Annotated in this window: 54 protein-coding genes (2 of these 54 only partly in view); 27 read left to right on the forward strand and 27 right to left on the reverse strand. The window is 67.8% G+C overall.

The annotated features are described in order from the left end of the window. The 7 genes from CQ040_RS10850 to CQ040_RS10880 all read right to left on the reverse strand — a co-directional run. Nucleotides 1-537: the 5' portion of an ABC transporter substrate-binding protein gene (locus CQ040_RS10850; RefSeq protein ID WP_105527104.1), read on the reverse strand. The gene continues 378 nt to the left of window position 1, outside the view; only the first 537 of its 915 coding nucleotides appear in the window; its start codon is at nt 535-537; its stop codon lies off the left edge, out of view. A gap of 66 nt (nt 538-603) precedes the next feature. Next, on the reverse strand, nt 604-1329 hold the full coding sequence (locus tag CQ040_RS10855) for an ABC transporter permease (protein WP_105527105.1): 726 nt from the start codon (nt 1327-1329) through the stop codon (nt 604-606). Then, nucleotides 1326-2012, reverse strand: a complete 687-nt coding sequence (locus tag CQ040_RS10860) for an ABC transporter permease (RefSeq protein WP_105527106.1) — start codon at nt 2010-2012, stop codon at nt 1326-1328. The genes CQ040_RS10855 and CQ040_RS10860 overlap by 4 nt, the downstream gene beginning before the upstream one ends. Further along, on the reverse strand, nt 2009-2881 hold the full coding sequence (locus tag CQ040_RS10865) for an ABC transporter ATP-binding protein (protein ID WP_105527107.1): 873 nt from the start codon (nt 2879-2881) through the stop codon (nt 2009-2011). The genes CQ040_RS10860 and CQ040_RS10865 overlap by 4 nt, the downstream gene beginning before the upstream one ends. 42 nt (nt 2882-2923) lie before the next feature. Next, the gene (locus CQ040_RS10870) at nt 2924-3226 is read right to left on the reverse strand and encodes a DUF427 domain-containing protein (RefSeq protein WP_105527108.1); all 303 of its coding nucleotides are present in this window, start codon (nt 3224-3226) and stop codon (nt 2924-2926) included. A gap of 160 nt (nt 3227-3386) precedes the next feature. After that, the gene (locus tag CQ040_RS10875) at nt 3387-4823 is read right to left on the reverse strand and encodes an NAD(P)/FAD-dependent oxidoreductase (protein ID WP_105527109.1); all 1437 of its coding nucleotides are present in this window, start codon (nt 4821-4823) and stop codon (nt 3387-3389) included. 167 nt (nt 4824-4990) lie between these two features. Continuing rightward, complete coding sequence (locus CQ040_RS10880; RefSeq protein WP_105527110.1) at nt 4991-5581, reverse strand: biotin transporter BioY; 591 nt, start codon at nt 5579-5581, stop codon at nt 4991-4993. A 102-nt stretch (nt 5582-5683) separates the two neighbouring features. On the opposite strand from CQ040_RS10880, the gene CQ040_RS10885 reads away from it, so the two are divergent. Both CQ040_RS10885 and CQ040_RS10890 read left to right on the forward strand, forming a co-directional pair. Beyond that, a complete protein-coding gene (locus CQ040_RS10885; RefSeq protein ID WP_105527111.1) occupies nt 5684-7165 on the forward strand; it encodes a class I adenylate-forming enzyme family protein in 1482 nt (493 codons plus the stop codon). Further along, entirely contained in the window at nt 7162-8406 is a 1245-nt protein-coding gene (locus CQ040_RS10890; RefSeq protein WP_105527112.1) for a beta-ketoacyl-[acyl-carrier-protein] synthase family protein, read from the forward strand. Before CQ040_RS10885 ends, CQ040_RS10890 begins: the two co-directional genes overlap by 4 nt. A 72-nt stretch (nt 8407-8478) precedes the next feature. On the opposite strand, the gene CQ040_RS10895 is transcribed toward CQ040_RS10890, so the two are convergent. From CQ040_RS10895 to CQ040_RS10915, 5 genes are all read right to left on the reverse strand, one after another. After that, the gene (locus CQ040_RS10895; RefSeq protein WP_105527113.1) at nt 8479-9480 is read right to left on the reverse strand and encodes an alcohol dehydrogenase catalytic domain-containing protein; all 1002 of its coding nucleotides are present in this window, start codon (nt 9478-9480) and stop codon (nt 8479-8481) included. Between the two features lie 41 nt (nt 9481-9521). Continuing rightward, nucleotides 9522-10913, reverse strand: a complete 1392-nt coding sequence (locus tag CQ040_RS10900) for an MFS transporter (RefSeq protein WP_374954136.1) — start codon at nt 10911-10913, stop codon at nt 9522-9524. A 58-nt stretch (nt 10914-10971) separates the two neighbouring features. After that, nucleotides 10972-12078, reverse strand: a complete 1107-nt coding sequence (locus CQ040_RS10905) for a beta-propeller fold lactonase family protein (protein ID WP_105527114.1) — start codon at nt 12076-12078, stop codon at nt 10972-10974. 10 nt (nt 12079-12088) lie between these two features. After that, a complete protein-coding gene (locus CQ040_RS10910; RefSeq protein ID WP_028501298.1) occupies nt 12089-13375 on the reverse strand; it encodes an adenylosuccinate synthase in 1287 nt (428 codons plus the stop codon). Between the two features lie 115 nt (nt 13376-13490). Further along, nucleotides 13491-13868 carry a hypothetical protein gene (locus CQ040_RS10915; protein ID WP_036273571.1) on the reverse strand — a complete coding sequence of 126 codons (378 nt, stop codon included), beginning with the start codon at nt 13866-13868 and terminating at the stop codon, nt 13491-13493. A 154-nt stretch (nt 13869-14022) separates the two neighbouring features. Here CQ040_RS10915 and CQ040_RS10920 point away from each other — a divergent pair, with 154 nt between their 5' ends. The 6 genes from CQ040_RS10920 (at nt 14023) to CQ040_RS10945 (ending at nt 18879) form a co-directional block, all read left to right on the forward strand. Beyond that, on the forward strand, nt 14023-14955 hold the full coding sequence (locus tag CQ040_RS10920) for a DMT family transporter (protein WP_105527115.1): 933 nt from the start codon (nt 14023-14025) through the stop codon (nt 14953-14955). A 258-nt stretch (nt 14956-15213) separates the two neighbouring features. After that, nucleotides 15214-15507, forward strand: coding sequence for a hypothetical protein (locus tag CQ040_RS10925; RefSeq protein ID WP_146113891.1), 294 nt, complete (start codon nt 15214-15216; stop codon nt 15505-15507). A 3-nt stretch (nt 15508-15510) separates the two neighbouring features. Beyond that, nucleotides 15511-16158 (forward strand): hypothetical protein, encoded by a 648-nt coding sequence (locus CQ040_RS10930; RefSeq protein ID WP_105596229.1) that lies wholly within the window; start codon nt 15511-15513, stop codon nt 16156-16158. 95 nt (nt 16159-16253) lie between these two features. Then, complete coding sequence (locus CQ040_RS10935; RefSeq protein ID WP_146114726.1) at nt 16254-17204, forward strand: peptidoglycan-binding protein; 951 nt, start codon at nt 16254-16256, stop codon at nt 17202-17204. Continuing rightward, a complete protein-coding gene (locus CQ040_RS10940; protein ID WP_105527119.1) occupies nt 17195-17800 on the forward strand; it encodes an ATP-binding cassette domain-containing protein in 606 nt (201 codons plus the stop codon). Before CQ040_RS10935 ends, CQ040_RS10940 begins: the two co-directional genes overlap by 10 nt. Further along, the gene (locus CQ040_RS10945) at nt 17797-18879 is read left to right on the forward strand and encodes a hypothetical protein (RefSeq protein WP_105527120.1); all 1083 of its coding nucleotides are present in this window, start codon (nt 17797-17799) and stop codon (nt 18877-18879) included. The genes CQ040_RS10940 and CQ040_RS10945 overlap by 4 nt, the downstream gene beginning before the upstream one ends. A gap of 43 nt (nt 18880-18922) precedes the next feature. Here the strand turns inward: CQ040_RS10945 and CQ040_RS10950 are convergent, their stop codons facing one another. Next, nucleotides 18923-20347 carry a mechanosensitive ion channel domain-containing protein gene (locus CQ040_RS10950; protein ID WP_105527121.1) on the reverse strand — a complete coding sequence of 475 codons (1425 nt, stop codon included), beginning with the start codon at nt 20345-20347 and terminating at the stop codon, nt 18923-18925. 2 nt (nt 20348-20349) lie between these two features. Then, nucleotides 20350-22515: an adenylate/guanylate cyclase domain-containing protein gene (locus CQ040_RS10955; protein WP_181156726.1), complete on the reverse strand. Its 2166-nt coding sequence runs from the start codon at nt 22513-22515 to the stop codon at nt 20350-20352. 104 nt (nt 22516-22619) lie between these two features. On the opposite strand from CQ040_RS10955, the gene CQ040_RS10960 reads away from it, so the two are divergent. Then, nucleotides 22620-23321, forward strand: coding sequence for a Pr6Pr family membrane protein (locus CQ040_RS10960; RefSeq protein WP_105527123.1), 702 nt, complete (start codon nt 22620-22622; stop codon nt 23319-23321). 57 nt (nt 23322-23378) lie between these two features. Here the strand turns inward: CQ040_RS10960 and CQ040_RS10965 are convergent, their stop codons facing one another. Continuing rightward, on the reverse strand, nt 23379-24803 hold the full coding sequence (locus tag CQ040_RS10965) for an NAD(P)-binding domain-containing protein (RefSeq protein ID WP_258131265.1): 1425 nt from the start codon (nt 24801-24803) through the stop codon (nt 23379-23381). A gap of 166 nt (nt 24804-24969) precedes the next feature. After that, complete coding sequence (locus CQ040_RS10970) at nt 24970-25332, reverse strand: helix-turn-helix domain-containing protein (RefSeq protein ID WP_105527125.1); 363 nt, start codon at nt 25330-25332, stop codon at nt 24970-24972. Nucleotides 25333-25448: 116 nt separating this feature from the next. On the opposite strand from CQ040_RS10970, the gene CQ040_RS10975 reads away from it, so the two are divergent. The 10 genes from CQ040_RS10975 to CQ040_RS11020 all read left to right on the forward strand — a co-directional run bounded on the left by CQ040_RS10975 (nt 25449) and on the right by CQ040_RS11020 (nt 36553). Next, nucleotides 25449-25760, forward strand: a complete 312-nt coding sequence (locus CQ040_RS10975) for a putative quinol monooxygenase (RefSeq protein ID WP_105527126.1) — start codon at nt 25449-25451, stop codon at nt 25758-25760. A gap of 122 nt (nt 25761-25882) precedes the next feature. Beyond that, nucleotides 25883-26185 carry a hypothetical protein gene (locus CQ040_RS10980; RefSeq protein ID WP_105527127.1) on the forward strand — a complete coding sequence of 101 codons (303 nt, stop codon included), beginning with the start codon at nt 25883-25885 and terminating at the stop codon, nt 26183-26185. A 132-nt stretch (nt 26186-26317) separates the two neighbouring features. Then, on the forward strand, nt 26318-27403 hold the full coding sequence (locus CQ040_RS10985; RefSeq protein ID WP_374954137.1) for an AAA family ATPase: 1086 nt from the start codon (nt 26318-26320) through the stop codon (nt 27401-27403). Between the two features lie 8 nt (nt 27404-27411). Continuing rightward, nucleotides 27412-28299 (forward strand): DUF58 domain-containing protein, encoded by an 888-nt coding sequence (locus tag CQ040_RS10990; RefSeq protein WP_105527128.1) that lies wholly within the window; start codon nt 27412-27414, stop codon nt 28297-28299. Then, nucleotides 28286-28777, forward strand: a complete 492-nt coding sequence (locus tag CQ040_RS10995) for a hypothetical protein (protein WP_105527129.1) — start codon at nt 28286-28288, stop codon at nt 28775-28777. Before CQ040_RS10990 ends, CQ040_RS10995 begins: the two co-directional genes overlap by 14 nt. Continuing rightward, nucleotides 28768-29754: a VWA domain-containing protein gene (locus CQ040_RS11000; RefSeq protein ID WP_258131266.1), complete on the forward strand. Its 987-nt coding sequence runs from the start codon at nt 28768-28770 to the stop codon at nt 29752-29754. Before CQ040_RS10995 ends, CQ040_RS11000 begins: the two co-directional genes overlap by 10 nt. Further along, on the forward strand, nt 29751-30800 hold the full coding sequence (locus tag CQ040_RS11005; protein ID WP_105527131.1) for a VWA domain-containing protein: 1050 nt from the start codon (nt 29751-29753) through the stop codon (nt 30798-30800). Before CQ040_RS11000 ends, CQ040_RS11005 begins: the two co-directional genes overlap by 4 nt. 194 nt (nt 30801-30994) lie before the next feature. After that, a complete protein-coding gene (locus CQ040_RS11010) occupies nt 30995-34498 on the forward strand; it encodes a PKD domain-containing protein (RefSeq protein ID WP_258131267.1) in 3504 nt (1167 codons plus the stop codon). Nucleotides 34499-34670: 172 nt separating this feature from the next. Beyond that, entirely contained in the window at nt 34671-35453 is a 783-nt protein-coding gene (locus CQ040_RS11015; RefSeq protein ID WP_105527132.1) for a hypothetical protein, read from the forward strand. Next, a complete protein-coding gene (locus CQ040_RS11020) occupies nt 35453-36553 on the forward strand; it encodes a DUF4064 domain-containing protein (RefSeq protein WP_105527133.1) in 1101 nt (366 codons plus the stop codon). Before CQ040_RS11015 ends, CQ040_RS11020 begins: the two co-directional genes overlap by 1 nt. Before the next feature lie 16 nt (nt 36554-36569). On the opposite strand, the gene CQ040_RS11025 is transcribed toward CQ040_RS11020, so the two are convergent. The 3 genes from CQ040_RS11025 to CQ040_RS11035 form a co-directional block, all read right to left on the reverse strand. Then, a complete protein-coding gene (locus CQ040_RS11025; protein WP_258131268.1) occupies nt 36570-37565 on the reverse strand; it encodes a helix-turn-helix domain-containing protein in 996 nt (331 codons plus the stop codon). Nucleotides 37566-37635: 70 nt separating this feature from the next. Continuing rightward, complete coding sequence (locus CQ040_RS11030) at nt 37636-38607, reverse strand: alpha/beta hydrolase fold domain-containing protein (protein WP_105527135.1); 972 nt, start codon at nt 38605-38607, stop codon at nt 37636-37638. Nucleotides 38608-38760: 153 nt separating this feature from the next. After that, nucleotides 38761-39468: a ZIP family metal transporter gene (locus CQ040_RS11035; RefSeq protein ID WP_105527136.1), complete on the reverse strand. Its 708-nt coding sequence runs from the start codon at nt 39466-39468 to the stop codon at nt 38761-38763. 281 nt (nt 39469-39749) lie between these two features. Here CQ040_RS11035 and CQ040_RS11040 point away from each other — a divergent pair, with 281 nt between their 5' ends. The 3 genes from CQ040_RS11040 to argG all read left to right on the forward strand — a co-directional run bounded on the left by CQ040_RS11040 (nt 39750) and on the right by argG (nt 41889). After that, nucleotides 39750-39980 (forward strand): AbrB/MazE/SpoVT family DNA-binding domain-containing protein, encoded by a 231-nt coding sequence (locus tag CQ040_RS11040; protein ID WP_258131270.1) that lies wholly within the window; start codon nt 39750-39752, stop codon nt 39978-39980. Next, nucleotides 39964-40380, forward strand: a complete 417-nt coding sequence (locus CQ040_RS11045; protein ID WP_105527137.1) for a PIN domain-containing protein — start codon at nt 39964-39966, stop codon at nt 40378-40380. Before CQ040_RS11040 ends, CQ040_RS11045 begins: the two co-directional genes overlap by 17 nt. A gap of 63 nt (nt 40381-40443) precedes the next feature. Further along, the gene (gene argG, locus CQ040_RS11050) at nt 40444-41889 is read left to right on the forward strand and encodes an argininosuccinate synthase (RefSeq protein ID WP_105527138.1); all 1446 of its coding nucleotides are present in this window, start codon (nt 40444-40446) and stop codon (nt 41887-41889) included. 53 nt (nt 41890-41942) lie between these two features. Here argG and CQ040_RS11055 read toward each other — a convergent pair whose 3' ends face one another. After that, entirely contained in the window at nt 41943-42629 is a 687-nt protein-coding gene (locus tag CQ040_RS11055) for a GntR family transcriptional regulator (RefSeq protein ID WP_258131272.1), read from the reverse strand. Nucleotides 42630-42863: 234 nt separating this feature from the next. Here CQ040_RS11055 and CQ040_RS11060 point away from each other — a divergent pair, with 234 nt between their 5' ends. The 5 genes from CQ040_RS11060 (at nt 42864) to CQ040_RS11080 (ending at nt 49695) form a co-directional block, all read left to right on the forward strand. Next, complete coding sequence (locus tag CQ040_RS11060) at nt 42864-43523, forward strand: TetR/AcrR family transcriptional regulator (protein WP_105527139.1); 660 nt, start codon at nt 42864-42866, stop codon at nt 43521-43523. Then, nucleotides 43520-44236 (forward strand): hypothetical protein, encoded by a 717-nt coding sequence (locus CQ040_RS11065; protein ID WP_181156728.1) that lies wholly within the window; start codon nt 43520-43522, stop codon nt 44234-44236. The genes CQ040_RS11060 and CQ040_RS11065 overlap by 4 nt, the downstream gene beginning before the upstream one ends. Further along, the gene (locus tag CQ040_RS11070) at nt 44233-46068 is read left to right on the forward strand and encodes a YhgE/Pip family protein (RefSeq protein ID WP_105527140.1); all 1836 of its coding nucleotides are present in this window, start codon (nt 44233-44235) and stop codon (nt 46066-46068) included. Before CQ040_RS11065 ends, CQ040_RS11070 begins: the two co-directional genes overlap by 4 nt. A gap of 137 nt (nt 46069-46205) precedes the next feature. After that, nucleotides 46206-48872, forward strand: coding sequence for a penicillin acylase family protein (locus CQ040_RS11075; RefSeq protein WP_105527164.1), 2667 nt, complete (start codon nt 46206-46208; stop codon nt 48870-48872). Between the two features lie 61 nt (nt 48873-48933). After that, a complete protein-coding gene (locus CQ040_RS11080) occupies nt 48934-49695 on the forward strand; it encodes an alpha/beta fold hydrolase (protein ID WP_105527141.1) in 762 nt (253 codons plus the stop codon). Nucleotides 49696-49714: 19 nt separating this feature from the next. On the opposite strand, the gene CQ040_RS11085 is transcribed toward CQ040_RS11080, so the two are convergent. From CQ040_RS11085 to CQ040_RS11115, 7 genes are all read right to left on the reverse strand, one after another. Next, complete coding sequence (locus CQ040_RS11085) at nt 49715-50578, reverse strand: hypothetical protein (protein WP_146113894.1); 864 nt, start codon at nt 50576-50578, stop codon at nt 49715-49717. A gap of 339 nt (nt 50579-50917) precedes the next feature. After that, nucleotides 50918-51307 carry a monovalent cation/H(+) antiporter subunit G gene (mnhG, locus tag CQ040_RS11090; protein WP_028501268.1) on the reverse strand — a complete coding sequence of 130 codons (390 nt, stop codon included), beginning with the start codon at nt 51305-51307 and terminating at the stop codon, nt 50918-50920. Then, the gene (locus CQ040_RS11095) at nt 51304-51573 is read right to left on the reverse strand and encodes a monovalent cation/H+ antiporter complex subunit F (protein WP_028501267.1); all 270 of its coding nucleotides are present in this window, start codon (nt 51571-51573) and stop codon (nt 51304-51306) included. Before CQ040_RS11095 ends, mnhG begins: the two co-directional genes overlap by 4 nt. Next, nucleotides 51570-52160, reverse strand: a complete 591-nt coding sequence (locus CQ040_RS11100; RefSeq protein ID WP_105527143.1) for a Na+/H+ antiporter subunit E — start codon at nt 52158-52160, stop codon at nt 51570-51572. The genes CQ040_RS11095 and CQ040_RS11100 overlap by 4 nt, the downstream gene beginning before the upstream one ends. Further along, nucleotides 52160-53710: a Na+/H+ antiporter subunit D gene (locus CQ040_RS11105; protein ID WP_028501265.1), complete on the reverse strand. Its 1551-nt coding sequence runs from the start codon at nt 53708-53710 to the stop codon at nt 52160-52162. Before CQ040_RS11105 ends, CQ040_RS11100 begins: the two co-directional genes overlap by 1 nt. Continuing rightward, complete coding sequence (locus tag CQ040_RS11110; RefSeq protein WP_105527144.1) at nt 53707-54306, reverse strand: Na(+)/H(+) antiporter subunit C; 600 nt, start codon at nt 54304-54306, stop codon at nt 53707-53709. Before CQ040_RS11110 ends, CQ040_RS11105 begins: the two co-directional genes overlap by 4 nt. Then, nucleotides 54306-57000 carry the 3' portion of a Na+/H+ antiporter subunit A gene (locus CQ040_RS11115; RefSeq protein ID WP_105527145.1) on the reverse strand. Its footprint extends 275 nt past the window's final position, so the window shows 2695 of its 2970 coding nt (coding positions 276-2970); the start codon falls outside the window, past its right edge; the stop codon is at nt 54306-54308. The genes CQ040_RS11110 and CQ040_RS11115 overlap by 1 nt, the downstream gene beginning before the upstream one ends.

Consider the following 57000-nt stretch of genomic DNA (forward strand, 5'->3'; position numbering starts at 1 on the left):
CTCCGGCGCGGCACCGATCGTGACCGGGGTCGTGATCTTCGAGAGGTCGCCGATCGAGGTGAGACCGTTCTCCTCGGCGAAGCTCTTCAGCACCGTGTAGGTGTCCTGGTCAGATGCCTCGGCGTAGTCGAGAGCGGTCAGCCCCTTGGGCAGTGCCTCTTTCAGAGCGGCGTAGACGTCGTCAGGGCTGGTAGCCGTCGCATCTTTGTCGAGGTACTCGAGCAGGTTGCCGGTGTACTCCGGGAACAGGTCGATCGCGCCGGACTCGACGTCGGGCATGTAGGCGTCGCGCTGTCCGATGTTGAACTGCTTGTCGACCTTGAACCCAGCACCTTCGAGAGCCTGGGCGTAGATCTCGGCGATGATCTCGTTCGAGTAGTAGGCCTGCGAGCCGATGACGATCGTGTCGCCGGCGGAGCTCGAGTCTTCGCTCGGGGCGTCGAGTGGGTTGCTGTTCGCGCAGCCGCCGAGAACGAGCACCGCGGCGAGCGCGGCACCACCGGCAAGGGCGAGTCGTGACTTACGTGCTGTGAACATGGGGACTTCCTCTTCTCTGGGACAACAGGGATGGAGCTGTGGGACGGTGTCAGGCTGTGGGACGGATCAGGCGGTGGCCGGCGCCGGTGCGGCAGCGGCGGCGCGCGACCGACGTGTCGTGGTGGGCGCGCGCACCCCGGCGGGAACGGCGGCGTGCTGGAGGAGGGCGAAGATCAGGTCGACGATCAGGGCGAGTACGGCGACGAGGATCGCACCGCCGAGCACCTGGTCGAACTTGCGCAGCGGAATGCCCTGGATGATCGGCCAGCCGAGTCCGCCGAGGTTCACGTAGGCGGCGATGGTGACCGTGGCGATGACCTGCAGGAGAGCCGCGCGGATGCCGCCGACGAGGAGAGGCAGCCCGAGGGGCACCTCGACCTTCCAGAACACCTGCCACTCGGTCATGCCCATCGAGCGCGCGGAGTCGAGCACCCGACGGTCGATGGCTTCCAACCCGGTGTAGGCGCCCGCGAGGAGCGAGGGGATGGCCAGGAGCACGAACGTGATGATCGCGGCTTCGGGAACCCGGAGCACGCCCAGGATCAGCACGAGCAGCACCATGAGGCCGAACGACGGGATGGCACGTGCGGCTCCGGATACGGCGACCGCGATCTCGCGACCCTTGCCGGTGTGGCCGATGAGCCACCCGAGCGGTATCGCGATGATGCCGGCGATCAGCACCGAGATCAGTGTGTAGTACATGTGCTGGCCGAACAGGATCGGCAGCGAGTACGGCCCCTCCCACCGGTCGGGAGAGAAGAGCCAGGCGAGGGCCTCGGTGAACACGTTCATGCGGCGGTCCTCAGGGCGGCGGTCTGGCGCGCGGCAGTCGACGGCGTCTTCGTGGCCCGTGTCCACGGCATCAGCGCGCGGCCGAGGAGCAGGAGCAGCAGGTCGATCACGAGGGCGATCACGACGACCGCGATCACGCCGCCGAACACCTCGGCGAGGATGCGGCGCTGCAGGCCGTTGGTGAAGAGGTAGCCGAGGTTGTTCACGCCGACCAGGATGCCGACGGTGGCGAGGGAGATCGTGCTGACGGCCGCCACGCGGAGACCCGCGAGCACGACGGGACCGGCGAGGGGGAAGTCGACGGTCCAGAACCGGCGGAAGCCGCCGTAGCCCATCGCGGTGGCCGACTGCCGGATGGCGGGGTCGACCGAGTCGAGGCCGTCGGAAACCGCACGCACCAGGATCGCGACCGCGTAGATGGTGAGGCCGATGATGAGGTTGATCGGGCTGCGAGCGGGATACCCGGCGAGGGACGGAAGGAGGATCAGCAGCGCGAGCGACGGGATCGTGTAGAGCAGCCCGGTGAGGACGATGACCGGCCCCTTCACCAGCTGGTAGCGCCAGGCGAGCCATCCGAGCGGCAGCGACAGCACGAAGCCGAGCACGATCGCGATCGCACTCTGCTGCAGGTGGATCGCGGTCAGCTCGAGGATGAGGCCGAGATTGTCGACGATCCAGTTCACGGAGCGCCCTTCGTCGCGCTCTCCTCGCTCAGAAGCGCGTCGGTCACGGCATCCGGCACATCGATGATCGACCCCTGGGTGCGGCCCTCGCCATCGACCACCACTGTGCCGTGCGGCGTCTGCTTGAGGTGCAGAGCACGGCGTCCGCGTTCGGCGCCGATGAACGCCGAGACGAAGTCGTCTGCCGGGTTCTCGATGATCTCGCTCGGGCTGCCCACCTGCACGATGCGGGCGCCCTTGTCGAGGATGACGACCTGGTCGCCGAGCAGGAACGCCTCGTCGATGTCGTGCGTGACGAACACGACCGTCTTGTCGAGCTCGCGCTGCAGTCGCAGGGTCTCCTGCTGCAGGTCGGCCCGCACGATGGGGTCGACCGCACCGAAGGGCTCGTCCATGAGCAGGATGTTCGGGTCGGCGGCGAGTCCGCGGGCCACGCCCACGCGCTGCTGCTGGCCGCCCGAGAGCTGACTCGGGTACCGGTCGGCGAGCGCCTGGTCGAGGCCGACCGTGTCGAGCAGCTCTCGTGCCCGCTGGTGCGCCGGGCCCTTCTTCACGCCGGTGAGCCGCAGCACCGTGGCCACGTTGTCGATGACCGTGAAGTGCGGCATGAGCCCGGAGTTCTGCATGACGTAGCCGATGCGTCGGCGCAGAGCCACCGGGTCGCCCTGGAGCACGCTCTCGCCGTCGATCTCGACCTCACCCGAGGTGGGCTCGACCATGCGGTTGATCATGCGGAGCAGGGTGGTCTTGCCGCAGCCTGACGAGCCGACGAACACGGTGGTCTTGCGTGAGGGCAGCACGAGGCTGAAGTCGTTGACGGCGAGGGCGCCGCCGGGGAACCGCTTGGTGACGTTGCGGAACTCGATCATGGCTGGTCTCCAGTCGGTCGATCGATGTGCGAGCGGAAGAGTCTACGGGCCGACCTCGACGCGGGGATCGAACGCCACGAACCCGGAGAAGTCCTTGCCCACGCGATCGAACGCCGAGGGGTAGGGGGTCGGATACGACCAGGCGTAGTCGGTGTGGAGCTCGCCCTCGGTCTGCACCGAGTAGTACTGAGCCGCCCCCTTCCACGGACAGGTGTAGGGCGTGGGGCTCTCGACGAGCACTCCGGGTGCGATGGATGCGGGTGGGAAGTACCAGTTCCCCTCGATGCGGGCGAGATCGCTCTCGTCGGCCTCGGCGATGACGGTTCCTGCGAGTACAGCCTTCATGGTCCTGCCTCCTCGGATGTGGGTTAGAGCGTATAAGACGGCTGCGACATAAGGGGCGAGGGTTGCATCGCCGCCGTCAATGTGAGAAACAATCCGGATTCTGTTCGACGCGATCGGGCGAACGGATTGCCCCGGTGTCGAGATCAGGCCCCGATGCGGATCACGCGGAGTCGCGACCGTAGCCCTCGAGCAGTCGCAGCCAGATCTCGCTGATCGTGGGGTACGACGGCACTGCGTGCCAGAGGCGGGCGATCGGCACCTCGCCGACGATCGCCACGGTCGCCGCGTGCACGAGCTCCGCCACCTCGGGACCGACGAACGTCGCACCGATCACGACGTCGCGGTCGGTGTCGACCACGAGTCGTGCCTGGCCCTCGAAGCCGTCTTCGTAGAGGCTCGCGCCGGCGACCCAGCCCAGGTCGTAGTCGACGGCCTTCACCGCGATACCGGCCTTGACCGCCTGGGCCTCGGTGAGACCGACGGAGCCGACCTCGGGGATCGAGAACGTGACCTGCGGGACGGCAGCCTGGTCGGCGGTCGCGACGTGACGACCCCACGGGGCATCGTCGACGTCTTCGCCCTTGGCACGGGCGACGATCACATCGCCGGCAGCGCGCGCCTGGTACTTGCCCTGGTGGGTGAGGAGCACGCGACCGTTGACGTCGCCGACCGCGTACAGCCAGTCCGATCCGGGGACACGGAGCGTGTCATCCGTCGTGATCCAGCGGCCGGGTTCCAGGCCCACGATGTCGAGGCCGATGTCACCGCTCCGTGGCGAGCGACCGGTCGCGGCGAGCACCTCGGTCGCGGTGATCTCGTCGCCACCGTCGAGGGTGATGGTCACGCCGTTCGCGCCGCGGTGAACGGATGTCGTTCCCGCGCCGGTGCGCACGTCGACGCCGAGTTCTTCGAGGCCCGCCGCGACGCGTTCGCCCGCGAAGGGCTCCATCCCGCCGAGCAGGCCGCTGCGGGCGATCACCGTGACCTTCGAGCCGAGTGCGGCGTAGGCGGTCGCCATCTCGACGGCCACCACGCCGCCGCCGATCACGGCCAGGCTGTCGGGCAGCTCTTCGGCGCTGGTGGCCTCGCGGCTCGTCCACGGGGTGGCTTCGCGCAGGCCGTCGATGGGCGGGATGACGGCATCCGATCCGGTGCTGATGGCCACCGCGTGCCGGGCCGTGAGCACGCGCTTAGCGCCGTCGGCATCCGTCACAGTCACCTCGCGCTCGCCCGTGATGCGGCCGTGACCGCGGGCCAGGTCGATGCCGGCCGAGTCGAGCCACTTGACCTGACCGTCGTCGGACCAGTTGCTGGTGAACGAGTCGCGGCGGTCGAACACGGCACGCACATCGAGCTTTCCGGTGACCGCCTGGGAGGAACCACCCACGTGCTGAGCAGCACGGAGCGCCTGCGCCGAACGCAGCAGCGCCTTCGACGGCATGCACGCCCAGTAGGAGCACTCGCCTCCGACGAGCTCGCTCTCCACGATGATCGCGGTGAGTCCGCCCTGCACGGCTCGATCGGCGACGTTCTCGCCCACCGGCCCTCCGCCCAAGACGATCAGGTCGTACTCGTCGGTCTTCTCCGCAGCATTCATGCGTCGCACCTCTCCGTGAGCCGGTTACGTGGCCCAGTCTCGCTCATGAGCAACGCCGAGTCACGGGTGAGTTGTTCCCTACGGCGTGGCGCGGATGGCGGAATGCTGGACCAGCGAAGTGCTTTCGAGGCGCGTCCCGGGGCGTTCGGCCGGTATCGCGACGACGCCTACGCCACCACGCTCGCAGGCTCCCGCACCCGCCCGCTGTCGGCGAACGCCCGCGGATAGGCGCGACGGAGTGCGACGACCACCAGCGTCGCCGCGGTCACCTTGATCAGATCACCGGGCAGGAACGCGAGGCTCGACAGCGCCGTGAGTCCGAGGGGTACGCCGGTCACGAGAGCCTGCACGGGGATGCCGAACGCGTAGACGACGAACACACCGCCGACCAGCGCCGCGACAGCGGAGCGCCACCAGGTGAAGCGACCCGTGCGCATGAGCAGGCCGATCACCACGACGCCGGCGATCCAGCCGATGAGGTACCCGGCACTCGGACCGACGAACACTCCGAGCCCTCCGCGACCACCCGCCAACACGGGCAGCCCGACTGCGGCGAGCACGAGCACGAGGAGCACGGCGAGAGGCGCGAGGCGCGGACCCAGCACGAGCCCTGCGAGCATTACTCCGAGGGTCTGCGCCGTGATCGGCACACCGGCGGGCAGGGGCACGATCACCGTGCCGAGCACGATGATCAGGGCGGCGAAGACCGCGATGCGTCCGAGCGATGCGCTGGTGTCTGTGGCGCGCGACGTTGTCATGAATCCTCCTGAACACCGTTCACCTGAACGGTGTTCATTACAATAGGGACGCCATCCTTTCCACGCAAACCCGCCTCAGGAGCCATCACGTCCTTCTCCCCGATGCTGCGCCGCATCGCAGCCGAAGACCCCGCTCGGCCGGCAATCGTCGGCCACGATGCCGGCGTGACCTATGGCGAGCTCCACACGCAGTCGCGGCGGCTCTCGGCGGCTCTCGAGCGCCTGCTCGCAGCCCCCTCGGCGCGGAGGAATGCACGCGGCCCGTCGACACCGCCGCCCGTCGTCGCCATCTGCCTGAGCGGGGCGTTCGACACCGCACGCATCGTCGTCGCGATGGAAGCGGGCGACCGCATCCTCAGCGTCGTCGATGCGCACTGGCCGGTGTCGCTGCAGGCGCAGCTGATCGGATCGACCGGAGCGACGGCGGTGATCACTGACGTCCCCGCACTGCGAACCGCACTGGACGCGAGCGGCTGGCCGGGTCTGACCCTCGGGCTCGCTGACCTGGAGAACTCCGGATCCCGCGCCCATGCCGACCCCGAGAATCCAGCCGACGATGCCCCGTTCCTGATGCTGACCTCATCCGGTACGACAGGACCACCGAAGTCATTCCTCAAGACGCGCGCGCAGTACACGGCGAACATCGACGTCTCCCGCGCTCACCTGGGCGCAAGAGACCGCGTCGTGACCTTCGCGCCGGGCCCGATGTCGTACAGCCTCACTCTCTACACACTGTTCGAGGTGCTCGCCACGGGCGGTGAGCTGCACGTCGCCGACCGCCTTGACGATCTATGGCTCACCCCCCGCGCGCGCGACGAACGCATCACGCGCGTGGTCACTGTTCCGGCGGCAGCTGCCGCTCTCGCCGACGCCGCGCTGCGCAACCCGGGCAGGTACGACGGCATCGACCTGATCGTCACCGGAGGTGCCGCGCTCTCGGAGTCGGCTCGAGCCAGAGTCGCCGAAGCACTCCCCCGCACCCGGACGCTCAGCTACTTCGGCACCGGCGAACTCGGTTTCGTCGGCGACGACCGCGCCGGCGACGGAGGCATCCGGCTCTACCCGCAGGTGCAAGCCCGGGTGCGCGACGACGACGGCAACGACCTGGCACCCGGCGAGCTCGGCACGCTCTGGGTGCGCTCCCCCTCGTGCTCGACCGGCTACCTGCCTGGAACAGCCTCCGCGTCGTTGACGGATGCCGACGGCTGGGCGAGCGTGCACGATCAGGGGCGGCTGCGGGGCCGGGACTTCTCGTTCGCCGGCAGAAGCGGAGATGCCGTCACCACCGGCGGGCACACCGTGGCCCTCGACGAAGTGGAGCGCGCATTCGACGGGATGCCCGGCCTCGGCGACATCTGCGTGATCGCCGAGAGTGACGATCGCCTCGGCACGCGGATCATCCTGGTCGTCGAAGGCGATGCGCCACCGGCAGCGACATTGCGCGAGTGGGCGAGAGACCGGCTCGCACCGGCATCCGTGCCACGCCGCTGGCACCGCCTGCCGGAGTTCCCGCGAACCTCCGGCGGGAAGATCCGTCGCGCCGCGGTCGCCGATCTCGTGGCGCTCGGGCAGAGGCCATCGTGAGCATCGAGAGGTCTGTCGTCGTCACCGGGGTCGGTGCCATCACTCCGAGTGGGCTCACGGCGCCGAGCATGTGGGCATCCGTGCGCGCCGGACGAAGCGGCATCACCCGGCTTCCGTATGAGCTCGCAGGTTCCGGGTCGGTGCAGGTCGGGGGAGTCGTCAGCGGGTTCACCGCACCCGCCGACCTACCCACATCGCTCGCGCGCCACCTCACGCCGATGCAGCAGTGGGCGATCGCGGCCGCTGATGAGGCGATCGACGTTGCGGGCACCGGCGACCTACCGTGGAACGCGGATGCCGCACAGGTGATCGTCGCCACGGGATCAGGGCCGGTGGACGCGGTGGTGCGGTCCGCGAACGCGCTGCGAGAAGCCGGTCGGCGCCGGGTGCCGCCGAGCCTCGCCGTCTATGGAACAGCGGATGCTATCGCCGGGGTCCTCAGCCGTCGATACGGATTCCTCGGGCAGACCCACGCCGTCACCGCGGCGTGCGCGAGCGGTGCCATCGCGATCGGCGAAGGCCTGCGGCGCATCCGTCACGGATACGCCGACGCGGTGCTGGTCGTCGGGATGGACGACTGCCTCGGTCCGTTGCATCTCGCCGCGCATGCGAACCTGCGCTCGGTCGTCACCGGATTCGGCGATGACCCATCATCGGCCTCCCGCCCCTTCGACAGCGCGCGGAGCGGCTTCGTCATGGCCCAGGGCGCCGCCGCAGTGCTGCTCGAGGCCGCAGACCCCGCCACCGAACGCGGCACTCGCCCCCTCGCGACGGTCGCCGGGTTCGGCGCGACCAGCGATGCGCATCACGCCACTGCACCGGATCCTGCCGCCGCGGGAGCGACCAGGGCGATCAACTCTTGCCTCGCCGATGCCGCCGTGACCGCATCCGCAGTCGATCACGTGAACACCCACGGCACGGGAACGGTGCTCGGCGATACGGCCGAACTCGTCGCACTCGGGCGGGCGCTGGGAGCGAGGGCACCGCTGGTTCCGCTCACGGCGACGAAGTCCACCACCGGGCATCTGCTCGGCGCAGCCGGGGTCGTCGAGGCAGTGATCGCTGCGATGACCCTGCGCGACCAGGTGCTGCCGCCGACGATCAACCTGTCCGATCCGTGCGCGGACGAGTGGGACTTCGTGCGCGACCAGGATCGACGGCATCCGGTCGGCACCGTGCTGTCGACCTCGTTCGGTTTCGGCGGTCACAACGCCGCGCTGCTGCTCACCGCGCCCGAGTGAGCCGCACACGCTTGTACCGGAAGGTGTCACGAGTTGAGGCGGTCATCGCACATCCTTCCTGAACACCGCAAATCACCCGGCGGCGGGAACCAGCACGACCTTCCCCTGCTGGCGACGCTGCCCGATGGCGTCATGTGCGGCCGCTGCATCCTCGAGGCGATACTCGTCGACGGGCGGAGACGTGCGCCCCTCGGCCAAGGCGGCGAGCGCTCGCGCCTCGAGCGCGCGCAGATCGGAGAGCGCACGCCCGAGAGGAACGGTGACGGTGAGAGACCCCCGGACGATGTCGTCCGAATCGAGGCGGAGGACCTCTCCGCTCGACCACCCGATGATCACGACGCGTGCACCGCGTCCGAGACTCTCGAGGCCCGCTCGGCCCACTGCTCCGCCGACCCCGTCGAGCAGCACCGATGGCCGCTCGCCGTCGAGGATCTCGGTCATCCGCTCCGGCCACGAGCCGTCGTTCGCATCGAGCGGCGCGAGCCTGCCCCGCGCACGCTTCCCCCCGAGACCGAGGCGCTCGACCACGTCGCGCTTGACCGGGCCTCCGTGGAGCACGACGACCGTGGCGCCTTCGGACAACGCGAGTTGGACGAGTTGACTGCCGAGGCCGCCCGATGCTCCGGGGATGACGACGATGTCGGTGGAGCGAATCGGCGCGGCGTCCCAGACGAGCTGGGCCGTCCGGCCTGTTCCGATGGTCGCGACCGCCTGCGAGAACGTCACTCCGTCGACGACCGGATGCAGGGCAGATGCCGATGCCAGCGCGAACTCGGCGTATCCGCCGCTGCGGAATCCGACGTGGGCGACGACTCGCTCGCCGAGGCGGGCCGCATCGACGCCTTCGCCCAGGGCGTCGACGACGCCGGCGATCTCGCGCCCCGGCGTCATCGGCAGTGTCGGCCGCGGCATCGACGGCGGTGCGGCATCGCGTCGGATGTCGAGGTCGACGGCATGCACACCCGCCGCGGCGACGCGCACGCGCACCTCCCCCTCCCCGGGGATGGGCAACGGCGTCTCCTCGATCCTCAGCACCTCGGATTCTCCGAACTCCCGCTGCACGATCGCTCGCATGGTCTCCCTCTCCTTCTCTTCGGCAGGCGCCGCCCCCGCACTCATGCAGTCGCCGCCTCTGCACCGGCGACGTCGGTGCGGATCCTCGGTGCGAGCACGGCTGCCGCGAACGCGACGACCGCCGCCAGGACGAACACCCCGAGGAACGGATCCGCGGCCGCGAGCGCGGTGAACAGCGTGCCCGTGATGGCGAGGGCCATGGCGCTGCCGAACGAATCGGCGACCGTCATCGCGCCACTGTTGAATCCCTGGTTCTCCGGCGTCGACATCGCGAGCGTGAGCGCGCTGGTGCGCGGACTCATCAGCCCCATCCCCATCCCGGCGATGCCCCAGGCGATCGCGACGATCAGAGCGTCCCAGCCGAAGCCGGCGGTCGCCACGGTCAGCACGATGCCGACCAGCACCAGGATCGTGCCCACCTGCACCGCCGTCACACTCGACAGCCGGACACCCATCCTCCCCTGGACCGTCGCCGCGAGCGACCAGGCGAGCGCGCCCCCGGTGAGCGAGAGTCCGGCGAGTGTCGGCGAGAGCTCGTAGCGATCGGTCAGCAGATAGGGCAGGTAGACCTGCGCCCCGAAGAAGGCGGCCGCCGCCACACCGCGGACGAGGATGACCGCGGGCAGCCCTCTGCGTGCGCGCAACGTGCCGCGCGGGACCAGCGGCCGCACCGCGACGAGGGCGACGATCACGGCGAGGAAGGCCAGCACCGCGCCGATACCGGGGATGTCACCGACCAGGTTCAGCGCCAGCACGGCGACCGCCGCCAGCACCGACCAGCCGAGCCGCCCGAACGCCCAGGGAGTCGTCGCGTCGCCGTCGTTCGAGAGCCCGCGAAGGGCGGGAATCACCATCAGCAGCGCCACGAGCACGAGGATGACCACACCGAGGAAGACCCAGTGCCAGCTCCAGAGCTCGGTCACGGCTCCCGCGACTGTCGGTCCGATCAATGACGGGATGACCCAGGCGGCCGCGAATCCGGCGAAGATCGCGGGGTGGAGCTCCTGCGGGTAGACGCGCGCGACCACGACGTAGAGCGCCACCATCAGGCCTCCGCTGCCGAGGCCCTGGGCGAACCGCCCGGCGACCAGGATCTCCATGCTCGGCGCGAGGCCCGCGATCAGCAGGCCGACGATGAACATGGCGACCGCCGTATACAGCGGGGCGACCGGTCCGCGACGGTCGGCCCAGTTACCCGCGATGACCATGCCGATGACCCCGGTGGCCAGGGGACCGGCGAACGCGAGCGCATACAGCCGCTCGCCGCCGAGATCGGCGCTCACGGTCGGCATCACTGTCGTGACCGCCAGGGACTCGAACGCCCCGAGAAACACGAGGGCGCACGCGCCGATCGTGATCCAGAGGTAATCGCTGCTCATGATGCGCGGTGCGGCCGCGCCCGACTTCGGCACGTGCTCGGTCTCCGTGGTCATGGAGACGACGCTAGAACCTCAAGTGAGGTTGAGGTCAAGCGCGAAGTTTCGCGGCGCCTCAGCGCACCGGCAGGAAGTGCGTCGGTGTCGGAACCTGCGCCTCGTGACGGATGCCGAGGGGCGCGCCCGTGCGCTCGTCGAGGTCGATCAGCGTGATGGTGTCGGAGCGCTGCCCCGCGACGAGCATCTTGCCCTCGTGGATGAGGTGGTGCCGCGGCCAGTCGACACCCGAATCGGCGAGGGCCACCGACTCCAGAGCCTCGCCCCCACCGCGCACCCGCAACGCCGCGATCGTGTTGCTTCCGCGAAGAGCTGTGTAGAGGAACTGCCCGTCGCGAGAACGGGCGAGCTCGGCCGGGAAGTCTTTGCCCACCTCGGCGATCGGACTCGTCAGCGTCACCGACACGACGCTCCAGGTGCCGTCAGCCGCGCGAGCGAGCGTGAACACCTCGCAGGAGTACTCGGTGACCACGTGCAGGTGCCCGCTGGGGTGCAGGACCATGTGCCGCGGCCCCGTGCCGAGCGGGAGCACGACCTCGTGGTCGAGCACGAGTCCGCTGCCACTCTGCCGCCAGAAGCGCACGAGGTCGAAGCCGAGGTCTGTCGTCGCGACGCGGCCGTCGGGCAGGAACACCGCGGCGTGCGCGTGCGAGACGCGTTCGCCGCCCACCGCGTATGGGTCGATCGCCGCGATGCCGTCTCCGGGCGGAGTCGCCGCCGGAGCATCCGGGTCGGGTTCACCGAACAGAGCCGCGCGGAGCGCCGCCGCGGCATCCGGCTTCGGGGGCACGATGCGCCCTTCCGCATCGAGGTCGAACCGCACCACGCGGCCGTCTCCGTAGCAGCTGGCGATCAGGGCCGAGCCGTTCGGTGCGACCGCGACGTGGCAGACATACTGGCCGACGGCCGCGGGTGAGCCCAGCGGAGTGAGGGCGGCTTCTCCCGAACGCGAGAACGCCTGCACCGCGGAGTCACCCTCGAGCGCCGCATAGACGACATCGAGCGTCGGATGCTGCGCCAGCCACGACGGCGACGGGGTCTCGACCACCGCACCACGGTAGGCGAGCGTGGAGGCCTCGCGGCCCTCATCCCCCGCGAGCAGGCCGATGCCGTCGGCCGAACCGTCCATCGCGGCGCCGTAGCCGCCGAGCCAGAATCGCGTCACGATGCGCGGGTCAGTCGAGCAGCCCGTGGCGGACGATGACCTGGTCGCGCTCAGGCCCGACGCCGATCACCGAGATGCGCGTGTTGCTCATCTTCTCGAGCGCCAGCACGTAGTCCTGCGCGTTCTTCGGCAGGTCCTCGAAGGTGCGTGCGACCGAGATGTCTTCGTTCCACCCGGGGAAGTACTCCAGGATCGGCTTCGCGTGGTGGAAGTCGGTCTGGTTGACCGGAACCTCGTCGAAGCGCTCTCCGTCGACGTCGTAGGCGACGCACACCGGGATCTGCTCGAGGCCGGTGAGGATGTCGAGCTTGGTGAGCACCAGATCGGTGATGCCGTTGATACGCGTGGCGTAGCGCGTGATGGGCGCGTCGTACCAGCCGACGCGGCGCGGACGGCCGGTCGTGGTGCCGAACTCGAAGCCCTGCTTGCGCAGCCACTCGCCCTGCTCGTCGAAGAGCTCGGTCGGGAACGGGCCGGAGCCGACGCGGGTCGTGTACGCCTTGACGATGCCCACGATGCGGTCGAGCGCGCCGGGGCCCACCCCCGCACCGGTCGCAGCGCCGCCGGCCGTGGCCGAAGAAGAGGTCACGAACGGGTAGGTGCCGTGGTCGATGTCGAGCATCGTGGCCTGGCCGCCCTCGAACACGACGACCTCGCCGCGGTCCAGGGCCTGCGCGATCAGGTAGCCGGTGTCGGCGACCATCGGCCGCAGCCGCTCGGCGTAAGACAGCAGGTCTTCGACGACCTCGTCGGCGGTGATCGCGCGACGGTTGAAGATCTTCACCAGCAGGTGGTTCTTCTGATCGAGGGCGCCCTCGACCTTCTGGCGCAGGATGTTCTCGTCGAACAGGTCCTGCACGCGGATGCCCACGCGGTTGATCTTGTCGGCGTATGCCGGGCCGATGCCGCGACCGGTCGTGCCGATCATGCGCTTTCCGAGGAAGCGCTCGGTGACCTTGTCGAGCGTGCGGTGGTACTGCGTGATGATGTGCGCGTTGGCGCTGACCTTGAGGCGCGAGACATCGATGCCGCGGGCCGCGAGCGCCTCGAGCTCGAAGAACAGCACCTCGAGGTCGACCACGACACCGTTGCCGATCACGGGCGTCACACCGGGAGAGAGGATGCCGGAGGGCAGCAGGTGCAGCGCGTACTTCTCATCACCCACGACGACGGTGTGTCCGGCGTTGTTGCCGCCGTTGAACTTCACCACCCAGTCGGTGCGCTCACCGAGAAGATCGGTGGCCTTGCCCTTTCCTTCGTCGCCCCACTGCACGCCGACGATAACGATTCCTGGCATGGGTAACCCCCTGGCTTTCGCCGGGTTTGCACCGGCCGATGAGCTGGCCCTCTTCGGGCGGTCCCATCCTATCGAAGCGTTCCGGTGCGCCCTTTCGGGGGACGCTCGGCGCCGGTCAGAATACGTACAGCTGGCCGAGGATCAGGATGACGATGAAGAAGGCGACGGCGATCGCGCCGATGATCGTGAGGGTCCGCGCCGAGAGCTTCGCGACTCCCCATCCCACGAGGAAGGGGAGCGCGAGGAGCATGATCGCGACGATCCACCAGAACGCCGTGTAACCGCCTACGGTGGCCTCCGACAGCCGACCGCCGAACAGCTGCTGGGACATCGGATGGGTCGCGAAGCGCACTGCCGCGCTGATCGGAACGCCGACGAAGACGAAGACGATGAGCCCGATCAGCGCGCCCCACAGGGTCGGGCTGCCACCGCCGCTCAGCACCCCTCCGTGGAGTTCGGGCTGCTGCTGCCGTTGGTTCTTGCGCTCCGTCATGGCACAGGAGCCTATCCCCCGAATGGGCGCAAAGTGGTCGATCACACACTCTTCGCCGGTGCGGGGACGGAAGTCACCAGGGTGACTGGAAACGTGCGAGATATGGCACTCCGACGGCTCGCCCGATGTCGGACGCCCCTGCGAGGATCGGAGGATGTCAACAGCCGCGTCCGGCGACCCCGGGATCAGTACCGATACCGGTGCGCCGAAGAAGCAGGGCGCGCTCGTCCTCGTCGCCGCGCTGGTCACCGTGGTGCTGTGGGCCTCGGCCTTCATCGGCATCCGCGGCGCGGGCCCGCACTACGACCCGGGCGCACTGGCCCTGCTGCGGATGGCGGTCGGCACCATCGTGCTGACCATCATCGCGGTACGGCACGGCATCCGCATTCCGGCCCGTCGGCACTGGCTGCTCATCGCCGTGTGGGGCATCGGCTGGTTCTGCGTCTACAACCTCGCCCTCAACAGTGCAGAGCTCACGCTCGATGCGGGCACCGCCGCGATGGTGGTCAACCTCGCGCCCCTCATGGTCGTCGTCTTCAGCGGACTGTTCCTACGCGAGGGCTTCCCGAAGCCGCTCGTCATCGGGGCGCCCATCGCGTTCCTCGGCGTCGTGCTGATCGGCATGAATTCCTCCACCAGCGCCGGCCCCGACATCACAGGCCTTCTCCTTGCCCTCCTCGCTGCCGTCATGTATGCCGGGTGCACGCTCGTGCAGAAGCGGCTGCTCACCTCGGGCGTCGACCCGACCACTCTCACCTGGCTCGGTGCGGCTGTCGGCACCATCGCGCTGCTGCCCTGGATCGGCAACCTCATCGGCTCACTCCAGACGGCACCGCTGGATGCGACGCTGTGGGTCGTCTACCTCGGCATCTTCCCCACGGCGATCGCCTTCACGACCTGGGCCTACGTACTGCAGCGCAGCACCGCGGGGCAGACCTCAGCGACCACGTACGTCGTTCCGGCGATCGCGATCCTGATGTCGTGGGCGATCCTCGGCGAAGTGCCGACGCCGCTGATGTTCCTCGGCGGAGCGCTGTGTCTGCTGGGCGTGCTGATCACCCGTCTGCGGTGGCGGCGACGAAGCTGACTCGGCTCAGCGCCCGGAGGGCGTACCTGTAAGGGACTCGGCGGGCCCGCGACAGGCAATTCCGGCATATCACGGAGGACCGGAACCCCGCTCTCACCGAGCATTCCGGCGCCACGCCTGATGACTCGGCGGTAAGGCGCTCCGACGCGAAAGGGCTGTCCCCCAAACGGCCGACATACATCTCGTGTCGCCGTCTATACCGTTTGGATTTCGTCCGCTCGGACTATCAGACAGCTACCGACGCCCTGGAGTACCACCTTGAAATCAAAGATCAGCCGCGGCCTGACCGCAGTGGCCGTCGCGGCCGGGCTCACCGTCGCCTCGCTCACCCTCGCCCCCGCAGCACAGGCAGCCGACGGCTACTGCGGGTACTACTCCGAGTCGCGGGCCGTCAACAGCAAGTCAGTGTGCAGTACCAAGAAATTGGCCAGCTACGTAAAGGTGAACAATCAGCTCATCTTCGCTCCGTACGTGCTCACTGGCCAGACGTCGTGGCAGGCCATGAACTATGCGAGTGTTCAGGCCTACAGCTACGTCTTCCGACCGGTGTGAGCAATGAAGGCGACGAGGGCGCCGTGGGCGCTTTCCGTGCTCGCACTCTCGAGTATCGTCGTCGGTTGCGCCGCGACAAGCGATTCGCCCCGCCCGCCGACGACTCAGACCCGTCCCTCTGAGAACACGGTCGGAGACATCCCGGAGTTCGAGGGCCCCTGGTCAGACTTGTTCGCGAACGTGTACTCCTCGACCACCACGACAGAAGTGCAGCGAGAGATCCTCGCTGACGGCGTCATCACCGACGCCGAGTACGCGCAGCTGCGAGGCGACTTCAAGCAGTGCTTGGAAGACCTGGGGCTCACCGTCGAGATCTACCCCAGCGGCGGTTTCGCGGTCGACGAGAACGGCAGCGTCAACGAGACGCAGATCTCAGAAGATGCGGTGCCGAGGTGCGAACAGCGCACTGTCGGCTCCGTCGCTCTTCTGTATGAACAGATTCGACGGAACCCTGACCAGAAGGATGAAGCGACCATCGTGGTGGAGTGCCTGAAACGGAATGATGTGGTGGGGGCGAGCTACACGCCTGCCCAGTACAAGCGCGACCTCGATGCGTACACAGGACTCGACTGGAACTCGACAGCGGTGCGCACCTGCGCTCAGGACCCGCTAGGCATCCTCGAAGACGCATCAGCCCCGTCCGGTGAATGATGGCGGCATCGGTCTTCTCAGAAGGGCGGCAGCGAACAGTTCTTCTGTCGGTTGCCGCTCTGCTGCTCGCAACGGCTCTCGCTGCAACAGGTTGGATGCTCGGTCGGACGACACTCCCGACAGAGCTCGCAACGCCGAGCGCAATCGAGAATGTCGATGTCACCTACCAGGATTTCGATGACGCGCGCACCGCGGACCTCGCCGTCAAACTGCAGGATTCCCCCGGTCTGGTAGCGCGTGGAGCAGGGCTGTTGACCGGAAGCACCTGCACCCCGGGAGGTGCGATCCTGTCAGGCGGGGCGACCTTCATCCTCGACCGCGTTCCTCTTCTCGACCTTGCGACCGCGCAGCCACTTGCGCGGACCCTCGTGATGGATGACCGTGGCGCTGATGTCAGCGAACTCCAACAGGCCTTCGCCGCACTCGGATACACCGGAGCGGTGGACGGGGTTGTCGGAACGCGCACCATCGCGTTCTTCAACGCTCTTCGTCGCGGTCTGGTCGCAGACGCGCCGCGTGTGGACGCCATCGACCCTGCCTCGATCGTCTGGATGCCCTCCTCGCCCGCCGAGATCGTGACATGCCCGATCTCCGTCGGGAGCTCGGTCGAGCCGGGAGCCACGCTGGCCGAACTCCCGCCAGCGATCGCCTCACTCCGAGTGGGAACGTTGCCGACGGCGGTTCCGTCGGCAGCTCGTACGCTCCTCATCGATGGGATCGTCGCGAACCTGGAGGAAGACGGCGCAGTCGATGCGGCTGCGTGGCCGAAGATCGCCGCCACCCCGACGTTCCGCGACTACCTCACAGACCCGGAGAAGGTTGTTCTGTCCGGTTCCGTGCAACTGGCAGAACCGATCCGCGTCGCCCAGGTTCCGCCCTCAGCGTTGTTCGGCGTCGGAGACGACACTGCCTGCGTGAGCGACGCGACCACGGTGTACCGAGGAGCGATTGTCAGCAGCGAACGGGGATACACCCTCGTCGACTTCTCGGACCCGGGACCAGAGATCGTCTCGCTCCTTCCGAATCCTCGCCGGCAATGCCCCTGACCCGCGAGAACGTGGGGCACGGATACAGCGCAGAGCGTTTGCTGTTCACCGGCCTCACGACGACGTTGTCCCGCGGAAACAGCTATGCCATCGTCGGCCCCTCCGGTTCTGGCAAGAGCACTCTCCTGGGGATCATCGCCGGGGACGTGGCACCGCGCATGGGGCGGATGGTGCGTTCGACGAACATCACGGTGAACTGGGTCTTCCAGAACCCGCATGGGGTCGCTCGGCGAACTGCGCTCGATCATGTCGTGTTGCCCTTGCTGGCGCGCGGATGCAGCCGGCCGGAAGCGGAAGCACAGGCTCGAGAGCTCCTCGGAGAGTTCGGACTCGCTCGCATCGAAAGTGAAGCATTCCGTCAGCTCTCCGGTGGCGAAGCACAGCGTCTGATGCTGGCACGAGCCGTCGCCGCGGACCCGGCGCTGCTCCTCGTCGACGAGCCCACAGCTCAGCTCGACATGGGCACGTCCTCGGCAGTGAACGAGTCCCTTTCGAGACTCAGCGGACGAGGCTGCATCGTCGTCGTCGCCACACACGACCCGGACACACGTGACTCATGCTCGCACCTCATCGACTTGACCGACTATCGAGCATGAAGACCGGAACCATCACCCTCGCGTCCCTGCGCTCCGAGGCCTCCCGGAACCTTCGATCAGGGACCACGCGTGGCGGCCTCTTCGGCGTGCTCTGGGTACTGCTCGCGATGGCCGCGCTGCTGTGGAACTCGGCCGTCACGAACGGCATCATTCAGGACGCGGAGCGGTGGCAATCGGCGGGCGCGTCAGTCCTGGTCGTCGAAAGCACGGGAAACATCGATGGTCTGCGGTGCGAAAGCATGGGGGCGCTTCCGAACGCGGAGAGTGCTGGTGCCATCCGCCAGTCCAGCAGCCCACTACGACCTGCGATGACCCCAGGTGTGGATCTGCCGACTTTCGACGCGACTCCCGGTTTCGTGCATGTTGTTCTCGACCGTGCCACGAACCCCAACGGGGTCTTCGTGTCTGAACAGGTCGCATCGGCGTTGGGCATCACCGCAGGGGATGATCTTCCGACCGCGAACGGCCGGGCCCTCGTCACCGGTGTGTTCGACTACCCCGATGACGGTCGTCGAGCGCTCCTCGGGTACGCCACCATCCAGACCGTCCCGGCAGCCGACACCTTCGACGAATGCTGGGTATCGATCTGGCCGGAATCGGATCAAGCGCGCTCCATCATCAGCGCATCGGTCCTCGATCAGGCCTCCACAGACGAGGGTGTCCCTACCATCAGCCAACTCAACACGACCTTGGGGGCATCATTCTCCGGCGAGGAGCGCTACCGGGACCGCGCGACCGCCTTCCTCCCGCTTGGTCTTCTGTGCGCCGCGGCCGCACTGGGCTTCGCTGCTGTCCGCACACGAAGACTGGAGCTCGCTGCATCCCGACTCGTCGGCGTCCGTCCACGAGATCAAGCAATTCATCTATCGATGGAAACCCTCTCCTGGATGACTATGGCCTCCGCTGTGGTGTTGGCCTCGATCCTCGCCGTTGAGATGGCCCTTTCCGTGCGTTTCTCGTCGATTCAGTACGCCGAGTTGCTCCTTGTCGGCGGTGGCATGGCGGCCTGGACTGGGGCGATGATGGCGCTGGCTTCCATCAGCTCGGGTCGCGCCCTGGACTACTTCAGGGATCGCTGACCGCGGCTCACCCCTGTTCACCCGCAAAGCCAGGTGCAACCGCTCAGCGCCCGGTGATCACCCCGCGCGCGATGCCCAGCTCAGCCAACCGCGTGGCGGCGAGCGTGCGTTTGAGCTCGAGCGACTCCCCGATCTCCACGGCGAGACGCGGCCGTGTGCGGATCAGCGCGTCGATCGTCGCGAGGGGCAGTACGACGACGGTGAGGATCTCGCCCGCGACCGTCACCGCCTGCGTGCGCTCACGGGTGAGAGCGGTCTGCCCGATGAGGTCGCCCTTCTCGGCAGCGGCGAACTCGACACGGCCGCCGTCGACTTCGAGGGCGAGTGCCGCCCGCCCCGACAACACGACGCGGACCTCGTCGGGCACGACCCCGCTGGGCATCACGATCTCGCCGACGCCGTAGCGCTCGAGCCTTGCGGCGGCGAGCACCTCGTCGAAGTCCTCCTCCCGCAGGTGCAGCGTCGGACTGATCTCATGCATCGCCTCGACCAGCCGCTGCGGCTCGGCGAGCGGGTCGGTGGAGTCGCCGTCGAGTGCGAAACTGCGCCGCCGCGCCGCGTACCAGAGCCAGGAGAGGTACATCGACAGCGCGCGCGAGGCATCGGCCGGGCCTGCCACCGGAATCGACACCGAGTAGGCACCCGCACCCGAGTACTCGACCGTCGCCCGCTCACGCTGCAATCGCATCGGCAGGGAGTCGGCCACTTCGATCAGGAGTGGGATCACCTCGTGCGGAGGATCGTCGGTCGAGAACTTCACGGCCGTCTCGGAGTAGTACGGCCCCTCCGGCTCGCTCAGGTTCGTGAACGAGGCTCCGGAGAGCGACGAGTTCGGCACGATCTGTATGCCGGAGCCCGTGTCGATGTGCACGGCCCGCCAGTTCACCTCGACGACCCGGCCCTTCACGCCCGCGGCATCGAGCCAGTCGCCGATCTTGAACGGCTGCTCGAACAGCAGCAGCAGACCCGAGATCACCCCACCCACCGCGTTCTGCAGGGCGAGGCCGATCACGATCGATCCGACCCCGAGCGCCGTGAACAGTCCGCCCACGTCGGCGTCCCACACCCAGGAGAAGAGCAGCGCGAGTCCGACGCCTACGAGGACCAGTCGCCCGATCTCCACGAAGATCGACGGGATCCGCTCCCGCCACGACCCCGCTTTCGCGTTGGCGAAGAGGGCCACGTTGAATGCCGACAGCACGAGCAGGATGATGAGGAACCCGAAAACGGTCGCCACGACCCGTGTCCACACCTGATCGGCGGGCGACTGGATCGCGAACACCAGCAATGCGAACAGCGCGCCGACGGGGATGACCCAGTTGCGCAGCATCCGCAGCGGCTTCGCGACCGGATTGCCCCGCCGGGTCAGTGCGCCGATGAGCTCGGTGAGGACGACCAGAACCACGGGCACGCCGACCGCGAGGCCGACGATCCACCAGACCCAGCCGCCCGTGAAGACGTCGCCCATGATCAGACCACCTTCCACACGGTCTCGGTCCTGCCCTGCGTCTCCACCGTCCCCGCCTCGACGTAGGTGACGATCTCCTGCGTGCGATCGCGTACGGTCTGGCTCACATAGATACCCGGCTCGCCGGTGACCGAACGCACCCGGTAGGCGAGGCTCACGGCATCACCCCAGAGGTCGTAGGCGAGGCTCGTCCGCGCGACGAGACCGCTCGTGACCGTGCCGGTGTCGACGCCGGCACGCAACCCGATCTGGGTGCCGTTCTGCGCATTGAAGCGCTCGAGCACTCCGAGCAGGCTCCGCGCGAACTCCACGGTGCGCCGGATGTTGTCGACCCGCGGCACGATGAGCCCCGACGAGGCCAGGTAGCCGCCGCGGAGCGTGCGCACCTTCTCGACTCCGGCCTTCTCAGCTGCCTCGTCGAACCCGCGCATCAGGGTGTTCAGCAGGCCGATCTCCTCTTCTGCGCTCACACCGCGGGCGAGGTCGTCGAACCCGACGAGTTCCGCGAACACGACCGACACGTTCTCGTGCGCCTCGGTGATCGCCTCGTCGCCCTGCTTGTACTTCGTCGCGACGCTCTCCGGCATGAGGGTGTGCAGCAGCTTCTCGTTCTCCTTCTGCTGCTCCTCGATCAGGTCTTGCTTGATCCGCAGACTCGAAGCCATGTCGTTGAAGGCGCTGCCGAGGTCGCCGAACTCGTCGCGCGAACTCTGCGGCACCTGCACGTCGAGATCCCCCTCCGCAACCCGATGCACGGCTCCGACGAGACGGTGGATCGGACGCGTGAACACCTGCGCGAGCAGGAGCGAGAGCAGCGAGACTCCGAGCAGGATGCCGAGCAGCGACAGCAGCACGTTGCGGGTGAAGACGTTGACCGGCTCGAACGCCTCTGCCGTGTCGATGCGCGCGATCACGACCCAGTCGAGCCCTTCGATCTCCAACGGCGCATAGGCCGTGACGCTGTCGCCGCCGATGAAGTCGCGTCCGACGACCGTGCCGCTCCGACCGGCCTGCGCTTCCTGCACGGCCTTGGTGTCGACCGGCTGCAGCAGCACGGTGCCCTTGATCGCAGCGATGCGGTCGACGATCGTCGGCGCCATGCCACCGCTGATGAGGCGCTTCGCGTAGTCGTCGGGATCCTCCACGAGCCGACGCGCGGTGCTGCGCATGAGGTCGTCCCGGCCGACCAGGTACACCTCGCCGGTATCACCGAGGCCCTGCGCCTTCCACCCCTCGCTCCCGGTCATCACATCGTTGATCGTGTCGATCGAGATCTGGAAAGCCATCGCGCCGGTGATGCCGTTGTCGTTCCCCACCGGCGATACGACCCACATCGCGGGCACGTTGAGGGAGGGGATCCAGCGGTCGAAGTCGGTGAGCACGACGGTGTTGACGGAGTTCGTCGCGATCGCTTCCGCATAGGCCTTCGAGAGAGCCGAGTCGCGATAGGGCCCGGTGAGGATGTTCGTCCCGAGTTCCACACCCTTGTAGGCCGAGAACGTGACGTCGCCGTCGGTGTTGAGCAGCAGCGCGTCTTCGTAGCCCGCCTCTTTGACCAGGCGAGTGAAGTAGTCGCCGTAGCGCTCGGTCGCGGCCGAGTAGCTGGTGCCGTCGCCGCTGTCATTCAAGTCCAGCTGCGCGTCGTAGTCGGCGTCGAAGTCCTTGTTGCCGAGGGCGTACTGCAGTTGCACGTATTGCCCGGCAGCGGACTCCGGGATGAACGCGGTGTCGCCGTATTCCTCACCCGAGCGCCCTTCGAGCTCGGGGATGAACACGTCTTGGTAGTAGCCCTCGAGCTCGGCACGCTGATTCTCGTCCAGCTCGACACCGGCGAGGTCGGCGAAGCCCGCGTTGACGGCCGCCGACATCGACTGGGCACTGAGGTTGCGGCTGTTGAGCGAGGCGTCGCGGCGCACGCTCTCGATCGCCGTCGTGATCTCGGCCGCCCTCATCGAGCGGATGGTGATCAGCTGGTCGACGGCCGAGTCGTGGAGCGGCTGCCGCCCGTTGACGAAGCCGATCGCTCCGACGATCACGGACGATACGAGGCTCACCCCCAGCAGCATGATGAGCAGCTTGGACTGGATGCTGAGGCCGGCTCGTCGGAACCTGGCCTTCTTCACTCCGGTCGTGCCGGCCGTGCCGCTGCTGTTTCCGCTCTCGCTCATCTGCCCCTCCGCCATGCGCGTGCTGCGTGAACGGTCCGACGATATCGATATATCGGTCCCGCGGTCTATGCCCGCAGACCACTACAGTTGCGACCGGAGGCGAAATGACGACCTGGTGGCCCTATCTGCGCATCGCCGCAGCCCTTCTCGGCACGGCGGCGCTCATCCGTCAGATCGCGCAGACGATCGGCAACGCCCAGGCATCGACCACGGAATGGGGAAGTCACATTCCCACGGTCGTCGCGAACTTCTTCAGCTACTTCACTGTGCTGTCGAATATCGGCGCCGTCGTCACCTTCACGCTCGGCGCGGTGTGGATGCTGCGCACCCGCGGCCGCACGGACCCCGAGCCCCGCTGGCTGGGCACCCTCTTCGCATGCGTCAGCACCTACATGATCGTCACGGGGATCGTCTACAACATCCTCCTGCGCAACATCCCGCTCGACGGGGTGTCGGAGGTGTGGACCAATGAGAGCCTGCACGTCATCATCCCGCTCGCGATGCTTCTCGACGTGCTGTTCGCACCGCGACGACGCGCCCTGCCATGGTCGGCGGTGTCTGTGGCTGCGATCTTCCCGATCATCTGGGCCGCCTACACGCTGATCCGCGCGAACTTCATCACGGCGCCACGCACCGGGGAACTCTGGTGGTACCCGTATCCGTTCCTGAATCCCCACACTGTGCCGGGCGGCTACCTCGGCGTCTCCGGGTACATCGTCGGCATCGCGATCGCGATCATCGCCGTCGCTGCCGGAGTCGTCTGGGTAGGCAGGCGTCGCGGAACCGAAGCCGCGCACGCCGCCTGACGACGACGCCCCTCGCACGCGAGACGGGCGGAGGGGCGTCGTCGATGCACTCGATACTCAAGCGGTGGCGAGCGCCTCACGGTCGTCGTCGCGCGGGAGCTCGGTGATGATCCGCGCCGCCTCAGTGGCATCAGGATCCACGTCGAGGTAGCGCTCGAGCGAGTCGTCGAGCTCTTCGAGCCACGGCGTGTGGTGCACGACGGCGATCGTGCCCGTCATGACCGACTCGTAGATGCGGTCACGATAGCCCATGATGTCGTCCTTCTTGTCGCGCTTCCACGCGAGGAAGATCTCGACGACCCGGTCGATGTCGAACTCCGGGTAGTCGGTGAGCTCGAGCAGATCGCGGATGTAATCGGCCTGGAAGCGGATCTCCGCCGAGGCCGAGTCGATCTGCCCGAAGCGCGTTCGCCACTCGGCGATGGATGCCGCGCGCTCCTGCTCGTCGGGCAGAGCGAGGCGGCCGAGGATCAGATCGCGCACGTACCAGGCCTGCACGTCGAACATGTTGAAGGTGAACCACTGGTCCTGCGCACCGAGGTACGTCAGACGCGGATTCCCCTGCCACACCACGCCCCGGTACAGGCCGTCGGGGTACACGTTGTTCGGCGATGACAGGGCCAGATCGTCGGGAAGGAACGGGTACTTGTGCAGGTATCCGGTGCACAGGATCACGGCGTCGACGTGCTTCGAGGTGCCATCGGCGAAGAAGGCGGTGCTGCCCTCGAAGCGCTCGACGACCGCCCGCTCCTCGATGCCATCGGGCCAGTCGTAGCCCATGGGCGCCGACCGGAAGCTCGCCGTCACCGATCGGGCGCCCATCTTGAATGCCTGGCTGCCGATGTCTTCGGCCGAGTAGCTCGCGCCGATCACGAGCACGTCCTTGTCTTCGAAGGCCTCAGCGCCTCGGAAGTCGTGGGCGTGGCTGATGTAACCGGGGAACGTCTCGATACCGGGGAAGTCCGGCGCGTTCGGGAAGGAGAAGTGACCGCTGGCGATGATCACCCGGTCGAACTCCTCCACCGTCGACTCGCCGGTGGGCAGGTCTTCGCTGGTGAGCGTGAAGACCTCGCGCTCGCTGTCGAACTCGATCCAGCGCACCACGGTCTGGAAACGGATGAGCTCGCGCACATCGCTCTTCTCCAGGCGGCCGGCGATGTAGTCCCAGAGCACCGGGCGCGGCGGGTAGGACGAGATGGGACGACCGAAGTGCTCGTCGAAGCTGTAGTCGGCGAACTCCAGCGCCTCCTTCGGACCGTTCGACCACAGGTTGCGGTACATGCTGGAGTGCACCGGTTCACCGAACTCGTCGAGGCCCGTGCGCCAGGTGAAGTTCCACTGTCCGCCCCAGTCGGCCTGCTTCTCGAAGCAGACCAGCTCGGGGATCTCCGCCCCCGCGCGGGCCGCGGACTCGAAGGCCCGCAGTTGCGCCATGCCCGAGGGGCCGGCGCCGATGATCGCTACTCGTTCTCTACTCGTCACGTATTGTCCTCATACTCTTCAGTCATGTATCGGCGCGGCCGCATCCGAGCGAGGAACAGTTCTGTCCCGGCGGGAGCGGAAGTGCTCGACCTGCCCGGAACGCGGCTGCTCTTCGACGTTATCAGGGTCGGCCGTCGGCGCCTGCGGTGAGGACTGCGAGCGAAGGTCAGATGCCGGGGAAGCGCTGGATGTTCGACTCGACCCACTCGCGCAGGCTCTGCAGGGGCTTCGCAGCATCGGCGCCGAGCCCGGTCAGCGAGTACTCCACACGCGCCGGCACCTCGGCGAAGATCTCGCGGGAGACGAGGTCGCGGTCTTCGAGCCGTCGCAGGCACGACGTCAGCACCTTCGGGCTGATGCCCTCGAGCTTCCTCTTGAGTTCTCCGAATCGCATCGGTCCGCCTTCGAGCGCTCCGAGGATCAGCGCGCTCCACTTGTCGGCGAGCAGATCGAGGATGCCACGGCACGGGCACTGCGCGTCGTAGACATCGTGAGGCGTGCCGACGGCGCAACTACTGAGGGAGGTCATCGGGTCATGGTATCCGAAAGTTACCAGCGCCCCTTGCGGGTAACTGCTCCCCTTCGAGTAGTAATGAGGTCGCGGCACTCCCGCCGTGCTCAGCCACCCGACACGAGGACCACATCATGGCTTCACGTTCATCAGATCCGCTCTACAGTCTCGCGATCCTGCGCGCACGCCCCGACCACAGAGACGAACTGCTCGCCGCCCTGCAGCGATTGATCGAGCCGACCAGAGCAGAGCCCGGCAACCAGGATTACGTGCTGTTCGAGTCACGCAGCGAACCTGGAACGTTCTACATGCGCGAAGCCTTCGACGACCAGGCCGCACTCGACACCCACTTCGCGACTCCGCATTTTCAGGCCTTCGCCAAGGGAGTCGATGCGCTGCTCGCCTCGCCTCTCGAACTCCTGTTCCTCGACCGGCGGTCGGAGTAGCCGCACGTCGCAGGAACGGTCTATGACGCGAAGATCTGAGAGATGCAATCATCCGCTGGAGGTACGACCTCGGTACCTCGGGCTGATGCCGACCTGCTGAGGCTCGTCCTAGCGTTGATGGCATGTCAACCAGCGTCTCCACTCCAGTTTCCGCCGCGCCGTCAGAGCCCGCGACGTCCACCGTGAAGGGCACGGTCAGCCTCGTTCTCGGGATCTGCTCCCTGTTCGCCGGCTGGACGTTCTTCGTCCCCATCGTCGGCCTCATCCTCGGGATCGTCTCGCTGCGAGGAGAGCCGCGCGCACGCACTCAGGCGGCATGGGGGATCGCCCTCAACGCGATCGCCATGAGCATCTGGGTCATCCTGACGATCCTCGCTCTCGCATTCGGATGGATCGCAGCCACCACGACGATCTTCGGCCAGTGACGACTCTGTTGCCAGGACCCGCGCGCCGAATGAAGGTGTGGGCACCGGACGAGGTGGCGTGGGAGTAGGACGCAGACACGACGACTACCCTGGCTGGGGGGAGAAGCGCCATGCTCCCCAGGAGGAGAGAGCATGCAAGATCTGAACGCCGCATCCCCGCAGCCCGCGGCACCGCCGCCTCCGCCCGCTCCCGCGCAGGCCCCCGCACCGGCCGCCGCTGCTCCCGCGAACAGCGCACCGACCGACGCCGAGATGGCCAGGGCCTCCGAGGTGCTGCGGATCATCTCCACCTCTTACTCCGCGAAGATGGTCGGCCAGGACCGGCTGCGAACGAGCCTGCTGGTGTCGCTCATCGCCGGCGGCCACATCCTGCTCGAGAGCGTCCCCGGCCTCGCCAAGACCACCGCGGCCAGCACCCTCGCCGACACGGTGAAGGCGCGGTTCAAGCGCATCCAGTGCACACCCGACCTGCTGCCGAGCGACATCACCGGCAGCCAGATCTACGACGCGGCGACGGGCTCGTTCCGCACCGTGCTCGGTCCGGTGCACGCGAACTTCGTGCTGCTCGACGAGATCAACCGCTCCAGCGCGAAGACGCAGAGCGCCATGCTCGAGGCCATGCAGGAGCATCAGACGACGATCGGCGGCGAGATCCACCACCTGCCGAAGCCGTTCCTCGTGATCGCGACACAGAACCCGATCGAGCAGGAGGGCACCTACGAACTGCCCGAGGCGCAGATGGACCGCTTCCTGCTCAAGGAGATCGTCGAGTACCCGAGCCCCGCCGAGGAGCTCGAGGTGCTCAGCCGCATCGACTCCGGCGTGCTCGACCCCGATCGGCACGTGGCCGGCGCCGTCAGCCTCGACGACGTGCGCCTCCTGCAAGACGTCGCGAGCCGCATCTACGTCGATGCCGCGATCCGCAACTACATCGTGTCGATCGCCTATGTCACCAGGAACCCCGCGCCGTACATCGGCGAAGAGCGTGCCCGCTTCATCAAGTACGGCGCGAGCCCGCGTGCGAGCATCGCCTTCCTGCAGGCTTCCCGGGCGCTGGCCCTGCTCAAGGGGCGCTCGCACGTGCTGCCGGAAGACATCCGCGAACTCCGGCATCTCGTGCTCCGCCACCGCGTGCTCCTGACCTTCGAAGCCGATGCCGAAGGTGTGCGCAGCGAAGAGATCATCGACCAGATCTTCGCGTCGGTTCCCACCCCCTGACCGCTCCGATGGCCAGCCTGATCACGCAGGTGAAGAGCAAGCTCTTCATCCACTCGACGCGCAAGTCGCTGCACGCGCTCGACGGCGCCTATGCGTCGCTGCTGCACGGGCGGAGCCTCGACTTCGAAGACCTGCGCAAGTACGAGTACGGCGATCAGGTGCGCGACATCGACTGGCGGGCGACCGCACGGTTGGGCACGCCCCTGGTCAAGCGCTCGCGTGCGACGCGCATGCACACCGTCCTGTTCGTGGTCGACACCGGCCGCTCGATGTCGGCTCTCGCCGCCGACGAGCAGTCGAAGAAGCAGCTGGCGATCCTCGCGACCGGTGTGCTCGGCGTACTGACCCTGCGCCACGGCGACGACTTCACCACGGTCTACGGCGATTCGTCGAAGGTGCGCCGACTCGCGCCAGGCCGCAGCGAGGGCGCGCTCGAGCATGCCCTGCGGACCATCGATCGGGCCATCGACGAAAGCAGCGCTCCGAGCGACCGCGACGCCCTCCTGTCGTTCGTCACCCGCACGATCTCCCGCCGCATGATCGTGGTCGTGATCACCGATGAAGCCCCCGTGACGAGCGAGACCGAGCGGATGCTGAGGCGCCTGCGCGTGCAGCACGACGTGCTGTGGCTCACCGTGCGCGACGCGGATCCGGTGCTCGACCATGCGACCGGACGCATCCGCAGCGACGTCGACAGCCGCTGGCAGGTGCCGGGCTTCGTGCAGGGCGACCGCGAGATCGTGCAGGAGCTGACAGCGCAGCGCGAGGCCGATGCCGCACATCTCGCCGAACTCCTCACGCGCATGGAGATCAGCCACTCGACGCTGGACGGGCAGGACGACGCCGTCACGCAGCTGCTGCAGCTGCTGAATCGGAGGTCGAATGCCCGGCTCTGACGAGCTCTACCCGCCGGCGCAGTACGGCTGGGGCTGGATGCTGCTCGCATTCGGCATCCTGGCTCTCCTGATCGCCGGTGCCTGGCTGCTGATCGTGCTGACCCGGCCTCGCCGCGCCCTGTCCTTCGCGGACGAGAATGCCGGGCAGGCGCCCCTGGTCATCGACGTGCTCTCGCAGCTGCGCACCGAGTATCTGACACGCATCCAGCAGATCGAGACCGACTACACCGAACGCCGCCTCTCCGCCCGACAGGCGAACCTCGAGCTGAGTCGGGTCGTTCGAACCTTCGTGAACGAGTACAGCGGCCTGGAGGCTCCGGTGCTCGCACTCGACGACCTCGTGGCACGCGGCGTGCATCCCGCCCTCGTCGATGCGCTGGGCAGGCACTACTACCCGAGCATCTTCCGTCCGGGACCGGTGATCGATCCGGTGGCCGGGGCCGAAGCCGCCAGGACGGTGGTGCGCACGTGGCACTAGCGAACGTCTGGATGCTGGTGGCCGCGGCAGCCGTCGTACTGGTCGCGCTGGCCATCGGCCTCGTCGTCGGATTCCGGCGGAACGGGCGAGCCCGTGGTGGCGACGCCGCACGCATCGCCCGCGCGGAACGCCTGCGCACGCTGCCGACCTTCCGTCGGGCGCTTGCACGTCGCGCGATCGCACTCTCCGGCATCCTCGCCCTGGGAGCGACCGCCGCGATCGTCGCCGGTGTCGTCGCCGCGCGGCCGATGTCGGCACAGACCATCCAGCCCGTCAACACGAGCCGCGACATCATGCTGTGTCTCGATGTCTCCGGCTCCATGACCGAGGTCGACGTCGAGGTGCTGACGGTCTTCGACGAACTGTTGGACAGCTTCGAGGGCGAGCGGATCGGCCTGACCATCTTCAACAGCTCGCCCGTGCAGATCTTCCCGCTGACCGATGACTACGACTTCATCCGCGAGCACCTGGAGAGCATCACCCAGAGCTTCGATTTCGGAGATGCGGTGCCGGAGCACTGGATCGGCACGCTCAACGGCAACGGCGCATCCTTGATCGGCGACGGGCTCGCGGCGTGCACGATGGGCTTCGACCGCCCCGACGACGACCGCTCGCGATCGGTGATCTTCGCCACGGACAACGAGGTCAACGGCGCCTCGATCGTGACGCTCGAGGAAGCAGCCGCCTACGCCGCCTCGAAGGACGTGCGCGTCTTCGCGTTGAACCCGGTGCAGGGCAAGGATGCCGACGTCAGCGCAGAGCTCACCGCCGCGGCCGAGGCGACGGGCGGCGCCGCATTCGGACTGCGCGACACGACGACCGTCTCCGACATCGTCGCCCAGGTGCAGGAGCAGGAGGCGACCGAGCTGCGCGGCGAAGCACAGGTGGTCTGGACCGACACCCCGAACCTGTGGATCGTGCTGCTCTCGATGTGCCTGCTCGCCTTCGTCGTGGTGCTGTGGAGGGTTCGACTGTGATCTTCCAACCCGTGCTCGATCCGCTCCTGATCGCACTGCTGACAGCGCCCGTCGTCGCCCTCGCCATCTGGGTCCTGGTGCGGCCTCCGAAGTCGGCCGGCGTCGCGGTCACCGACCCCCGTGCGCTCACCGGTCACCGCGCGTTGTGGGCGATGCGTCTGCTGCTGGTGCTCGCCTGCTGCACGATGCTGCTGCGCCCCGGCATTCCGGGCGGAGCCACCGAGACGCTCGCGACCGACACCGACATCGTGCTCGTCGTCGACACCACAGCGAGCATCGTGGCGGAGGACTGGGGCGACGGCGAACCGCGACTCGACGGCATCCGCGAAGACGTGCGGGCGCTCGTCGAGGAGTACCCGGGAGCACGCTTCGCGCTCATCACCTCGGATGCGGCAGCCGAGCTGCGCATGCCGCTGACCACCGACACCACGGCATTGATGGGCTCGCTCGAAGTATTGCGCCCCGAGGTCACCAGCCAATCGCGCGGAAGCTCGATCGGCATCGCGGCACCTCTGCTGTCGGAGACCCTCGCCTCGGCGGCCGAGTCATCGCCCGACCGCTCGCGCATGGTCTTCTACTTCGGCGACGGAGAGCAGACCGTCGAAACACCGCCGGAGTCGTTCAGCTCGAGCGAGAAGTACACGGATTCCGGAGCGGTGTTCGGCTACGGCACCGCCGAAGGCGGTCCGATGCGCATCACGACGGGCGGCATCTCAGATGAGAGCGGCGACTACATCCAGTACCAGGGTGCCGACGCTCTCTCGGTGATCGACGAGACGAACCTCGAAGCGATCGCGGGTCAGCTCGGAGTCGAGTACGAACTTCGGACGGCGGACACCACGCCCACCTTGCCGGAGGCCCCCTCGACCACTACCACCTCCGCTGGGTCAGGCGAGGTCGGAAACGTCACCGAGCTGTACTGGATCGCAGCTCTCGTCGCCCTCGCCATCCTCGGCGTCGAGCTCACCCGCGCCGCGATGCTGATCGCGAGGCTCCGACGGCTGCGCGCACCGCGAGAAATCCACAGGACACAGGCGGGCGGCTAGCTCTCAGGAAGCCCGCTAGCCCGGCTGCTATTGTTTTACCGGTCGCGGACTGTCTTGGTCGCGACGGGGGTTCGCAGTCGTGAACCGATCGCGGAGATCGTGAGCTTGGGGAAGCTCCAGCGGTCCGGATCACACTGCGATGTCGTGTCGGCGTACGCGTCGGCATCAGATGACTGGGGAAGCAGAACATGGGGATGAAACGAGCACTGAAGCGCGCCCGCAAGGGAGCAGTCGGGTCCATCGTCGGAGTGCTGGTCGTGGCGGGACTCGTCTCGTTCGGCGGCGGAGCCGCCACAGCGGCCGACACACCACCGACGTTGCCACCTCTGCTGCAGCGTGACGACAACGTCGTGACGTCGGATCCGATCCCGACCGTGCAGATCGACAACGGCTACGTCTGGGCCCAGACGACCATCGGCTCGACCGTGTACGCCGTCGGCAAGTTCGACAACGCCCGCGAGCCGAAGGCGAAGCCCGGCACCGCGCTCACCGCGCGGTCGAACGTACTCGCGTACGACATCAACACCGGCGCGCTCCTGCCGTTCGCGCCGACGGTCAACGGTGTGATCAAGGCCGTCGCCGCCTCTCCCGACGGCAGCCGCATCTACATCGGCGGCTCGTTCAACAAGGTCAACGGCAAAGACCGCTGGAACATCGCCGCGATCGACGCGAAGACCGGCGAGCTCGTCCCCGGCTTCGTCCCCGCCATCGGCGGATCAGGCGTGTATGCCCTGACGACCTCCGGCACCACCGTCTACGCCGGGGGTCTGTTCACGCAGGCCAACGGCACCGCGAGGAAGAACCTCACCGCCTTCGACACCACCAACGGCAAACTCCTCCCCTGGGCGCCTCAGACCGACCAGCAGGTCGACGCCTTGGTGATGGACCCGGCCGGGACCGACACGATCATCGGCGGACGCTTCTCGCAGATCAACGGCGACACGGGGCTGCGCGGCATCGGTGCCGTCGACAAGGCCACCGGCGCAGTCGACACCGCGTGGGAGCTTCCCGACACGGTCAAGAACGGTGTCGGCACGGGCCCTTCCGCCGGAAAGTCCGGGATCTTCGGCCTGGCGACCGACGCCACCGGCGTCTACGGCACAGGCTGGGCATACGCGAACGCCGATGTCGCCAACCTCGAAGGCACGTTCGCTGCCGAGGCCGGGACCGGCAAGGTCCGCTGGATCGCGGACTGCCTCGGTGACCACTACGGCGTCTACTCCACCGGCAAGGTCGTCTACACCACCAGCCACACTCACGCCTGCGGCACCATGGGCCTGCACCCGGAGCAGTCCCCGCGCACGCACCGCTACTCCGAGGCCTTCACCGCCGACGCGCGCGGGACGCTCGGGACTCAGCCGGCGACGCCTCAGTACAAGGACTGGGCCGGAACGCCCGCGCCCTCTCCCTACGTGTGGACGCCCGACTGGGCTGTCGGTACCACGACCGGACTCGGCCAGGCCGGGTTGTCGATCACCGGCACGGGCAACATGATCTCCATCGGCGGCGAGTTCCGCTCCGTCAACAACGGACAGTTCGAAGGACTCGTCCGCTTCTCGACCACACCCCCGGGCGGCGCGAAGGACGGCCCCCGCCTCTCGGGTGACAAGTGGGTTCCGACCGCGCGCTCGTTCGTGCCCGGGCGGGTGAAGGTGTCGATCCCCGCGAACTGGGATCGTGACGACCTGACCCTCTCCTATGAGCTGCGTCGCGCAGGCAGCACCGCCCCCGTAGCCACCACGTCTCTGGACTCGACCTGGTGGAACACGCCCGCGCTCACCCTCGAAGACACGACGGCTGCGGTCGGCTCGCAGCAGCAGTACACGGTCGTCGCCAAGGACAGCGCCGGCAACACCGTCTCGAGCCAGGCAGTGACCGTCACGGTGACCGCCGAGGCCTCGTCTTACACCGACGCCGTGATCGCCGACGACCCGCAGCTCTACTATCCCTTGGGAACCGCACCGCAGGACTGGGCCGGGGCGAACACACCGGTGTTCGGCTCTGGCGTCTCGTCGTCCGAATCGGGGGTCAAGAACACGGTGACGGGCGCATCGTCGCTCAACGGCACGGCAGACGGTCGCATAGCCGCGAGCAGGAAGACGCCGGCACCCGCCGCATTCTCGACCGAGACCTGGTTCAAGACGTCGACGAAGTCGGGCGGACTCCTGGTCGGGTACGGAAGCGCCGGGTCAGGCGACTCGGGGAACTACGACCGCAACATCTACATGACCGATGACGGACGTCTCATCTTCGGCGTCTACAGCAACGGGACGAAGATCGTCCAGACGAGCTCGGCGTTCAACGACAACAAGTGGCATCACGTCGTCGCGACACAGGGCGCAGAGGGCATGAAGCTGTTCGTCGACGGCGAGCTGGCCGGTTCGCTCGCCGGGGTCACCCAGGCCCAGAACTACACCGGGTATTGGCGAGTGGGCGGCGACGTCCTCTCCGGATGGGCGTCGGCACCGAGCTCCAAGAACTTCACCGGGGCGCTCGATGAGGTCGCCGTGTACGCGAAAGCGCTGAGCGCTGCGCAGGTCAAGACGCACTACAGCGTCGGCACCGGACTCCAGGCGCCCACCGCCGACTACACGGCGGCGACGGCGAATCTCGATGTGAGTTTCGACGCCGGTGCCTCGGTGGCCGCCGGGTCAGCCACGGTCTCCGACTACCGCTGGGAGTTCGGCGACGGATCGGCTGCCGCGACGGGAAAGACCTCGTCGCACACCTACGCGAAGGCCGGTATCTACAAGGCCAAGCTCACGGTCACGGACAGCAACGGCCTGGTGTCGTCGGTCGAGAAGTCGATCACCGTCCAGGGGCCCAACGTGGCGCCCACCGCGTCCTTCTCGCTCTCCGGAAAGGAGTTGGCGGTCACGGCCGACGCTTCGGCGTCGTCCGACTCCGATGGCACCATCAAGACCTACAGCTGGAACTGGGGCGACGGCACGACCGGCGAGGGCGCGAAGGCGAACCACGCCTACGCGACGGCCGGCACGCGCACCGTCACCCTCACCGTGACCGACAATCTCGGCGGCGTGGCGACCGCCACCAGGGAGGCCGTCGTGACGGCGCCCGCACCCCTCGCCAGCGATGAGTTCGATCGCACTTCCGGCCCCGGCTGGGGCACCGCGGCCGTAGGCGGCGCCTGGAAGATCACAGGAGGTTCGTCGGCGACGGCCACCGTCGCCGACGGAACCGGGAAGATGAATCTGGCCGCGGGCGACACTCGGCACGCGACCCTGAACACGCCGTCGATTCCGAATCCGGCTCTCGAGACGACGTTCCGGATCGATCAGCCCCCCGCTACGGGTGGTACTTACATCGGCGTCATCGCACGTGACTCGACCGCCGGGAGGTACCTCGTTCGCGCCTGGCTCCGCTCGGATGGGAGCGTCTGGCTCGTCGCACACCGCGACGGCACCGTCTTGCAGACCCAGGCCGTGTCCGGTCTCGCCTTCGCGGCGAACACCTCTTACACGCTCAAGGTCACGGTGACGGGCACCGCGCAGGCGTCGATCAAGGCGAAGATCTGGGCGACCGGAGCGACGGAGCCGACCGACTGGCAGCTCAAGGCGACGGACAACGCCCCTCTGCAGCCGGCAGGCGGGGTCGGCCTGAGCGGCAACCGCTCGGGCAGCTCCACGGCTGCCACGAGCGTGTCCTTCGACTCCTTCCGCGTCACCGCGGCCGAGTAGCACGCACATCGACCGCTCGTGGGAACGAGCGCGCTCAGCCGACCTCGGGCATCCCGAGGTCGGCTGAGCGGCATCAAGAGGTTGCGCGGATAGGATGTTCAGCGCTTCGTCGTGCCGCTTCGAGGACCACTCTTCTCCAGCCGCGCGGTCGACGACTGTGAGGGGGTGAGGCGTGACCGGCCCTTCGACACGCCCCGATACGGCGGCCGCTGGATCCCCCCCGGCCGAACGCGCTGCCGCGCTTCTGCGGTCCAACCGTCGGCGCCGCAGCATCCGCAGATGGGTCGCGATCGGGACGCTCCCGCTCACACTGGCCGCCCTGTTCTTCGTGGGCAAGCTCCTGACGATGTACGCCTTCGCCCACCAGGCCATCACCGCCTACGTGGCCGATGACTTCGCCGGGTCGGAGGCATCCGCGCGCGGACAGGAGTTCCTGAACTGGTTCGAGCCCTTCAAGGCGCCGTTCAACGTCGGCACGGCGCTCGGCGCGGCAGAGCAGCTGCCGCAAGCACGGGTCCAACTCGAAGAGGCGCTCGACCTCGCGACGGGACTGGAGGTGTGCGGGGTGCGGATCAACCTCGCACTCGTCGTCGAGCGCATGGGCGACGCCGCGCGCGCCGACGGCGACGGTGCGACCGCCGCGCAGCTCTACGGCGAGGCGCTGACGATCACCGTCGAGACCCCGGAGGCGTGCCGCAGCGAAGAGGCCGAGCAGCAGTCCTCCGATCCGCAGCGCGACATGTCGGATTCACTCGACAGCACCGAAGATCGGCTGAAGCAGAAACAGCAGCAGCAAGATCAGGAGCAGCAGCCCCAGCCGCAGCCCGGAGAGGGAGACCAGCCCTCCGAGGACAAGCTGAAGGGCCTCCAGGACAAGCTCGAACAGGGCACGCAGGAACGCGATCAGCAGCAGGGCGACGACCCCGGCGGTTCGGGAACGGAAAAGCCGTGGTGATGGATCACGAGAAGCAGCGGGCGCGCTACCTCGCCGGCACCGAGGGTGCACCACCCCTCCCTCCGCCCGGTGGCTACCGCGGCGCACGACGCGATGTCACAGGGTCCAGACCGACTCCTGCGACCGCGACACTCGCACCCGACGACGCTGCGAAGAAGCCGGCGAACGCCCTCGGCTGGGTCGCCCTCACCGGGGCCATCCTGTTCGCACTGATCCTCCTCGGCACACTCGTCGCCGGTGGCACCGACATCCTCTACGGCGTCACGATGCTCGCGCTGCAACTCCTGGTGGTCGCCACTGTCATCGCCGCGCTGTTCACCACCAGGGGGCGGATGCTCGGAGCGATCGCGCTCGTCGTGACGATCCTGTTCAACGTCGCAACGGTCGGCGGCATGAGCGCCCTCCAGACCTCGGCATCGGGTAACTACGAGGGCACGAAGACCGCCGCCCAGAAGCATGCAGAGGCGTACCCGGGGATCAAGGGCACCGACACCCAGCAGACGCTCACCCAGCAGTCCCTCGAAAAGGTGCGTGCGCAGTCCGAGGCGATGTTCGCCGACATCCGCACGCGACTCACCGAGGAGTTCGGCTACACGTGGATGCAGGTGGGCGACGAAGATCTGCGCCCCGAACGCAACGGCTACGGCGGCGAGTCGATGCTGGTCGAGTACACCTCGGCTTCCTGGGCGACGAACGAGCCCATCCAGGACTACGACCGCAAACTCGACGTCATGGCGGTGATCAGCGAGGTCGTGGTCCAGCACGGGTTGTGGGATCTGTATTCCTTCAACGATCCGAAGATGTCCGGAATCGACCCCACGATGATCACGAAGCTCTACGGCAGCGACGACCCGCGCACGCAGACGACCTGGGAGTACTACACCGAGAACTTCCCTGATCCGCTCCGCTTCTACGCAAGCATCTACGACCTCTCCAACGATCCCGACGGTGGGTTCCTGGCGGCGCGAGAGGCGCAGAACGCCCGTACGGGTGAGCCGCGCGAGGGACTGCAGCTGACCGTGATCGCGAGCGGGGTGCTCAGCGAGGCAGACCGGGCGGAGTTCGAGTCGAAGCTGCAGGAGTACCCGGGCTTCGAGTGAGCCGCGGGCGAGACACTCAGGACCCGAGCGTCAGCAGCATCCGCGCGAGCACGTAGCGGGCATGCCCGCGGGACGAGCGCGGGTCGTACCCCAGGATCTCGACGAGCGCCGTCAACCGCTCCTGCACGCTCGAGTGGTGTCGTCCGAGACGCTGGGCCGCGGCGCGCACGCTCTGCTCCTCGGTGACGGCGTCGAGAAGCTCCCTGCTGCGGTCGTCGAGGCCGGCGAGCGCAGCGGCATCCGGGTGGAGGGGACCCGACTCGGCGGCCTCTGCGACGAGCAGCATCGCCCCGAGGTCGGCGGCATCGACCACGGGTTCCGCCGGACTTGTCAGGCGCACCGCGACCAGGGCGGACGACCACGACTCGGGGAGCCGCTCACCCGGGCCCGCGACCCCGAGCCCCAGGCGCAGGCCTGCGTTCTCGGACCAGGCCCGCACGGCATCCGTCTCGGCATCCAGGATCGTCGCCCGAGTGAGGCCATGCCGGGTGGCGACCACGGCCGAGGGATGCTGCGGCAGCGGCGCCGGATCGGGAGGTGAGGCGACAAGCCGCAGCCCCATCGCTGTGAGGCGGAGCCGCGGCAGCGCTGCGGCCCTCTCCTCCACGCCGGCAAACGAGCTGATGGCGAGTTCGACAGCGCTCTCCGGACCGACCGAACGGCGCGCGCGGATGATGCCGAGGGCGAGACTGAGCCGTTCGAGGATCATCGCGTCGTTGGTATGCGCGTCGCCATCGCGCTCGATCCAGGTGATGGCATCCGGGCCGCTCGCTCGCACGGGCCAGGAGTGAGATGGCTCGACCGGATCGATGCGCACGCCGTCGGCCCGCACGCGCACGATCTGTCGACCGTCGCGCTGCCCGACGGTCGCCCCGCTCAGCACCGCCGCGCCGCGCAGCATGCTCTCGACCCCCACGGAGCGGGCGACGAGAGCGTCGAAGTAGGTGACGACCTTGAGCGTCTCGCTGGCGTCCGGGTCGAGGGCGGTGAGACGCCCCAGCAGATCTTGCATGTCGGGCTCCATCGCGCGGGGGGATTCCACCCTACGGGGTCGATACGCGACCCCGTAGGGTGAGGCGGATTCAGGAGAGCAGGCGGTTCACCCAGTTGTCGCGCGCGGCGAGCATGGCCTGCGCGACCGCGGCGTGAGGGGCGAACATGTCGAAGCCGTGGAACCCCCCTGCCCACACGTGCAACTCGGCCTGCACCCCGGCTTCCCAGAGCCTCGTGGCGTAGGCGACATCCTCGTCTCGGAACACCTCGGCGCTCCCGCAGTCGATGAACGCGGGCGGCAGTCCACTCAGGTCGGTCGCTCGTGCCGGGGCGGCGTAGATCGACACGTCGTCCGTTCCCGTGCGCTCACCGAGGAGGGCCGTCCAACCCGTCACGTTCGACCCACGGTCCCAGACCCCGATCCCGTCGATCTGCCGCGTCGACACCGACTCGTCGCGGTCGTCGAGCATCGGGTAGATGAGCAGCTGTCCGATCAGCTCGGGGCCCTTCCGGTCACGGGCGAGCAGGGCGGTGCCCGCGGCCAACCCACCACCGGCGCTGCCGCCGCCGATCAACAGCCGCGACAGGTCGATGCCGAGTTCGCCGGCGTGCTCGGCGGTCCACAGCAGGCCCGCGTAGCAATCCTCGACGGGGTACGGGTCGGGGAACTCGGGGGCGAGCCGGTACTCGACGGTGACGATCACCCCGTTGAAACGCTCGGCCCAGTCGAGGAAGCCGACGACTCCGAGCCAGCGGTTGCCGATGATCATGCCGCCGCCGTGGGTGTGGAAGAAGCCGGGGCCCGTGCCCGTACGACCCTCCTTCTCGATCACGGAGACGACGATCTCGTCGCCGCCGTGGCCGGCGATCGTGACATCACGCCTGGCGAAACCCCGCTCGGCGAGTACGACGAAGATCTCCTCGTCGCCGCTCACCGGCGACTGGCGCAGCAGCGGGATCATCTCGGGCGTCAGCGTCGACGGCAGCTGGTCGCCGACGAGGGCGAGAGCGGCCTCGAGCTCGGGATCGAAGGGCGGTCGCGCCAGGGTCGTGTCAGTCATCAGAACTCCTTTGTCCTCGGCCGCCATCGCAGCGGCGTTCCGTCAGCCTCCCGCACGCCGCAAACGAGAGTAACCCGCCAGCCGAGGCCGATCCTGTGCCCTCCGTCCGCCGGGTGGCGGGTGATGGCGGAAAGGGCCGGGAGGTTCTGAGGCTCAGGATGCGAGGGCGAGGCCCGCGGCGAGCGCGAAGCCCAGCACGGTCGCAAGTCCCGTCGACTCCTTGGCCTTGGACTGCGCCTCGGGGATCATCGAGTCGACCAGCATCACGAGCAGCGCACCCGCCGCGAAGCCGCTTGCCGCCGAGCGGAACTCGTCGCCGGTGATGCTCGCGAGACCGAAGCCCGCGACGGTGGCGACCGCGCAGATCACGGTCACGCCCGCCCAGAGCAGCAGCACTCGCGACTTCGCCATGCCACCTTCTAGCAGGTCGGCTGCCGAGCCGATCGACTCCGGCAGGTTGGAGACCAGGATGGCGACCACGAGCGCGATGCTCACCGGCTCACCGGATGCGAGCCCGATGCCGAGCACCAGCTGCTCGGGGATGCCGTCGAGCAGAGCCCCGACTGCGAGCTGGCCTCCGCCCGCCTGTTCCTTGGTCTTCGCGGCGCGCGCATCGAGGATGCGGTCGGCGATGTAATAGCTGAGCGCACCGGCCGCGACGCCGACCACGAGCGGGATGGGACCGGCGAGATCGAGCCCCTCTTCCCAGAGCTCGAACGCGATCGAAGCCATCAGCGCGCCCGCACCGAATCCGAGCACGATGCCGAGCCAGCGCGGCGGCCACTTCCGCAGCAGCGCGAGCACCGCGCCGATGAACAGCGGCGCCGCCGCGACCAGACCCCACAGGACTGCTCCACCCATGTCCGACCTCCGTGGGGCCTACTCTCCCACCACTGCGGCGCTCTGCCTGCGCGACATCGGCGAAAGCGGAGACGTGTCGCCCGCCCATCGGCGCGTCGCGCATCGGCACCCCCGCCCCGCAGGCGCGCCTCCTCCGTTCTCGCGCCAGCTCACGCTCGACTACGCCACGAAGATGCCGTTCAGTCGGAGTAGTCGGCGTTCGGGGTGACGAACGTCGCCGTAACCGATATGAAGCACCCGCATCACCTCGCGACGCGCCATTCGAATGGTAGTGTCATGGCATGAAGGCAACCATGGACAAGGCAGGACGGATCGTCATCCCCGCTGCGCTCCGCGAGCGGGTCGGATTGATCCCCGGTCCGGTCGATCTCATCCTCGACGGCAACGGCATCCGCATCGAGATCGACGCCCCCGACAACCTCATCGAGAAGGACGGGCGTCTCGTCATCACGGGCGGACCGACGCTCACGGTGGACGACGTCCGGGAGCTGCGACTTGCCGATCAGCGCTGATCTCGTCCTCGACACGAGCGCCGCGATCGCGCTGGTTCATGACAGGAATCCCGCGCACGAACGTGTGCTCGAACTCACGCAGGATCGCGTGCTCGGCCTCGCCGGGCACGCGGCCATCGAGGCCTATTCAGTGCTGACGCGTATGCCCGGTGCAGCGCGCGTCAGTCCCGATCGCGCGCGAGAGATCATCGAGCGATCCTTCCCTGTTTTCGCGCCGCTCTCCGCCGCATCGGCCAAGACCGCGATCACGACTTTCGCCGACGCCGGCATCGCCGGAGGGTCGGTCTACGACGGACTCGTCGGTCTGGCCGCACGAGACGCAGCCGTCCCGCTCCTCACGTGCGATCGACGCGCCATGGGCACCTATGCCGCGTTGCGGGTCGAAGTCCTCCTCGCCTGAAGCCCCCTCGCACGCGATGAGGCGAGACGGGGCGACACGCCGCCCGCGGATAGACTGGGAGTCATGTCCAAGGTCCTCCAGTCCCTGCCCGTCGGCGAGCGCGTCGGCATCGCCTTCTCCGGAGGACTCGACACCTCCGTCGCCGTCGCGTGGATGCGCGAGAAGGGCGCCGTTCCCTACACGTACACCGGCGACCTCGGCCAGTACGACGAAGACGACATCGCATCGATCCCCGGCCGCGCGCTGGAGTACGGCGCCGAGGCCTCGCGCCTGATCGACTGCAAGACCGCGCTGGTCGAAGAGGGCTTCGTCGCCCTCTCCTGCGGCGCCTTCCACATCCGCTCCGGCGGCAAGACCTACTTCAACACGACGCCCCTCGGCCGCGCGGTCACCGGCACCATGCTGGTGCGCGCCATGAAGGAGGACGGCGTCGACATCTGGGGCGACGGCTCCACCTACAAGGGCAACGACATCGAGCGGTTCTACCGCTACGGCCTGCTCGCCAACCCCCGCCTGCGCATCTACAAGCCGTGGCTCGACGCCGACTTCGTCACCGAGCTCGGCGGCCGCAAGGAGATGAGCGACTGGCTCGTCGCCCGCGACTTCCCGTACCGCGACTCGGCGGAGAAGGCCTACTCGACCGACGCGAACATCTGGGGTGCGACGCACGAGGCGAAGACGCTCGAGCACCTGAACGTCTCACTCGAGACCGTCGACCCGATCATGGGCGTCAAGTTCTGGGATCCGTCCGTCGCGATCGAGACCGAAGACGTCACCGTCACGTTCGAGGCCGGTCGCCCCGTCGCGATCAACGGCGTCGAGTACAGCGACCCGGTGGCCCTGGTCATGGAGGCCAACACGATCGGCGGACGCCACGGCCTCGGCATGAGCGACCAGATCGAGAACCGCATCATCGAGGCGAAGTCGCGCGGCATCTACGAGGCTCCCGCCATGTCGCTGCTGTTCATCGCCTACGAGCGCCTGGTCAACGGCATCCTGAACGAGGACACCCTCGCGACGTACCACGAGCAGGGCCGCCGCCTCGGTCGCCTCATGTACGAGGGCCGCTGGCTCGAGCCGCAGTCGCTCATGCTGCGCGAGTCGATCCAGCGCTGGGTCGGCCTCACGATCTCGGGCACCGTCACGATCCGTCTGCGCCGCGGCGACGACTGGACCATCCTCGACACCGTCTCGCCGAACCTCTCGTACGGCCCCGAGAAGCTGTCGATGGAGCGCGTCGGCGACGCCGCCTTCGGCCCGGTCGACCGCATCGGTCAGCTGACCATGCGCAACCTCGACATCGCCGACTCGCGGGCGCGCCTCGAGCAGTACGCCGGCCTCGGCCTCGTCGGAGGCGCGACCGGCGAGCTGGTCGGCCGCGTGACCGCCGGCGAGTCGAACGAGATCACCGAGTCGGTGCACGGCTCGATCTCCGAAGCCGACGAGACCCTTGCAGATGCCGTCGACACGGCATCCGAGGGCGCAGCCTTCGACTCCGGCACCGACTGACGCTTCGTCGCGCCGAAACCCGGATCGATACCGGGTCTCGGCGCGATGCGCGTCTATACGTGCTCTTCGTCCCGGAGATCTGGATTCTCGGTGCGGTCGATGATGCTCGGAAGCACGTCGTCGAAGAGGACGACGACGGCTGCGCGCACCTGAACGGCGTCCAGCTGCCTGATGGCGTCTCGGATCTCGCGGGTGGACTTCTCGCTCGCGACCCAGTCGAACGCCTCATGCGCGTGCTGCGTGAAGCGACGGATCTGCGGTCCGAGGAGCTCGATCACGTCCACTCGCATGGGGTTGCCTTCGATTCGCGCGAAGCCTGTGGCGATCGCTCGCAGCGCCACCCCGAAGGCCAGGATGTCGCGGTCGCGGCTCGCGGCCGTCATGTCCTCCGTCAGATCGACGAGGTAGGCGACGTCATCCGCTTCGATCAAGGGCATCGCGTGCCGGATCGAACCTATCCAGATGTCTCCGAAGAGTGCGATCGCGTCTCTGATCCGGTCGAGATCGAGCGGGGCCACCCGCGTGAAGCGGTTGCGCTGCATCTCGACGAGCCCCTGTTCGGCGAGCCTGGCCAGGGCGTGCCTGATCGGCGTCTTGGACGTCCCCAATTCGTCCGCGAGCTCATAGTCGCGAATGCGTTCGCCCGGACGCAGTTCGCCATCCACGATCGCGTCTCGCAACCTGCGATAGACGTCATCACTCAGCTTTCTGCGTTCCAGCTCGACATCGAAGCCTGCCAAATCACACCCTCCTTCGACCACAGCGGTTCCCCCACCACTCGATACGGTCGACACTCGCGAACCGGATGCTCACGCATCCGGAACCGGCGCCACCCCCAATAACGCGCCAGCGCGCAACGCGTAACATAACACAACGGCGCCCTCCGAAAGCTGTGCCCGCCTCCCGGAGTGTCGGAGGCAGGATTTCCGCCGACTATCTTGCACAACTCTGTGCACTATACGTACCATGGGGGCATGACCACTCGTGCACCCCGTCGCGACGCCGTCGAGAACCGCGCCGGCATCCTGTCCGCCGCCCGCTCGACGCTGGCTGCAGACCCGCACGCATCCATCGATGTCATCGCCCGCTGCGCCGGCCTCTCGCGACGCACGCTGTACGGACACTTCGACGATCGCGACGCCCTGATCCGCGAACTCATCTCCGCCGGAGCCCAGCGGTTCAACGCCATCGCCGCCTCGAACGACGACGACGACGCCCGCCTCGCGCTCGCCCGTCTCGCCGCGCTCCTCTGGCACGAGGCGGCACATGTGCAGGTTGCCGCAGCGCTCGCCCTCGACGAGGCGCACGTCGAACACACGGCCACCGCGCTCGCCCCGCTGCGCCGCACAGTGGCGGCACTCGTGCGTCGCGGGCAGGACGACGGCAGCTTCCGCACCGACCTCGCCGCGCCCACACTCGCGCGCCTCATCGAAGAGATGGCCCGCACGGTCATCTCCCGCACGGATGCCGCCAGCACGGGTGCCGCCGATCTCGCCGTGAGAGCCGTCCTGAGCATCGCCGGCCTGTCGTGGCGCGAAGCCGACGAACTGCTCGCCGCGCATCCCGACTTCGGCGCATCCGCAGTCCCTTCCGAATCCGTCCACGTCGACCCCTCCCAGGAGGCCAGCGCATGAAGATCTCACTGCACGACGTGAGCAAGGGCCGCAACGCTCAGGCGCTCCCGTCGACGTCGCTCGAGTTCCACACCGGGTCGGTGCGTTTCGCTCTCGCCGAGACAGAACAGCGCCCGACGGTGCTCGGCCTGATCGCGAGCGGTCGCATGCGCCCGGACTCCGGCCGGGTGAGCATCGACGGCACGACGGATCCGAAGTCGCTGCGTCGCCGTGTCGCCCTGGTCGATGCCCCTGACGTCAGCGACCCCCACCCCGACATCACCCTCGCCGGAGTCGTGGGGGAAGAGCTCATGTTCGCAGGCCTCGGTGCCACGCCGCTGCATGCGCGACGCTGGCTCACACAGCTGGGTTTCGTCGAACTCGCCTCCGTGCCGATCGGCAACATCGACCCCGCCGCTCGCGTACGCATCCTGTGCGAGCTCGCGGTGCTGCGATCCGGAGTCGACGGCATCGTCCTCGTCTCCCCCGACCGTCACGGCGGGAGTCCGGACGGCTGGTGGCGCATCTCTGCGGAGTTCGCCGATCGTGGCTACGCGATGCTCGTGATCGTCGGCGGTTCCGCGGCCATCGCCCTGGAGCGGATGCACGAGTTCGACGCGATCAACGCCTCCGGTCCGATCCAGCCGCTGCCCCTCGATGAGCCAGAGCCCGAGCCAGAGCCCGAGCCCGAGAACACCCCCGAGAACATCCCCGAGAACGGAGACGCGCGATGAAGGTTCCCGCCATGATCGCCGCCGAGCTCCGGCGACTCACCGCGAGCAGGATGGGCATCATCGCCCTGGTAGCGCTGATCTGCGTGCCGATCCTCTACGGGGGCCTCTATCTCTGGGCGAACCAGGATCCGTACGCGAAGTTCCCCGAGGTTCCCGTCGCCCTCGTGGTCGACGACGAGGGCGCCCCCTCGCCCACGACCGGCACGGAGCCCGCGACCGGCGAGACCGTGAACTACGGCGAAGACGTGGCGGAGAACCTTATCAAGGGCAACGCCTTCGACTGGCAGCTGATGTCGGCGGACGAAGCCTCCGAGGCACTGCGTCACGGCTCCGTCGACTTCACCGTGACGATCCCGGCCGACTTCTCGTCCGCCCTCACCTCGGCGGCAGGCACCGACCCGCACCAGGCGCGCATCGACCTCGAGACCAATGACGCGAACAACTATCTCGCCTCGTCGATGGGCACGCAGGCAGTGGAGAAGATCCGCAGTTCGGTGGCCGAGATGGTCGGCAGTCAGGCCGCGGAGCGACTGCTCACCGGACTGAGCGACGTGCGCGACAAACTGACCACGGCGACGGATGGCGCGACACAGCTCGCTGACGGCGCAGGCACCGCGGCATCCGGCAGTTCGACGCTCGCCGAGGGCACCGCACAGCTGGCCGACGGCACGGCCCAGCTCGCAGCCGGGGCGCAGACGCTCGCGAACGGAGCCCAGCAGGTGAGCGCAGGCAACCGCCAGCTCGCCGACGTCGCCGACCGGGCGGGGTCCGCAGTGCAGCAGGCCGCGAACGCCCTGCCGCAGGTGCGCACCGACATCACGAACGCTCTGACGGAGCAGGGGCTCACGCCCGAAGAGATCGATCAGGTGCTCGCCACGCTCGATCCGCTGGGTGCACGGCTTCAGGAGGGAAACACGCAGGTGCAGGCCGCGGTCGGCAAGGTCGACCAGCTCGCGGCCGGTGCGGCAACCCTCGCCTCGGGTGCCGCCGAGCTCGCCGGCGGCGCCGGCACCGTCGCGACGGGCGCATCGGCAGCGAACGACGGTGCAGCCCAGCTGCGCGACGGACTCGCCACCCTGGCATCCGGCACGGCCGAGCTGCGCGACGGGCTGTCCCAGGGCGTCGACGCGATCCCGGCATCCACGCCAGAGCTGCGCTCCCTGCAGGCCGACACGATCGCAGACCCGGTGAAGGTGTCGAGCGACAAGGTCGCCTCCGCCGAAGACTACGGCGCAGGCCTCGCGCCGTTCTTCGCCGCCCTGTCGGCGTGGATCGGCATCTACGCGCTGTTCCTGATCGTGAAGCCGATCTCCCGGCGCGCCATCACGGCACTGCACTCCCCCGTCCGCATCACACTCGCCGGCTGGCTGACCCCGGCCATGCTGGGCGCTGTGCAGATGCTCGGGCTCATGGGCATCCTGGCCATCACTCTCGGCTTCACGTTCGACCATCCGCTCGGCACGCTCGGCGTCATGGTGTTCGCATCGGCGACGTTCGCGGCGATCATCCTCGCGCTCAATGTCTGGCTCGGCTCGGTCGGGCAGTTCCTCGGGCTGGTGCTCATGGTGCTGCAGCTGGTCACCGCCGGCGGTACCTTCCCCTGGCAGACTCTGCCCGCTCCGCTCGCAGCACTTCATCACGTCCTCCCTCTGGGATACGTCGTCGATGCGATGCGCCAGCTGATGTACGGCGGCGATTACGCGCGGGCCGGCTGGGATCTGGCGGTCCTCGGAGCCTGGCTCGTGGGGGCCCTGCTGCTCGCGATGATCGGGGTGACGCGGATGACACATCGACGCACCCTGCGCGATCTGCAGCCGAGCCTGATCGGGTGATCGGTCGGGCGCTCGTCGCGGAACACCTCGCGGCGAGCGCCCGGACGGATATGATGCGAAGGCGCGACCCTGGAACGCGCACTGGGGCTCGGTGGGACTGAGTTCCACCTGTCTACCCGAAAGTGTTCTCGACGATGATGACCGATTCGCAGGAGTCCGCCGTACCTTCTCGCCCCTCACTGGGCGTTCGCATCGGACGCATCGCGTTCCTCGTCGTGGCCGGGATCATCGTGATCGCGGTGGCTGCGGCCTTCTTCGTCACCTGGACGATCCAGCGCTCCTTCCCGCAGACCGAGGGATCCATCGAGCTCGACGGACTCGCGGCCGAGGTCACGGTGCAGCGCGATGACCGCGGCATCCCGACGATCACCGCCGACTCGACCGACGACCTGTTCTACGCCGAGGGATTCGTGCACGCGCAGGACCGGTTCTTCGAGATGGACTTCCGCCGCCACGTCACCGCCGGCCGCGTCGCCGAGATGTTCGGGGAGTCGCAGGCGGGGACCGACGCGTTCCTGCGCACACTCGGCTGGCGCAAGGTCGCCGAAGCCGAGGTCGAGGCGATGGATGACACGACGCTCAGCTACTACGAGGCCTATGCCGATGGGGTCAACGCCTACCTGGCTTCACGCTCGGGCGCAGAGCTTTCCCTCGAGTACGCGGTCATCGGCCTGCAGAACCCCGACTACGCCCCTGAACCGTGGGAGCCCGCGGATTCCGTCGCCTGGCTCAAGGCGATGGCCTGGGACCTCCGCGGCAACATCGAAGACGAGACCGAGCGCTCCCTGCTCGCCGCCGAGCTGAGCGACGGCGCGGACGGCGACGGCACCGCTGCCGCGGATACGGATGCCTTGCTCCAAAAGCTCTACCCCGACTACCCGTTCGACGAGAATCCGGTGATCGTCCCCAAGATCTCGACGGTGCCGGCCCTCGGCTCCGATGCCGAGCCGGCATCCTTCTCGTCGTCGAAGACCGACGACGAGGTCCAGCAGGCGAGCACCACGATCGAGTGGGAGGAGACGTCGAGCGTCATCGAGGCCGCGAGCGTGCTGGTCGGCAACGTCGGCGAGGGCATCGGGTCGAACTCGTGGGTCGTCTCCGGAGACCTCACCGAGACCGGGATGCCGTTGCTCGCGAACGATCCGCACCTCGGCGCATCGCTCCCCTCGGTCTGGTACCAGGTGCAGTTGAAGTGCTCGACCGTGAACGAGGAGTGCCCGTTCGACGTGGCCGGCTTCTCGTTCTCCGGCCTCCCCGGCGTCGTGATCGGACACAACCAGAAGGTCGCCTGGGGCTTCACCAACCTCACCACCGATGTCACCGACCTCTACGTCGAGCGGGTCGAGGGAGACCAGTACTGGCGCGACGGCGCGCTGGTGCCGCTGGAGGAGAGCGCCGAGACGATCAAGGTCGCCGGTGGTGACGACATCGAGCTGACCATCCGCTCGACCGTGCACGGACCCATCATCTCCGGACTCACCGACGACTTCACGGCGATCGCCGATGATCCGGAGCCCGCGCTCGAGGCCGATTCCGCCGCCCCGACCACACCGGCTCCCGGCTCGGAGGAAGACACCGAGTACGCCGTCAGCCTGCGATGGACGGCCCTCGACCCCGGTACCGCGGCGACCGCCATCTTCGCGCTCTCGACCGCGCAGAACTTCGACGACTTCCGCTACGCCGCATCCCTCTTCGACGTACCGGCGCAGAACCTGATCTACGCCGACACCGAGGGCAACATCGGCTACCAGACGCCAGGACGCCTCCCGATCCGCGGCGCCGGCGACGGGTGGATGCCGCAGCCGGGTTGGGACAGCAGCTACGACTGGACCGGCTACATCCCGTTCGAAGAGCTACCCGTGTCGTACAACCCGAACTCGGGATACATCGTCACCGCCAACAACGCGATCGTCACCGACGACTACGCCTACTTCCTCTCCCGCGACTGGGACTACGGCTACCGCGCGGCGCGGATCGCCCACCTGATCGAGCGGCGGGCGGCCGTGGCCCCATTGACCGCCGACGACATGCGCGAGATCCAGATGGACAACGAGATGTGGATCGGCACCCAGCTGGCCGCGGCCATGGATGACGTCGAGGTATCCGGCGCCGGCCCGAACGAAGCCGTGGAGCTGCTGCGATCGTGGGACGCCCAGAACGCGGCATCGTCATCGGCCGCTGCCTACGCGAACGTGCTGTGGTCGAACCTGGTGCAGAACATCTTCGCCGAGCGCGAGCAACCTCTGCCCATCGACGGTCAGGGTCGGCTCTTCACGGTCGTCGCCGACCTGCTCGAGGATCCGTCCGACCCGCTCTGGGTGAACGAGCAGATCGACGTCGACGGGATGGAGCAGATGCTGGCGCTGTCGGCGGAAGAGGCCTACGACGAACTCGCTGCCCTCCAGGGCACCACCGTCGCACGCTGGAACTGGGGAGAACTGCACGCGATCACCCTCACCAGCGACACGCTCGGCACCTCGGGCATCGCTCCGGTCGAAGCACTCTTCAACCGTGGGCCGTTCCCCGTGAGCGGAGGAGCGTCCGTGGTGAACGCGACCGGGTGGGAGCTCGGGGTCTCGTACGCCACCACCACAGTGCCGTCGATGCGCATGGTGGTCGACCTGTCCGACTTCGACGCCTCGACGTGGAACCACCTCACCGGGGCCTCGGGGCACGCCTACGACGAGCACTACACCGACCAGACCGCCGACTGGGCTGCCGGCATCCAGAAGCCGTGGGCGTACTCGGCAGAGGCCGTGAAAGCCGCAGCCGTCGACACCCTGGTGCTGACGCCGGCCGGCTGAGCGACGCGTCGTGCCCGATCACCCCGAGCGACGCCCCAGGATGCTCGGATACGTTTGAGGGGTGCCATCCAGCTACCTCGCCCCCAAGGGCACGCCCGCCACGCTCCTCGAGTTCGAGCACGGCGGCGCGACGCTCATCGCCGAGACATTCGGCGAAGGTCCGCACACGTACCTTCTGTTGCACGGCATCGGCATGGGCCGCAGCGTCTACCTCGACATCGTGCAGCGACTCGAGGGACGGGTCATCGCGGTCGACCTGCCCGGCTTCGGCGAGGCCCCTGAGCCCACGCGCACCCTCACCATGGAACGGCATGCCGATCTCGTCGCGGCCTACCTGCAGCACGTCGACTCGGGTCCGGTCGTCGTGATCGGGCACTCGATGGGCAGCCAGATCGCCGCAGAGCTCGCCGCGCGGCATCCATCCCTCGTCGAGGGCGTCGTGCTGGCCGGACCCACCGTGAACAAGGCGGCCCGCAACATCGGCGCACAGGCGCGGTACCTGCTGACCGACCTCGTCGGCGAGCGGCCGCTGGTCATCTGGCGCGGAGCCAGGGAGTACCTCCGCGGCGGTCCCCACCTCTTCCGCAAGATGCGCGCCACCATCGTGCACGAGCCCGAAGACGCCTTCGTCCGCATCCAGTGCCCCGTGCTCGTGCTGCGTGGAGAGAGCGACCCGCTCGCCCCGATGAGCTGGTGCCGCGAGATCCTCGACGCGATCCCCGGCGCAGAGCTGGAAGTCATCCCCGACCACGGTCACGGCACGTTGATCAGCGACTCCGAGCCCGCGGCCCGCCTCATCCACGAGTTCGCCGCCCGCCTCTGAGCGGCGGAACATCCGGGGTTCACGACTCAGGACGGAAGGCCGATCCGGCCCCGGTCCCGGCATTTCCGACATCTCTCGAGCGGTTTCTCCTGAGATGTGAACGAACGTCGGGCGCAAACCTCGGCCCCATCACTGCGATGACCTCTCGCAATGCCTGCTGAGTCTCGGGGGATCGGTGCAGGATGTCGGCAGCCAGCGGGCGGACCGTCACGTAGCCGAGTCGTGCAGCCGCCAGATCGCGACCTCGATCCTGCTTCTGCTTCGTCCACCCCTCATGGAACTCCTTGCTGTCGCACTCGATGATGAGCCAGCCGTCCACGACGAAATCCACGCGACCCACGCCCTCGATGAAGACCTGGGTCTCGAACGAGACTCCGAGGGAACGGAGCATCAGGCGCACGAAGGTCTCAGGCCCGGATTCGGCCGAGGCGTCGACCAGCCGGACCAGTGTCTGGAACCGAGGGGGCAGGTCGCGGAACAGCTCGTCCAACTGGGCCAGGGTGATGAGTGCGTGGTGCACCAAGCTGTCGAGCGTCGCGACTGCGGCTCGCGGTGGCTGACAGCGCACGGAGTGTCTGATCGCCGTGCGAAGGGAGGTGGCATGCAGGTGCCTACATCCGGGCTCCTTCGACCAGTGAAGGTGTGGCTCGCTCGTCTTCGGACGGCCCAATCGGGAGCCGTGGGGCGAGACCTGCACGTGCACCGTGGAGGCTTTCAATACGAAGATTCCGAGCAGCTGCAACAGCGAGAGACACGTGATGCGGCCCCCGATGCGGGCCGCATCGGCGACCTTCGCATCCACGTCGGGATGCGCATACCTGTCCCGTCGCAGCCGGATGAGTAGGCCGGCACGCACAGCGGAGGTGATCTGTCGGGTCGTCATGCCTACGCGCAGGAGGTCGTCGCGCGCGAGGACCATCGGAGCGAAGAAGGCGAGAGAGAGAGTTGCTTCGGAGTCGGGTCATGCACAGAGAGAGCGTGCCGAAATCGCCGCCGCGAATGGGCTGGTCGAGCAGGATGTGGATGAACTGCACGCGTATCGAAATTGTGGAGGCGGCGCGACACGCCCTCACCTCGGGGTGACCCCTTCCTGGCCGCTCACGGTCACGTCTCAGGAGCGACGCCCGGTCTGAGCGGAAACTCCGCTGTCTTCCCGCGCTCTGCCGTAGCTCGTCCTGAGTTGTGAACCACAGCGACCCGGGCAGCCCGGTAGCGCTCGGACTCAGCCGGCGGCGGGCGGAGTCTGCTTCGATTCGGCCAGTTCGTCGACGACCAGTCCGCGCTGCTCGATGGTGCCGTTGCGATAGGCCTGCCGCCCGACCATGTGCGCCGAGAGCGGCGCGGTCGCGAACTGCATCAGCACGATGGGGGCGACCAGCACGAGGCCGAACAGGAAACCGCCGATCGAACGCTGCGACAGCGCTATCGCGATGCAGATGAGCAGCAGCCCGAGCACCTGCGGCTTGGTCGCCGCGTGCAGTCGGGAGGGCACATCGCGGAAGTGCAGCAGCCCGACCGCGGCTGAGAGGCACAGCAGCGCCCCGAGCAGGATGAGGATCAGGACCGCCACGTCGACGACGGCATCCGGGATCATGAGACCGAACACGTTCATGGTGTCGTGTTGTCCCTTCTCGCGACGAACCGGGCGACGGAGATCGACCCGAACACCCCGATCGCCGCGATGATCAGGAGCACCGGGATGTTCCGAGTGTGACCGTTGATCGCCATCTCGGCCCCGAGCACGCACATCACCTCGGTGAGGAGCACATCGGAGGCGACGGCGCGGTCGAGGATCGACGGCCCGCGCACGATGCGGATCAGGGTGAGGATCGCGGCGATGCCGAACACCACCATGATCAGCAGGAGCAGGATGTTCATCGGGCACCGCCCTTCGTCGCGCCGAGGCCGGCCCGCTCGTCGGCTTTGAGGGCCCGATACTGAGCGGGGTCGCCGAGTGCGCGCACGACCCGACGCTCCCAGCGGAGCACCCCGGCGCGCTGCTCCTCGACGTCGGCGATGTTTCGAACCCCGATCACGTGCAGGTACAGGATGCGCCGGTCGCGATCTGTCTCCACGACCAGTGATCCGGGGATCAGCGACGAGACGACCGCGACGTGCGTCATCACCAGGTCATCGGCATAGCGCAGCGGCACCGCGATGATCGCCGTGCCCGGCTGACGACGGAAGTCGAACACCTGCACCGTGACGGAGAGCGCTCCGCTGAGCACAGCGAACAGGAACTGCACCACGAAGAGCGCGGCGTACCAGAGGTTGATCCTGCCCGAGAGCGCAACGGTCGGCAGGCGGAAGACGCGGGTGACGAAGATCGCGACGACGAGACCGGTGAGGAAGGACAACACGGTGAACTGCGCCCACAGCAGCATCCAGAGCACGACGAGCCAGGCCAGGAACGGCAGCTGCACCCGGATGTCGCGCCAGAGGTGGCGTTTGAGGTCTCGGCCCATCAGCCCACCTCCTCTTCCAGCTGCACGAGGCTCACGGGCTGCAGCAGTGCGGCGCCGATGCGATCGCAGAGGGCATAGAGGGGGCCGGCGAAGATCGTCAGGGCGAGGGTGACAGCGACCATTCCGCCGGTCGCGACGGTCATGATCTTCGGGATGCGACGGCGCTCCTGCTGCTCGTCGGCCGCCGGTGCGTTGCCGAGGTACGAGATGCGACCCTCGGTCTCGGTGGAGTCCTCTTCCTCGCGCCAGAAGGCGAGGTTCCAGGCGCGCATCAGGGCGTAGAGAGTCAGCAACGAGGTCACGATGCCGCCGAAGATCAGCACGATCATGAGCGGTGTGCCGACGGACGCCGCCGCCTCGAAGAGGGCGAACTTGCCGATGAAGCCTGAGAAGGGCGGCAGACCGCCGAGGTTGATCGCCGGCACGAAGTAGAGGATCGCGATGACGGGCGCGACCTTCAGCAGTCCCTTGACGCGCAGGATCGACGTGCTTCCCGCTCGACGTTCCACGAGCCCGACCGCGAGGAACAGTGTCGTCTGCACGACGATGTGGTGCACGATGTAGTACACCGTCGCGCCGATCGCCGCCGGCGTCGCTATCGCGAGGCCGAAGATCATGTAGCCGACGTGGCTCACCAGCGTGAACGAGAGGATTCGTTTGAGCTCGGCCTGCGCGACTGCGCCGAGCACCCCGACGATCATGGTCGCGAGCGCGATGATCAGCAGCAGGGTGTCGATGCTGTTCGAGGCGAAGAGCTGCGTCTCGGTGCGGATCAGCGCGTAGACGCCGACCTTCGTCAGCAAGCCGGCGAACACGGCCGTGACCGGAGCCGGCGCGGTGGGGTACGAGTCAGGCAGCCAGAAAGACACCGGGAAGATGGCCGCCTTGATGCCGAAGGCCACCACGAGCATCAGGTGCAGAACCAGCTGCGTCTCCTGCGGGAGCTCCGACATCCGCTCGGCGATCTGAGCCATGTTGACCGTGCCGAGCGCGCCGTAGATCATCGCGATCGAGGCGAGGAACAGGATCGACGAGACCAGCGAGACGACGATGTAGACCGCGCCTGTGCGGATGCGGGACTCGGTGCTGCCGAGCGTGATGAGCACGTACGAGGCGACGAGCAGGATCTCGAATCCGACGTACAGGTTGAAGAGATCGCCGGCGATGAAGGCGTTGAAGATGCCCGCCGCGAGGATCAGATACGAGGGGTTGAAGATCGAGATGGGTGTCTCGTCGGTGCCGTCGGCTGCGCCCTGGCCGATCGAGAAGAGCAGGACGGCGAGCAGCACGATGCTGGAGATGAGCACCAGGAGGGCTGCGAGCCTGTCGACGTAGAGCACGATGCCGAAAGGCACCGGCCAGCCGCCGACCGAGACGGCGAGCGGTGCGCCGGAGTCGACCACGACCAGGAGCACGGCGGCGATCACCGAGACGGCGGCGAGCGTGGCCACGGTGACGACGACCTGGAGGCGCGCGTTGCGGCCGAAGACGAGGGTGATCGCGGCCCCGAGAAGGGGGAGTCCGACGAGGAGCGGGACGAGGGCGGTCATGGCCTGTCCTCCTCGTTCTGATCGCGGTCGTGGGATTCGTCTGGGCTCGGTTCACGGCCCTCGTCTGAGGACTCGGAGTGTTCGCTCCCCCAACCGGTCGGTGCGTCGAATGGCGCATCGTCGTGGATGGAGGGGTGATCGCGCATGTGGAGCACGGTGATCGGAGCCGTCTGCACCCCGACGAAGTCGGTCGTGGCGTCGTCGTCGTCCGTCTCGGACTCGTCGTCCATGAGGTCTTCGTCGGCGTCGGTGCGCTCGCGGAGCGCGATGTCGGCTTCGTCGTCCTCGACGGTGTCGGCCTGGCCGAGCTGCCAGGAGCGGTAGATCAACGCGAGGAGGAACGCCGAGACGGCGAACGTGATCACGATGGCGGTGAGCGTGAGCGCCTGCGGGAGCGGGTCGCTCATCTCACCCTCCGTGCCGAAGAAGGGAGCGTTGCCCGGAACACCCATCACGATCAGCAGCAGCAGGTTGGTCGCGTTGCCGAGCAGCAGGAAGCCGATCAGCACGCGGGTGAGGCTGCGCTCGAGCATCGCGTACACACCGCACGCGAAGAGGATCGCCATGATGACGATGAGGGTGAGGGAGACGTCCATCAGCCGTCCCTCCCGCCCCGGGAGAGGAAGCCCTCAGGTCCCGGCGTCGTACGCAGCGCGGCCTGGCGGTCGACCTCGGCGCCGAGGCTCCGCAGCACGTCGAGGACGAGCCCGATCACGACGAGGTACACGCCCACGTCGAAGATGGTGGAGGTGACGAACTCCATGTGTCCGATGCCGGGGATCTCCCACTCCCAGAACGTGCTGGTCAGCGGTGCGAGCCCGAAGAACAGGGGGACGACCGCGGTGCCGACGGCGAGGATGAGCCCGGTGCCGAGCAGTCGACCCGCGTCGGTCGGTGCTGCCGCACCCAGTTCCCAGCGACCGCCGGCGATGTAACGCATCACCAGCGCCATTCCGGCGACGAGTCCACCGGCGAAGCCTCCGCCTGGGAGGTTGTGGCCGGCGAACAGCAGGAAGATCGAGACGACGATGATCGTGTGGAACAGGACGCGGACGATCACCTCGAGCAGGATCGACCTGTTCTCCGGTTTCATCTTCTGTCCGCCGACGAGCCAGGCACGCGGGCTGCTCTCGTTCTCGGAGGTCTGGAACCGGATGCCCTCGGTGGTCTCGACGAGTGGGCGACTGCGGGCAGCCCGGCGGGTGGCACGCGGAAGGTTCTTCGTGGCCGCGAGCAGGTCTGCGCGATGCGTGACGAACACGAGGGAGGCCACACCGGTCGCCGCGAGCACGAGCACCGAGAGTTCGCCCATCGTGTCCCAGCCGCGAAGATCGACCAGCGCCACGTTGACGACGTTCTTGCCGTGGCCGATCTCGTAGGCGAGCTTCGGGAACGCCTCGGAGATCGGATCGGCGACGCGGGACTGGGTGGCGACGACGGCGACGAAAGCCATCGTGACTCCCACGCCGATCGCGAGCAGCGCGCGCGGAATGCGGCCGACCGAGGCGTTGTGCTCGCCCATCCGGGCGGGTAGCCGCCGCAGCACGAGCGCGAACGTGACCATCGTGACCGTCTCGACCAGGATCTGCGTCAGGGCGAGGTCGGGTGCACCGCTCGTCGCGAATAGCACGACCATCCCGAGCCCGGTGACCGAGACCAGCACGACACCTGTATAGCGCTTCTGCGCGCGGACGGCGAAGATTCCGGCGACAGCCATGATCGGTGCGACGACGATCTGGGCAGGGGTGTGCCACAGGGACAGGTTGTAGCGATCGATGTCGCTCCCGATCAGGGCCGTGACCTCGGCCGCCACGAAGACCACGAAGATGGTGCCGACGTAGACCGGGAGAGAGCCTCGCTGCGTGAGTGTGGTGCTGAGCACCGAGAGACGGTCGACGCCGCGCATGACGAAGTAGTACACGTCGGCAGCGGTGAATCGCAGGAGCCGGGCCTTGCGGTCCCACCCGGTCCTGCGGGTGAGCAGGAAGAGCCCGATGCCCAGCAGGATCGACAGGATCGAGATGCCCAGTGCGGGTTCGAAGCCGTGCCAGAGCGCAAGGTGGCCCGGGCCTTCGACGGCTTCACCCGCGTGGTCGAGTCCTGGCGTCGCGGTGAGCGCGTATCCCTGCAGAGCCGTGTCGAGCGCTGGAGCTCCGATGCCCGCGGCGAGCGTCACCCCGGCGAGGATGATCGGCGCGGAGAGGAAGCCGACCGGCGGATCGGGCCATGCGGTGTCCGGCAGCTGCTGACCCTGTTCGTCGCGCTTCTTCCAGAAGGCACCCCAGAGGAAGCGCACCCCATATGCCGCAGTGAGCATAGACCCGAGGACGATTCCGATGAGTGCGACCAGCCCCCAGGCCGAACCGCCTTGAGCATCATCGAGCAGGGCCGTGAGCGTTGATTCCTTGGCGACGAATCCGATGGTCGGCGCGATTCCGGCCATGGATGCGACCGAGATGAACGCGGCAGTCGCCATGACAGGCGCCTGCCTGCCGACGCCGGAGAGCTCGTTGATGTCACGGGTGGACAGCTGACGGTCGATGACTCCCACGATCAGGAACAGCGCCGACTTGAACAGCGCATGCCCGATGACCAGGGCGAGACCGGCGAGAGCCGTCGCCTGCGTGCCGTAGCCGACGACGATCGCGAAGAAGCCGAGCTGACTCACGGTGCCGAAGGCGAGGATGCGCTTGAGGTCGGTCTCGCGGAGGGCTTGGATGCCGCCGAGCAGCATGGTCACGATGCCGAGGGTGATGACGATCGGCCGCCAGGGTGCACTGAACGCGAAGATCGGCGCGAAGCGGGCGATGAGGTAGATACCCGCCTTCACCATCGCGGCCGCGTGCAGATACGCACTGACCGGAGTCGGGGCGGCCATCGCACCGGGGAGCCAGAAGTGGAAGGGGAAGAGGGCCGACTTGCTGATGGCACCGATCAGGAGCATCACGATCGCGGCGTCCACCAGCGGTCCGGTGGGTGCGATCTCGAGGATCTCACGGATGCTCGAGGTGCCGGTGTCCACGACCAGGAGGACCACGCCGACGAACATGACGAGGCCGCCGAGAGTCGTCACGAGCAGGGCCTGCAGCGCCGCACGACGGCTGGCCGCACGACGGCGGTAGTGGCCGATCAGGAGGTACGAGAGGATGCTCGTCACCTCCCAGAACATGACGAGCATCACGAGGTCGTCGGTCAGGACGAGGCCGTACATCGCACCGGCGAAGCCCAGCAGCACGCCGGCGAACTGTCCGACTCCGGCCGAGTCCTCGTAGAAGTACCAGCGGCAGTAG

Source organism: Microbacterium sp. MYb54, assembly GCF_002979515.1.
GTDB lineage: Bacteria > Actinomycetota > Actinomycetes > Actinomycetales > Microbacteriaceae > Microbacterium.

Coding starts and splice junctions, on each gene's coding strand:
- CQ040_RS10855 (WP_105527105.1), bottom strand. CDS start 1,329: ATGAACGTGTTCACCGAGGCCCTCGCCTGGCTCTTCTCTCCCGACCGG.
- CQ040_RS10865 (WP_105527107.1), bottom strand. CDS start 2,881: ATGATCGAGTTCCGCAACGTCACCAAGCGGTTCCCCGGCGGCGCCCTC.
- CQ040_RS10870 (WP_105527108.1), bottom strand. CDS start 3,226: ATGAAGGCTGTACTCGCAGGAACCGTCATCGCCGAGGCCGACGAGAGC.
- CQ040_RS10875 (WP_105527109.1), bottom strand. CDS start 4,823: ATGAATGCTGCGGAGAAGACCGACGAGTACGACCTGATCGTCTTGGGC.
- CQ040_RS10880 (WP_105527110.1), bottom strand. CDS start 5,581: ATGACAACGTCGCGCGCCACAGACACCAGCGCATCGCTCGGACGCATC.
- CQ040_RS10885 (WP_105527111.1), top strand. CDS start 5,684: ATGCTGCGCCGCATCGCAGCCGAAGACCCCGCTCGGCCGGCAATCGTC.
- CQ040_RS10895 (WP_105527113.1), bottom strand. CDS start 9,480: ATGCGAGCGATCGTGCAGCGGGAGTTCGGAGAATCCGAGGTGCTGAGG.
- CQ040_RS10900 (WP_374954136.1), bottom strand. CDS start 10,913: ATGACCACGGAGACCGAGCACGTGCCGAAGTCGGGCGCGGCCGCACCG.
- CQ040_RS10910 (WP_028501298.1), bottom strand. CDS start 13,375: ATGCCAGGAATCGTTATCGTCGGCGTGCAGTGGGGCGACGAAGGAAAG.
- CQ040_RS10915 (WP_036273571.1), bottom strand. CDS start 13,868: ATGACGGAGCGCAAGAACCAACGGCAGCAGCAGCCCGAACTCCACGGA.
- CQ040_RS10920 (WP_105527115.1), top strand. CDS start 14,023: ATGTCAACAGCCGCGTCCGGCGACCCCGGGATCAGTACCGATACCGGT.
- CQ040_RS10930 (WP_105596229.1), top strand. CDS start 15,511: ATGAAGGCGACGAGGGCGCCGTGGGCGCTTTCCGTGCTCGCACTCTCG.
- CQ040_RS10935 (WP_146114726.1), top strand. CDS start 16,254: ATGCTCGGTCGGACGACACTCCCGACAGAGCTCGCAACGCCGAGCGCA.
- CQ040_RS10940 (WP_105527119.1), top strand. CDS start 17,195: ATGCCCCTGACCCGCGAGAACGTGGGGCACGGATACAGCGCAGAGCGT.
- CQ040_RS10945 (WP_105527120.1), top strand. CDS start 17,797: ATGAAGACCGGAACCATCACCCTCGCGTCCCTGCGCTCCGAGGCCTCC.
- CQ040_RS10950 (WP_105527121.1), bottom strand. CDS start 20,347: ATGGGCGACGTCTTCACGGGCGGCTGGGTCTGGTGGATCGTCGGCCTC.
- CQ040_RS10955 (WP_181156726.1), bottom strand. CDS start 22,515: ATGAGCGAGAGCGGAAACAGCAGCGGCACGGCCGGCACGACCGGAGTG.
- CQ040_RS10960 (WP_105527123.1), top strand. CDS start 22,620: ATGACGACCTGGTGGCCCTATCTGCGCATCGCCGCAGCCCTTCTCGGC.
- CQ040_RS10970 (WP_105527125.1), bottom strand. CDS start 25,332: ATGACCTCCCTCAGTAGTTGCGCCGTCGGCACGCCTCACGATGTCTAC.
- CQ040_RS10975 (WP_105527126.1), top strand. CDS start 25,449: ATGGCTTCACGTTCATCAGATCCGCTCTACAGTCTCGCGATCCTGCGC.
- CQ040_RS10980 (WP_105527127.1), top strand. CDS start 25,883: ATGTCAACCAGCGTCTCCACTCCAGTTTCCGCCGCGCCGTCAGAGCCC.
- CQ040_RS10985 (WP_374954137.1), top strand. CDS start 26,318: ATGCAAGATCTGAACGCCGCATCCCCGCAGCCCGCGGCACCGCCGCCT.
- CQ040_RS10990 (WP_105527128.1), top strand. CDS start 27,412: ATGGCCAGCCTGATCACGCAGGTGAAGAGCAAGCTCTTCATCCACTCG.
- CQ040_RS10995 (WP_105527129.1), top strand. CDS start 28,286: ATGCCCGGCTCTGACGAGCTCTACCCGCCGGCGCAGTACGGCTGGGGC.
- CQ040_RS11010 (WP_258131267.1), top strand. CDS start 30,995: ATGAAACGAGCACTGAAGCGCGCCCGCAAGGGAGCAGTCGGGTCCATC.
- CQ040_RS11020 (WP_105527133.1), top strand. CDS start 35,453: ATGGATCACGAGAAGCAGCGGGCGCGCTACCTCGCCGGCACCGAGGGT.
- CQ040_RS11025 (WP_258131268.1), bottom strand. CDS start 37,565: ATGCAAGATCTGCTGGGGCGTCTCACCGCCCTCGACCCGGACGCCAGC.
- CQ040_RS11030 (WP_105527135.1), bottom strand. CDS start 38,607: ATGACTGACACGACCCTGGCGCGACCGCCCTTCGATCCCGAGCTCGAG.
- CQ040_RS11035 (WP_105527136.1), bottom strand. CDS start 39,468: ATGGGTGGAGCAGTCCTGTGGGGTCTGGTCGCGGCGGCGCCGCTGTTC.
- CQ040_RS11040 (WP_258131270.1), top strand. CDS start 39,750: ATGAAGGCAACCATGGACAAGGCAGGACGGATCGTCATCCCCGCTGCG.
- argG (WP_105527138.1), top strand. CDS start 40,444: ATGTCCAAGGTCCTCCAGTCCCTGCCCGTCGGCGAGCGCGTCGGCATC.
- CQ040_RS11060 (WP_105527139.1), top strand. CDS start 42,864: ATGACCACTCGTGCACCCCGTCGCGACGCCGTCGAGAACCGCGCCGGC.
- CQ040_RS11065 (WP_181156728.1), top strand. CDS start 43,520: ATGAAGATCTCACTGCACGACGTGAGCAAGGGCCGCAACGCTCAGGCG.
- CQ040_RS11070 (WP_105527140.1), top strand. CDS start 44,233: ATGAAGGTTCCCGCCATGATCGCCGCCGAGCTCCGGCGACTCACCGCG.
- CQ040_RS11075 (WP_105527164.1), top strand. CDS start 46,206: ATGACCGATTCGCAGGAGTCCGCCGTACCTTCTCGCCCCTCACTGGGC.
- CQ040_RS11085 (WP_146113894.1), bottom strand. CDS start 50,578: ATGACGACCCGACAGATCACCTCCGCTGTGCGTGCCGGCCTACTCATC.
- mnhG (WP_028501268.1), bottom strand. CDS start 51,307: ATGAACGTGTTCGGTCTCATGATCCCGGATGCCGTCGTCGACGTGGCG.
- CQ040_RS11095 (WP_028501267.1), bottom strand. CDS start 51,573: ATGAACATCCTGCTCCTGCTGATCATGGTGGTGTTCGGCATCGCCGCG.
- CQ040_RS11100 (WP_105527143.1), bottom strand. CDS start 52,160: ATGGGCCGAGACCTCAAACGCCACCTCTGGCGCGACATCCGGGTGCAG.
- CQ040_RS11105 (WP_028501265.1), bottom strand. CDS start 53,710: ATGACCGCCCTCGTCCCGCTCCTCGTCGGACTCCCCCTTCTCGGGGCC.
- CQ040_RS11110 (WP_105527144.1), bottom strand. CDS start 54,306: ATGGACGTCTCCCTCACCCTCATCGTCATCATGGCGATCCTCTTCGCG.